This is a genomic window from Cupriavidus alkaliphilus (assembly GCF_900094595.1).
In the GTDB taxonomy this organism is placed as follows: Bacteria; Pseudomonadota; Gammaproteobacteria; order Burkholderiales; family Burkholderiaceae; genus Cupriavidus; species Cupriavidus alkaliphilus.
Map to the genome: position 1 here is coordinate 55,957 of NZ_FMAD01000005.1, position 56,114 is coordinate 112,070.

Here is a 56,114-nt window from a genome sequence, read left to right on the forward strand (position 1 = left end):
CCGAACGCGCGATGCAGCGGAAGGTGCCGATCAGGTTGATCTGGATGATGCGCTCGAAGGCATCGGACGGGAAATGCTTGATCTGGTCCGGCGCCTCCTTGGCGCGCGAGGCGGTCTTGATGGCGTTGCCGGTGCCGGCGCAGTTGACCAGGATGCGCTCCTGGCCGATGGCGGCGCGCGCCCTGGCAAAGCCGGCCTCGACCTCGGCCTCGGAGGTCACGTTGACCTGGCAGAACACGCCGCCGAGTTCACGCGCCAGTGCTTCGCCCTTCTCGGCGTTCAGGTCGAACAGGGCCACGCGCACGCCCTGTGCCGCCAGTGCCCGCGCCGTCGCCGCGCCCAGCCCCGAAGCGCCACCCGTCACCACTGCCGATACCGATGCATTGAGTTCCATGCCGTCTTTCCTTTGTCTCTTGTGCCGTGCGGCCGGCGTTGCGCGGCCGCGTTCTGGTTGAAGTCGGGTTGAAGCCGGCAGGCGCGCAAACGCCGGTACCGGAGTGGGTTCGAGATTCGGGGATCGGGGCCGCCGATGCATCGTCTGAAGCGACGAATGCGACGAGTGCGCCCAATGCGCGCGCCAGGGCGCCCGCCCGGCACACCGCGCGACCGATGCGTTACAGTGGCGCGATCGATGGCCATTCCGTTGCCGGTGCCAGCCGGCAGACGATCTCCCGCCATGCGCAAACCCGACCCTCACGCCTTCGCCCGACGCCGCCCGCCAGCCGCCCTGGCCACGGCACTGGCCTTGCTGGCCAGCGTGCTGGCGCTGCTGTGCGCCATGCCGGTGCGCGCCGCCCCCGCCGGCCCGCTCGCCGCGCTGCTGGCGCCGACGGAAAAACAAGCGGCGCCCGCCAGCGGCGCTGCCGCCAGCATGCCGCTGGCGCAGTCGCTGGACCAGGTCATCACCACGCTGCAGGACGACGGCGAGCGGCGCGCGCTGGTACGCCAGCTGCAAACCCTGCGGCAGGGCCTGGCGGCGTCCGCGGCCACGGCGGCGCCGGCCGCCGCTTCGGCGTCCGGGCTGATCGGCGCCGTGGCGCAGGTGCTGGACGAAGTCGACTCGCACCTGCGCGAAGACCGTGGCCCGTGGCAGTACTGGGGCTGGCGCACGCGCTTCGCGGCCGAGGAATGGCGCGCCGCGCTGACGCAGGGCGGCACGCGCCCGGCACTGGACTCGCTGCGCGAGTTCGCGCTGGTGCTGGCGGCATGGGGTGTTTGCGGCTGGCTGCTGCGCGAGGCCGGACATCGGCTGCGGCGGCGGCGCACGGCCGGTGCCGCGCACGCGCCGCGCGGCAAGCTGCCCGACCTGCCGTCGTGGCTCGACGTCGGCACCTACATGCTGCGCCATATCGGGCCGTGGGTGGTGGCGTTCGGGCTGACGCTGCTGCTGGCGCGGCAGCTGTTCGCGCAATCGCCGGCGAGCGTCGCCGCCGTGCTGCTGGCCTACGCCATCGTCGCCGGCGCGGTCGCGGCGGCGGTGTGCCAGGTCATCTTCGCGCTGTTCCGGACTGCGCACCGGCAACTGGCGGTGCGGCAATTGCTGGCGCGTTCGCCGTGGCTGCTGTTCTGCACCGGCGCGCTGGCCGCGCTGGGCAACGGCGCAGCCGACGGCCGCGTGGTCGCGGTGCTGGGCGGCAACCTGTGCGCGCTGGTCGCGACCCTGGCCAATATTGCCGCGGCGCTGGGCATCGGCGCGTTCGCGCTGGGTTTCCGCCGCCAGGTCGGCCAGCTGATCAGCCAGCGGCCGCTGGCCTTGCGCCAGGCCCATCCCGCCGTGACCGACCTGCTGCGCCTGGCCGGCCACGCCTGGCACCTGCCGGTGCTGGCCGTGGTGGTGGCATCGGTGATCGGCACGGTGCTGGCCACCGGCCATGCCGATGTGTTCCTGCGCCGCACCGTGGCGTCGGTGGCGCTGTTCGTCGCCGCGCTGCTGCTGACCATGGTGCTGGGGCGCTCGCCCAAGGCCGGCGCGCGCGCGCCGCGCATCCGCGACCGCCGCCGCTCGGCCTACCTGCAGCGCTTCGGGCGCTTTGCGCTGGCGCTGGTGCGGGTGCTGGTCTGGGCAGGGTTCGTGGAAATGGTCATGCGCGTGTGGGGCTCTTCGCTGGTGCGGCTGGCCGAATCATCGGCCATCGGCCGCCACCTGACCGAAACCGCGTTCCGCGTCACCAGCACCGTGCTGCTGGCCTGGCTGGTCTGGCTGCTGATCGATACCGCCATCACGCAGTCCCTGTCGCCCGCGCACGCGCGCGCAGCGCAGCCCAGCCTGCGCGCCAGGACCATCCTGCCGCTGGTGCGCAATGCCTCGTTCATCGGCCTGCTGGTGCTGACCGTGATCGTGGTGCTGGCCAACCTGGGGGTCAACGTGACGCCGCTGCTGGCGGGGGCCGGGGTGGTCGGCCTGGCGATCGGCTTCGGCGCGCAAAGCCTGGTGCAGGACCTGATCACCGGCCTGTTTATCGTGGTCGAGGATTCCATCGCCATCGGCGACTCGATCGAGCTCCCCGACCACGCCGGCGTGGTCGAGGCCATGACCATCCGCACCGTCAAGCTGCGCGACGGCCGCGGCGCGCTGCACACGCTGCCGTACAGCCAGATCAAGGCGGTCAAGAACCTGTCGCGCGGCTACGGCTACGCCGTGCTCAGCATCGGCATCAGCTACCAGAGCGACCTGGACCAGGCCCTGGAACTGATCCGCACCACCGGCGCCGAGCTGGCGCGCGACCACCGCTACGGCCGCAAGCTGATGTCCGGGCTCGAGATCCTGGGCCTGGACCGCTTCGACCCGAGCGGGCCCGTGGTGATGGCGCAGATCAAGACCCGGCCGCTGATGCAGGCGGAGATCACGCGCGCCTTCAATGCCCGGCTCAAGCACAACTTCGACGCCAGCGGCATCCGCATGGCGTCGCCCAACCTGACCATCCAGGTCGATGGCGGCACGGTGGAGTTGCCCGCCGGGGCACTGGCGCCAAAGGCCGCGCCCCAGTGACCGCCTGCAATCCGGGCGAGCGGCCGAGGCTGCCTTGGGCCAGCTCGTACCGGGCTCCGAAAGCGCCGCTACCTAAGGCCGGATGAAAATTTTGCGCCGCACAATCGGGGGTTTCCCCCCCCAACACGGGGTATAAAACATACAACATTGTTTGGCATGATTGCGGCACGGCAAGCGCGACCGACAAGGCGCTGCCGGCAGCAGCCGTATCGGCGCCACTACAGAACGCCAGAACGGAACCGATAACACGAAGGGATGTGGCCACTTGCCGTGGCGCAGAGCAAGAGGCGTTTGCCACCGGGGGGATCTGAACATGGGCGAACACCCGACAACGGACGAGGACTTCCATCGTCTGGTCGACTCCATCTATGAGTCCGCGCTGGACGTCGCGGCCATGCCCGCCGCCCTCGACCTGTTTTCACGCTACACCTGCACCGTCAGCCCGCGCTACCTGATCTGGGACAAGCTGGCCGGCCATGCCCGGCTCGGCGTGACCCCGCACGGCTGCTTCACCGGCGGTGCCAGCCTGCCGGACCGCCTGCCCGGGACGCTCGACGGCGCCTGCCACGGTGCCGGCCCCGCCCTGCTCGACGCGGCCGCGATGTGCTGCAACGGCGCCGCGACCGCCGCGACCGCCGCGACCGATGCCGCGGCGCTGGCCTGCAGCGAGCTGGAGCAAGGCATCCGCCTGGTCGAGAACGCCGAAGTCTGCGTGCTGATGAGCGGCACCAACGCCGGCAGCATCAGCACCGGCCAGCGCGAACGGCGCCTGTCCCACGTCATGCCGCACTGGGTGCGCGCCGCGCGCATGCAGCAGCGCAACTTCGAACTGAGCGGGCTGGCCAGCCTGGGCCTGGCCGGGCTCGACACACTGGACTTCGGCGTAATGGTGCTGCAGGCCGACCTGCGCGTGCGCTACGCCAACAGCTGGGCCGAAGCGCTGGTGCGGGCCGACAGCCACCTGTCGCTCCAGGACGGCGTGCTGCGCGCCCACAGCGACGCGCTGCAGGCGGTGCTGCGCAGGCTGCTCGACGGCGCCATGCGCGGCCGCGGCGCCGACGCCGCGTCGGGCTCGTGGATGCATATCACCTCGGGCGGGCAGCCGGTGCCGATCATCGTCACGCCGCTGGTCTCGCGCCAGCCGGTGGAGGGCCCGTGGCAGCTGCCGGCGGCGATGCTGCTGCTGGGCAATTCCGAATCGCGCTCGGTGCTGGATGCGGGCGTGCTGACGTCGCTGTTCGGGCTGTCGCGCAAGGAGAGCATCATCGCCATCCGGCTCGCCGCCGGTGAAACCCTGAACGAGATCGCCGAGCGCGAGTTCCTCTCGCCCCATACCGTGCGCGTGCATATCCGCGACACGCTGCGCAAGACCGGCACGCACCGCCAGTCCGAACTGGTGCGGCTGCTGCACCTGCTGCCCGGTGTCAACCTGGAGCGGGCCGGCGTGACTCCGGCGATCCGGCCGCGCGCCCCGCGCCCCCGCGCCGCCTGACGCCGCCCGGCTGCGCCGGCTACTGCACCGCGGCCTGCGCCGCCGCCAGGAAGCGCTGCACCTGGCGGTCGCCGTCATCGGGCCGCGCCGCCAGCGCGATGCCGATGCGGCCCGCCGGCCGCGGGCTCGACAACGGCAGGAAGCGCACGCGCCGGTTGGCGTAGCGCGCCGCCACGCTCGGCACCAGCGCCACGCCCAATCCGCTTTCCACCAGGCTCACCTGGGTCTGCACCTGCACCGCCTCCTGCGTGACGCGCGGCACGAAGCCCGCCTGCTGGCACAGCATCATCGCCACGGCATGCAGGTTGGGCACCTGCGCCGCCGGATACATGATGAAGGGCTCATCGGCCAGCGTGCGCAGCGCGATCGCGTCCGCGCGCGCCAAGGGGCTGTCGGCCGGCACCGCGGCGACGAAGACATCGTTCTCCAGCGGCGTCAGTGCATAGCCGCCGCTGCTCAGGATCGGGAAGCGCACCAGTCCGGCATCGATCTGGTGCCTCTCCAGCCGGTCGAGGATCGCGGCGGTGGTGGATTCATGCAGGATCAGCTCGATGCCGGGATGCGCGGCGCGGAACGCCGGGATCAGCTTGGGCAGCAGCGCATAAGTCGCCGAGCCGATAAAGCCGATGCGCAACGCGCCGCGCTCGCCCTGCCCCGCCGCCATCGCCGCGGCGCGCGCCTGCTGCGCGTGAAACAGCGCCCGGCGCGCGTCATGCAGCGCGGCCTCGCCCGCCTGCGTCAGCCGCACCCCGCGCGAGGTGCGCACGAACAGCGCCGTGCCGAGCTGCTCCTCGAGCTTGCGGATCGAGATCGAAAGCGGCGGCTGCGCCATGTGCAGCCGCTCGGCGGCGCGGTGAAAGTTGCCGGTCTCGGCCAGGGCGACGAACTGCTGCAGTTGGCGCAGGTCCATGGTCTGCAATATCCAATGAATATCAATTCCTAAAAAACTAATATTAGACCAGCCCGCCCCCCTGATCTACCCTGTGGCCCACAGTACAAAAGATCGGAGACACTATGCTGCCGCTTGCAGGCATCCGCGTGGTCGACCTGTCCACGGTGGTGATGGGGCCGTATGCCAGCCAGTGGCTGGCCGACCTGGGCGCCGAGGTGATCAAGGTCGAGCCGCCCGAGGGCGATTCCACGCGCCGCACCGGACCCGCCGCCGAACCCGGCATGGCGGCGATCTTCCTGGGGGTCAACCGCGGCAAGCGCAGCGTGGTGCTGGACCTGAAGCAGCCGGCCGCGCAGGCGGCGCTGGAGCGCGTGCTGGCCGGCGCCGACGTGCTGATGCACAGCATGCGCCCCCAGAAGCTGGCAGCGCTGGGGCTGGCGCCCGATGCGGTGCGGGCGCGCCACCCCGATCTGGTCTTTGTCAGCCTGCTGGGCTTTGCCGAGGACGGCCCCTACGGCGGCCGGCCGGCGTATGACGACATCATCCAGGGCCTGTCCGGCAATGCCGCGCTGATGGCGGCGCAGACCGGCGACAGCCGCTACTTCCCCACCATTGCCGCCGACAAGACCAGCGGGCTGGTGGCCGCGCTGTCGGTCTGCGCGGCGCTGGCCGGGCGCGCGCGGCGCCAGGCCGATGGCGGCGCCGGCGCTGGCACGCTGGTCGAGGTGCCGATGTTCGAATCGATGGTGGCGTTCAACCTGGTCGAGCACTTCTACGGCCACCACTTCGAGCCGCCGCGCGGCCCGAGCGGCTATCCGCGCGTGCTGGCGCCATTGCGCCGCCCCTACCGCAGCGCGGATGGCCACGTCTGCATGATGCCGTACACCGACGCGCACTGGCGCGACTTCTTCCATGCCGCCGGACGCCCCGAGCTGGCTGCCGATGCGCGCTTTGCCGACATCGCCGCCCGCACCGAGCATATCGAGACCCTGTACGAACTGACCGGCGAGATCGTGCAAGGGCACAGCACCGCGCACTGGGCGGCGCTGTGCGAACGCCTGCAGATCCCGGTGGCGCGCATCAATGCGCTGGACGACCTGCAGGACGATCCGCACCTGGCCGCGACGGGCTTCTTCGAGACCGCCGAGGATCCCGCCATGGGCACGCTGCGCTTTCCCGGCGCGCCGGTGCGTTTCGATGGCCAGCGCGCGCCGCTGGCCGTGCCGCCGCGGCTGGGCGAGCACACCAGGGATGTGCTGGCACAGGCCGGCCTGGGTGCCGACGAAATCGAGCAACTGCAACGCAGCGGTGCCGCACGCTGTGCGACCGCCAGGGAGACACCATGACGCATGCACAACTGCCCCGCCTGGGCCAGGGCTTCTACTGGCAAGACCTGCACGAGGGCCAGGCCTTCCGCACCTTCGCCCGCACCGTGACCGAGACTGATCTGGTCAACTTCATCTCGGTCACCGGCATGGTCGAGGCCATCTTTATCGAAGCCGGCTACGGCGGCGGCGCGATCCAGGGGCGGCCGGTGCCGGGGGCGCTGACCTACGCGCTGATCGAAGGCTTCATCCTGCAGACCATGATCCAGGGCACCGGGCTGGCCATGCTGGAACTCACGCAGCAGATCCACGCCCCGGTGCTGGTGGGCGACACCATCCACGCCACCGTGACCGTGACCGGCATCCGCCCGACCTCGCGCAGCGGCCGCGCGGTGGTGGATTCGCGCATCGAGGTGTTCAACCAGCGCGGGGAGCAGGTCATGACCTATACCGCGCGCCGGCTGCTGGCAGGACGGTGAACCCATGAGCTTGCGCCTCGATGGCATCAAGGTTGCGGCGTGCCTGCGTCTTCCCTCACCCCCTGCCCCTCTCCCGCAAGCGGGAGAGGGGAGCAAGCCTTCGGCACGTGAAGACGCGCACCCTGTAGCAAGACCTTCTCCAGCGACGGTTTTCTCCCTCTCCCGCTTGCGGGAGAGGGTTGGGGTGAGGGCCGGCGTGTCGACAAGGTCTTGCGCAGCGGCGTGCCACCGCCTTCCTTCTTCCCCAGCCCGTCACCCGCAAGCGGGGGACGGGCGCACGGCGCTGGCATCTGGAACCGACTTCAAAGTATCAAGCCACAGGATTTCACCGTGACCGCATTGCTCTCCACCTTCACCCTCACCACACTGCCGCCGCGCGCCGTCGCGTTCCGCGCCGAGGTGCGGGCCTTCCTGGAACAACACCTGCCGGCGCTGCCGCCGGAAACACGCGCGCGCTCGTGGATGGGCTTCGATGCCGCATTCAGCCGGGCGCTGGCCGCGCGCGGCTGGGTCGGCATCACCTTGCCCGCGCAGTACGGCGGCGCGGGGCTGGATCCGTTCTCGCGCTTCGTGCTGGTGGAAGAGTTGCTGGCCTGCGGCGCGCCGGTGTCGGCGCACTGGATCGCCGACCGCCAGAGCGGCCCGCTGATCCTGCGCTACGGCAACGACGCGCAGAAGGCGCGCTACCTGCCCGCGATCAGCCGCGGCGAGGCCTTTTTCTGCATCGGCATGAGCGAGCCCAATTCCGGCTCGGACCTGGCCAGCGTGGCCACGCGCGCGGTGCTTCAGCCGGATGGCAGCTGGCGCCTGAACGGGCGCAAGATCTGGACCACCAACGCCGACCGCTGCCACTTCATGATTGCGCTGGTACGCACCTCGGGCACGCCGCAGGACCGTCAGGCCGGGCTGTCGCAGTTCATCGTCGACCTGCACGCGCCCGGCGTCACGGTGCGGCCGATCCGCGACCTGGCCGGCGATGCGCACTTCTCGGAAGTGACCTTCGACGACGTGGCGCTGGCGCCGGATGCGCTGGTCGGCAACGAAGGCAGCGGCTGGGAGCAGGTCAACGCCGAGCTGGCGTTCGAGCGCAGCGGCCCGGAACGGCTGTATTCGAGCGTGGTGCTGCTCGACACCTGGCTCGACGCCCTGCGCCAGCTGCCGCCGGCGCGCCGCGACACCGTCACCGCGGGCCGCCTCGCCGGCCACCTGGCGGTGCTGCGCGCAATGTCGCTGGCGGTCACGGCGCGCCTGGCCGCGGGCGAAAGCCCGGTGGTCGAGGCAGCGCTGGTGAAGGACCTGGGCACCACCTTCGAACAGTCGGTGCCGGCGCTGGTGGAAGCCGCGCTCGGCGACGAACCGGCATTCGCGGCCGATGGCGCGCTGTATCGCACCCTGGCCTATGTGACGCAGATCGCGCCGTCGTACTCGCTGCGCGGCGGCACCCGCGAAATCCTGCGCGGCATGATCGCGCGCGGGCTGGGCCTGCGCTGATCCGGCCCCGCCGGCCGCCATCCTGAACGAGATTGCCCATGCATAACGCTTACTCCGATGCCCTCGACGCGCTGCTGCGCGACTGCTGCACGCCCGCCACGGTGCGCGCGCTGGAACAGCAGGCCGACCCGCAGCCGCTATGGCAAGCGCTGCAAGACAGCGGCTTCGCCGACTGCCTGTTGCCCGAATCCGCCGGCGGCGCCTCGCTGCCGCTGCGCGAGCTGGCGCCGGTGTTGTTTGTCACCGGCCGCCACGCCCTGCCGCTGCCGCTGGCGCAGACCGTTTTTGCGCGCGCGCTGCTGCATGCCAACGGCGTCGCGCTGCCAGACGGCCCGATCGCGCTGGCAAGCCTTGACGACGGCGCCGCCGCCACGCTGGTGGCGGACGCCCGCCATGCGCAGTGGTTCCTGGTGCAGGACGGCGAGCGTTGCCTGCTGCTGTCCGCCGCGGCGGCGCGCGCCGAGGCCACCGGCGCGCACGGCGACCTGACCCTGCGCGTGCCGCGACCGGACGCCGCCGCGCCCGCGGCGTTCCAGCTGCCGGCCGGCACCGTGCGCACGCTGGGCGCGTGCCTGCATGCGGCGCAACTGGCCGGGGCCCTGTCGCATGTGCTTGACGTTACGCTGCAGTACGCCAACGACCGCCAGCAGTTCGGCCGCGCCATCGGCAAGTTCCAGGCGATCCAGCACCAGGTCAGCGAGATGGCCGAGCAGGTCGCCGCGGCGCGGGTGGCGGCGCAGCTGGCCTGCGACAGCGACGGCGCCACGCCCGACCCGCTGCGCGCGGCGATCGGCAAGCTGCGCGCCAGCGACGCGGTCACGCCGGTGGCCGCGATCGCGCATGCCGTGCACGGCGCCATCGGCATTACCGAGGAATATGACCTGCAGCTCTACACGCGCCGGCTGCATGCGTGGCGCGTGGCGGACGGGTCGGAACGCTGGTGGAGCCGGGTGCTGGGCGAAGCGGTGTGCGCCGGGGACGGCCGCAAGGCGGTGGAACTGGTGCGCGACTGGTGCGAGCCGGCGCCCGCCGCCTGAAGCGGCGGGGCCCGGGTCGCCGCCTGCCGGTCAGGCGGCCAGGCTCAGCCCGCTGCCGTGCGGGCGGCGGTGGCGGCGCTCAGGCTTGCATTCGTACTTCAGCTCGGTGCGGCCGTCTTCATAGGCCACTTCCAGCCGCACGGTAAAGCCCCACAGCCGGGTCACGTGCCGCACCACCTCATCGAAGTTGTGCGCCAGCGGCCGCCGGTCGTTCTGCAGGTGGCGCAGCGTCAGCGAGCGGTCGCCGCCGACATCGACGTTGGTGACCTGGATGTTGGGCTCCATGCTGGACAGGTCATACTGCGCCGCCATCAGCTGGCGGATCGCGCGGTAGCCCTCGTCGTCGTGGATCGCGGTCACGCGCAGCTTGCCCTCGCGGTCATCGTCCAGCACCGAGAACAGCTTGAGCTCGCGGATCACGCGCGGCGACAGGAACTGCAGCAGGAAGCTCTCGTCCTTGAAGTTGCGCATGGCGAAGTCCAGCGTCTTGCGCCAGTCGGTGCCGGCGATCTCGGGCGCCCAGCGATAGTCCTCGTCGGTCGGGTTCTCGCACATGCGGCGCAGGTCCTGGAACATCAGGAAGCCTACCGTGTAGGGGTTCATGCCGCTGTAGTAGGGGCTGTGGTACGGCGGCTGGTAGATGACGTTGGTGTGCGCCTGCAGCAGCTCCATCATGAAGGCGTCGTTGACCAGCTTTTCCTCGTACAGCTGATTGATGATGGTGTAGTGCCAGAACGTGGCCCAGCCTTCGTTCATCACCTTGGTCTGGCGCTGCGGGTAGAAGTACTGCGCAATCTTGCGCACGATGCGCACGATCTCGCGCTGCCACGGCGCCAGCTTGGGCGCGTTCTTCTCGATGAAGTACAGCAGGTTCTCCTGCGGCTCGGGCGGGAACGGCACATCCGGCTCGGCCGTTTCGTCTTCCGACGCCAGCGCGTGCGGGCGGTGCTTGGGCAGCGTGCGCCACAGGTCGTTGACCTGCATCTGCAGGTAGTTCTCGCGGTCGGCCTGGCGCGCCTTTTCCTCGGTGATCGACAGCTTCTTGGGCCGCTTGTAGCGGTCCACGCCGTAGTTCTGCAGCGCGTGGCAGGAATCCAGCAGCAGCTCCACCTCCTGCTCGCCGTAGCGCTGCTCGCACTCGGCCACGTAGTTCTTCGCGAACAGCAGGTAGTCGACGATGGCGTCGGCGTTGGTCCAGGTGCGGAACAGGTAGTTGCCCTTGAAGAAGGAATTGTGGCCGTAGCAGGCATGCGCGATCGTCAGCGCCTGCATCGGCATGGTGTTCTCCTCCATCAGGTAGGCGATGCAGGGATTGGAGTTGATGACGATCTCGTAGGCCAGCCCCATGTGCCCGCGCTGGTAGCTGCGCTCCGACGCCAGGAAGTGCTTGCCGTAGGACCAGTGGCTGTAGCCCACCGGCAGCCCCGCCGACGCATAAGCGTCGAGCATCTGCTCCGCCGTGATGATCTCGATCTGGTTGGGATAGGTATCCAGGCCGAATTCGCCGGCGATGCGGGAAATCTCGCGGTCATACCGGTTGATCAGCTCGAAGGTCCATTCCGAACCCGTGGACAGATAAGCCATCTTCGCCCCTTTCGTCCGCGCAAGCCAGGCAGGCCGGTGCTTGCGGCACGGGCGCGCCGCCAGGTCCCCTGTCTTGCCAATATTGCCCTTCTTCACCGCGGCTTGCCGGCAATCGGCCGGCCAGCACTGATTATGCCGCGCGTTTCTGGAACAGGTCGTGCAGCACCGGGTAGATCTCGTCCGCGCCGATGATGCGCTGCATCGCAAAGTGATCGAACTGGCTCTTCACCGTCAGATACTCTTCCCAGAGGTTCTGCGGCTCTTCCGATGCTACCTCCACATAGGCGTAATACTGCACCAGCGGCAGGATCGACTCGCGCAGCAGCCGCCCGCACAACTCGGAGTCGCCGGCCCAGTTGTCCCCGTCGGAGGCCTGCGCGCAATAGATGTTCCACTGGCTGGGCGGGTAGCGGTCGTGGATGACCTCCACCATCAGCTTCAGCGCGCTCGACACCACGGTGCCGCCGGACTCGCGCGAGTGGAAGAAATCTTCCTCTTCGACTTCCTTCGCCACGGTGTGATGGCGGATGAACACCACGTCGATGCGCTCGTAGTTGCGCTTCAGGAACAGGTACAGCAGCATGAAGAAGCGCTTGGCCAGGTCCTTGCGGCTCTCGTCCATCGAGCCGGACACGTCCATCAGGCAGAACATCACCGCCTGCGCCTGCGGGCGCTTCTTCAGCACGCGGTTGTTGTAGCGCAGATCGAGCTTCTCGATAAACGGAACGCGGTCGATGCAGGCGCGCAGGTGCCGCATCTTTTCCATCAGTTCGAGCGTGCCCTCGGCGTACGGTCCGTCCTTCTCCAGTGCCTCGGCATAGGCCAGCTCCAGCTGGCGCAGGCGCTTCTGGTAAGGGCTGGACAAGGCGATGCGCCGCCCCAGCGAACTGCGCATGGTGCGCAGGATCGACAGGTTGGACGGGGTGCCGTCGATGGAATAGCCGGCGCGCACCTTGCGCACCTCGGCAATCTTGGCGAGGTGGCGCTTGGCCAGGTCCGGCAGCGCCATGTCCTCGAAGAAGAAATTGAGGAAGTCCTCGCGCGACAGCGTGAAGACGAAATCGTCCTCGCCCTCGCCGCTGTCGCTGGCGCGCGAACCGGTCCCGCCGCCGCCCTGCTGCTGGCGGTCGAAGGAATCACCCTTGACGAACTTCTTGTTGCCAGGGTGAATCCACTCGCGCCGCCCGCCCGGGCCGTGGTGGAAGATCGGTTCGCTGATGTCCTTGACCGGAATGGACACCTGCCCGCTCTGCTCGATGTCCATGATCTTCCGGCCGGACACCGCCTTTGCCACCGCTTGCCGGATCTGCTCGCGGTAGCGCTTGATGAAGCGTTGCTGGTTGACGGCACTCTTGTTGCCGCCGTTTTCGCGCCGATCGATGACCGTAGCCATATGTTGCCCTCGTTGAGAGACCCGTTCCGCGGCGCCGTTACGATGACTTTCTTACGCGCAGATACCACTCCACCAACAGTCTCACTTGCTTGGGCGTGTACCCCTTCTCGACCATGCGGTTGACGAAGTTCTCGTGCTTGTCCTGGTCTTCGCGGGAAGACTTGGCGTTGAACGAGATCACCGGCAGCAGGTCCTCCGTGGTGGAGAACATGCGCTTCTCGATCACCATCCGCAGCTTTTCATAGCTGGTCCAGACCGGGTTCTTGCCACCGTTGTTGGCCCGCGCCCGCAGCACGAAGTTGACGATCTCGTTGCGGAAGTCCTTGGGGTTCGAGATACCCGCGGGCTTTTCCACTTTCTCGAGTTCGTCGTTCAGCGCGTTGCGGTCGAGGATTTCGCCGGTGTTGGGATCGCGGTACTCCTGGTCCTGGATCCACAGGTCGGCGAACACCACATAGCGGTCGAAGATGTTCTGCCCGTATTCCGAATACGACTCCAGGTAGGCGGTCTGGATCTCCTTGCCGATGAACTCCACGAACGGCGTGGTCAGGTACTCCTTGATATACGACAGCAGCTTGGCTTCCTGTTCCGGCGGGAACTGCTCGCGCTCGATCTGCTGCTCGAGCACGTACAGCAGGTGCACCGGGTTGGCCGCCACTTCGGTGTTGTCGAAGTTGAAGACCTTGGACAGGACCTTGAACGCGAAGCGCGTCGACAGCCCGTTCATGCCCTCGTCGATGCCGGCGTAGTCGCGGTATTCCTGGTACGACTTCGCCTTCGGGTCCACGTCCTTCAGGCTCTCGCCGTCGTAGACGCGCATCTTCGAGAAGATGTTGGAGTTCTCGGGCTCCTTGATGCGCGTGAGCACGGCGAACTGCGCCATCATCTTCAGCGTGTTGGGCGCGCACGGGGCGGCCGACAGCGAACTGCTGCGCAACAGCTTGTCGTAGATCTTGACTTCGTCGGACACGCGCAGGCAGTACGGCACCTTGACGATATAGATCCGGTCGAGGAAAGCCTCGTTGTTCTTGTCCGCCTTGAAGGTCTGCCACTCGGCCTCGTTCGAGTGCGCCAGGATGACGCCGTCGAACGGGATCGCGCCGAAGCCTTCCGTGCCCTTGTAGTTGCCTTCCTGGGTCGCGGTCAGCAGCGGGTGCAGCACCTTGATCGGCGCCTTGAACATTTCGACGAACTCGAGCAGGCCGCGGTTGGCCAGGCACAGGCCGCCGGAATACGAGTACGCGTCCGGGTCGTCCTGCGGGAAGTCCTCGAGCTTGCGGATATCAACCTTGCCCACCAGCGACGAGATGTCCTGGTTGTTCTCGTCGCCCGGCTCAGTCTTCGAGATCGCGATCTGCGACAGCACCGACGGGCGCAGCTTCACCACCTTGAACTTGGTGATGTCGCCATTGAACTCGTGCAGGCGCTTCACTGCCCATGGCGAGGCAATGGTATTGAGATAGCGCAGCGGGATGCCGTAATCCTCTTCCAGGATCTTGCCGTCTTCTTCCGGTGAGAACAGACCCAGGGGCGACTCGTGGATGGGCGAACCCTTCAGCGCGTAGATGGGGATCTGTTCCATCAGCGCCTTGAGCTTTTCCGCGAGCGAGGACTTGCCGCCGCCGGGAGGCCCGAGCAGATACAGGATCTGCTTGCGCTCTTCCAGGCCCTGCGCCGCGTGCTTGAAGAACGAGACGATCTGCTCGATCGTGTCCTCCATGCCGTAGAAGTCGCGGAAGGCCGGATAGATGCGAATGACCTTGTTGAAAAACAGGCGGGACAGCCTGGGATCATGGTGGGTATCCACCAGCTCAGGCTGACCGATCGCGGCGAGCATGCGTTCGGCAGCGGTCGCGTAGGCAGTCGGATCCTTCTTGCAGATCTCCAGGTATTCCTGGATGCTGTATTCCTCTTCCTTGCGAGCTTCGAACCGCGTAGCGTAATGGCCAAAAATGTCCATACCTCACTCCCGTCAGAGTTCACGTCCGAGGCGTAGGTAGTGCTACCCCAAAGGCTTCGCGCAACGTTCGCGGTACACCACCCCGGCCTGGCGACCTGTCATGTTGCGAAGTCTTTACTTCATCATAGTCAAATAACGGCGATGGTGGAGTCCGAGTTGACGACGCTGGCATCGATGCAACGGATGTTTCGGTGCTGCCTTCCCGCTGCATTGACTCCGGATGTTGCTGTCAGCTTTTGGCTGATTTTGACTCGGGCTTCGCCCCCGCGCGCGACGGGCCATTGACCATGCTTGTGACAAACCTTACACCTTTCCCGCGATCCGTGCACATCCGGTTTTGTAACCATAAGCACAAAAGCCGGCACGGGTGCCGGCTTTCATTTTTGGGCAGGTTCTTATGCGTTTTGCACGGCTTGCGCGCACTAGCACACAGACAGTGCTGATAGCGCAGCGCCGGTGCAGGCGGCTCAGAGCGTGCGCGCAACCAGCTCTTTCATGATCTCGTTGGAGCCACCGAAGATCTTGCTGACGCGTGCGTTCGCATACATGCGCGCGATCGGGTATTCCAGCATGTAGCCATAGCCGCCGTGCAACTGCAGGCACTCGTCGATGACCTGGCAGTTCTGTTGGGTACACCACCATTTGGCCATCGCCGCGGTCGCCGCGTCGAGCTGGCCGTCCATCAGGCGCTGCATGCAGTCATCGACGAAGGTGGCGGCAATGGTGGCCACGGTCTTGCATTCGGCCAGCTTGAAGCGGGTGTTCTGCAGGTCGCCGAGCGGCTGGCCGAACACCTTGCGCTGGCGCACGTAGTCGGTGGTCAGTTCGATCGCGCGCTGCATGGTGGCGACCGCGCCCAGCGCAATGATCATGCGCTCCTGCGGCAGCTGCTGCATCAGCTGGTAGAAGCCCTGGCCCTCCTGCGTGCCGAGCAGGTTGTCGCACGGCACCAACACGTCGTCGAAGAACAGTTCGGCGGTGTCCTGGCCCTTCTGCCCGATCTTCTCGAGGATGCGGCCGCGACGGAAGCCCGGCAGGTCGCGGGTTTCCACCATGACCAGCGACACCCCGCGCGAGCCGGCTTCCGGATCGGTCTTGGCCACCACGCAGATCAGGTCGGCGTGGTAACCGTTCGTAATAAAAGTCTTGGCGCCGTTGATGCGATAGCACTCTCCGTCCGGGGTCTGTTCCCGCAGCGCGCGGGTGCGTATCGCTTTGAGGTCGGAACCGGCGCCGGGTTCCGACATGGCGATGGCGGCCACCAGTTCGCCGCTGGCCATCTGCGGCAGCCACTTCTGCTTCTGCGCTTCGGTGCCGTAGCGCAGCAGGTAATGCGCCACGATGCCGCTGTGCACGTTGTTGCCCAGACTGGTGCAGACCGCGCGCGACATCTCCTGGGTGATGATGGCCTCGTGGGCAAAGGTGCCGCCGCCGCCGCCGTATTCCTCGGGGATGCTGGCGCACAGCAGTCCGATCTGGCCGGCGCGGCGCCACACGTCGCGGTCAATGTAGCCTTGCCCGGCCCAGCGGGCCTCGTGGGGCGCGAGTTCGCGCTCGACGAAGCGGCGCACGGTGTCCTGGAACATTTCCAGCTCTTCGTTCATCCAGGGGGTCTGGCGGGCGGCAGGCGCCGCGTATTGGTCTTGGGATCCCATAAGTCGTGCTGGTATCAGGGTAAACGTGGAGAATGAAGTGGCAGGCTTCGACCGATGCCGGACACCTGCCTATATAAGTAAGGGCGAACGCCGGGGCGGTGCCGATGCTGCAGAGCAGCACGCGCCGCCGCGCCCGTCAGTCCGGCCAGCGGTAGCGCAGCGGCTGCTTGGCCATGAAGCGGTCGGCGGCCTCGCGGCGGTAGCCGGTGGAGAAGGCGATGCCCTGCGCGTCGGCCTCCATTGCCAGCATCGTGCCCAGGTCCTGGCCCAGCGATGCGTTCAGCGCCTGCTTGGTCAGGCTGAGCGCCACCGGCGAGGCCTCGGTGAACGCCTGCGCGAGCGCCCGCGCGCGTGCCTGCAGGCCGTCGGCCGGGACGATTTCCATGACGATGCCAAGGTCTTGCGCGGCCTGGGCGTTGAGCTCGCGCATCGAGAACATCAGCGCCTTGGCCCGCTGCAGGCCGATCATCCGCGGCAGCGTGTAGAACACGCCACAGTCCGGCACCAGGCCCATGCGCAGGAACGGCAGCCCGAAGCGCGCGCGCGGCGTGGCCAGGATGATGTCGGCCGTCAGCGCCAGGCTGAAACCTGCGCCATAAGCCGCCCCGTCGACCGCGGCGATGACCGGCACGTCCAGTTGGATCAGTTCTTCGAGCCAGCCGTGGAGCTTGCGCAGGCGCCTGCGGCCCTGCTCGGCGCTGATCTCGACCTGCATCGAGCTGATGTCGCCGCCCGACGAGAAATCGGTGCCGGCCGCGGTCAGGATCAGGGCGCGCACGCTGTCGTCGTCCCGTATCCGGCGAATCACTTCGCCGATCTCCTCGCGCATCGGCAGCGACAGCGCGTTCTTGCGCGCCGGCGCGTCCAGCGTCAGCGTGGCGACGCCGTCCTCGACGGCAAAGCGGATGGTTTCCATGACGAGGCCTCCGGTACGGTGTCAGTCCAGCTGGATGTTGGCGTCGCGCACGATCTTCGCCCACTTGGGCGCGTCGCCCGCCACCACGGCAGCCAGTTCCTGCGGCGTGGACCCGACCGGCTGCAAACCCATGCCCGCCAGCTTCTGCGTCACTTCGGGCAGGCGCACGATGCGCGCGGTCTCGGCGGCCAGCTTTGCCGTCACGTCCCGGGGCGCGTTGCCCGGCAGGAACAGCCCGAACCAGCCATTGGGCTCGAATCCCGCCAGGCCCAGCTCGGAAAAGGTCGGCACATTGGGCAGCGCCTTGTAGCGCTGGGTCCCGGTGATGCCCAGGATCCTGAACTTGTTGCTGCTGAGGTGGGGATTGGCCGAGGTCACGTCGACAAAGGCGCTGTCCACCTGGCCGCCCAGCAGGTCGCTCATCAGCGGCGCCGCGCCCTTGTACGGGATATGCGCGATCTCGATGCCGGTCTGCTGCCGCAGCAGTTCGCCGTGCAGGTGCGACGAGGTGCCGTTGCCGTACGAGCCGTAGCTGAGCTTGCCGGCCTTGGCCAGCGCCAGGAACTCGCGCAGGGTGCTGGCGGGCACGCGGTTGGGCACCACGAACAGGTCGGACGACTTGGCGATCAGCGAAACCGGGGTGAAGTCTTTGGCCACGTCGTAGGGGGTGCGCTTGTACAGCGCCGGCGACTGGATCAGCGCGGTGATCGCCAGCAGCACGGTGTAGCCGTCGGCCGGCGCCTTGGCGACAGTGTCGTTGCCGAGCATGCCGCTGGCGCCGGGCTTGTTTTCGACCACCACCGGCTGGCCCAGGCTTTCGGCCAGGCGCTGGCCGATCAGGCGGCCCACGGTGTCGGTGCCGCCGCCGGCCGGATACGGCACGATCATGCGGATCGGCTTGGCGGGGTACGGCTGCTGGGCGAAGGCCTGGCCCATGCCGCCGAGGACGGCCGCGCCGGCCAGGGTGCCGGCCTGCGCCAGCCAGTTGCGTCTGCTTTGCTGCATGCTGTCTCTCTCTTTGCTGGGGGTCCCGCCGGCGTCAGGCGCGCGGGTTGCTGGCCTGCATCTCGCGCTCTTGCAGGGCGCGCCACAGGATCTTGCCGGTGGCCGACTTGGGCAGCGCGTCGACCACGTCGATGATGCGCGGCACCTTGTACGCCGCCATGTGCTCGCGGCACCAGGCCATGATGCGTTCGGGCTCGGCTTCGGCCGTGCCGCGCGCGCCGGGGCGCAGCGCCACTACCGCCTTGACGGTTTCGCCGCGGCGCTCGTCGCGCGCCGCGATCACGCAGGCCTCGTGGATGGCCGGGTGGCCGTACAGCATGTTTTCCACCTCGGCCGGCCAGACCTTGTAGCCCGATGCGTTGATCATGCGCTTGAGGCGGTCGCGCATGAAGAAGTAGCCCTCCTCGTCCATGAAGCCGAGGTCGCCGGTGCGCAGGAAGCGCTTGCCGTCGAGCTCGATGAAGATGGCGGCGTTGGCGTCTTCGTTGTGCCAGTAGCCCTGCATCACCTGGCCGCCGTGGACCACGATCTCGCCGGTCTCGCCGTGGGGCAGTTCGCGCAGCGTCTCGGGGTCGACCACGCGCGCGTCCACGCCGAAGGTGGCGATGCCCAGGCATTCGCGCTTGGGCTGGTTGCGCGGGTTCGACAGGATGAAGGCCGCGGTCTCGGTCATGCCGTAGGCCTCGACGTAGGGCAGGCCGAAGCGCTCCTGCAGCATGTTGGCCACCGCTTCGGGCATGGCCGCGCCACCGCCGCCGACGTAGGCCAGGCTGGACAGGTCGCGCGCGTCGATGCCGGGCTGCGAGAAGAAGTCCACCATCATCGCCGGTGGCGCGCCCCACACCGAGACGCGGTAGCGCTCGATCAGGTCGGCGGCCAGCGCCCGCTCCCAGCGCGGCATCAGCACCACCGTCGCGCCCAGGTAGAGCGGCGAATTCATGCAGTTCTGCATGCCCAGCAGGTGGAACATCGGCGCCACCGCCAGCACCGCCGATTCGGGCGTGGCGCCGCGCCAGATCACCGAGCCGGCGGCCGCGGTCATCAGCGTGCCATGGGTATGCATGCAGCCCTTGGGGTTGCCGGTGGTGCCGGAGGTATAGGCCAGCATGCACAGCGTGTCGTAGCCCGCCTGGTGCGGCTGCGGCCGGTGTCCGGCGTGGCTGGCCGCGTCCCAGGCCACCGGCATCGCGCCCGAGGGCGCGGCCTGCGGTGCGGGCGGCGGCTCGCGCAGCCAGGCCGGCACCGGCAGGCCGCCGTCGTCGCGCAGCATGCCCGCGTAGTCGTGCAGGATCACGTGGCGCAGCGCCGGGCCGTGCAGCGGCGCCATGCGCGGGTACAGCTCGCTGCCGGCGAAGGCCGCGACCGCGCCGCTGTCCTGCACCACGTGAGCCAGTTCGGCTTCCAGCCACATCGGGTTGGCGGGCACCACCACGCCTTCGGCGCGCAGGATGGCGTAATAGGCAATGATGAACTGCGGGCAGTTCTGGCTGAACAGCACCACGCGGTCGCCCGGCTGGATGCCGCAGGCCTGCTGCAGGTAGCCGGCCATCCGTTCGATCTCGTCGCGCAGCTCGCCATACGAGATCGCGGTGCCGAAATACTGGATCGCGGTCTTGTCCGGATAGCGCTGCGCCGCGACCTCGACGTTGTAGAACAGGCTGGTGCGCGGCGTATGCAGCGTGGCAGGCAGGCCGGGCGGCCAGGCGGGGGAACGGAACGGCTGGGTGGTGCGTGTGGCAGGATTCATTGCAGCAATTGGTGGTTCAGATACAGGTCAAGCGGAGAAGCCTCAGTCCAGGCGGATGTTGCGCGTGCGGATCACCTTGCCCCAGCGCACGTAGTCGGCCTGGATGGTCTGGGCAAACGCATCCGGCGTGCTGCCGGTCAGGATCACGCCAAGGTCGTTCATGCGCTTGCGCACGTCGGGCTGGGCCAGCACGCGGTTGACGTCGGCGGAAAACTTCTCGACGATCGGGCGCGGCGTGGCGGCCGGCAGCAGCAGCCCGAACCAGCCCATGGCGTCCATGCCCTCGATACCGGCCTCGCGGAAGGTCGGCACGTCCGGCAATTGCGGCGCGCGCGCGGGTCCGGTCACCGCCAGCGCGCGCAGGCGGCCGGTGGCGACATGGGGCTTGGCCCCCATCACCGAGATCACCGCGGCCGGCACCTGGCCGCCGAGCAGGTCGTTCAGTTCCGGCGCCTCGCCCTTGTACGAGACATGGAGCATGTCGATCTTGGCGGCGTCGTTGAAGACCTCGCCATACAGGTGGCCGCTGGAGCCCGCGCCAAACGAGCCATAGGAGAACTGCCCGGGCTTGGTGCGCACCAGCGCGATGAAGTCCTTCAGGTTGGTGGCCGGCACGGCGTTGGTGTTGACCGCGAACACCAGGTTGGTGGTGCCGAGCTCGGACACGGCGGCAAAGTCCTTCACCGGGTCGTACGGCGCGCGGGCGTACAGGCTGGGCGCCTGCACCAGCGGCGTGATCGTCAGCAGCGCGGTATGGCCGTCGGCCTCGGCACGGGCGACCACTTCGGCGCCCAGCATGCCGCTGGCGCCCGGGCGGTTCTCCACCACCACCGGGCGCTTCCACTGCTTGCCCAGGCCCTCGGCCAGGGCGCGCGCCAACACGTCGGTGGCGCCGCCGGCCGGGAACGGCACCACCATGCGCACGGTGCGTGCCGGGAATTCCTGCGCATGCGCCATGCCCGCGCCCAGCATGCCGGCGGCCAACCCGCTCCACGCCAGCAATCCGGCGCCCAGGCGGCCGAGGGTACGGCGACGCGGACTACGCTCCCCACTACGACGATCTGCCTGCATGTGCTGTCTCCTTTGGTTTTTTCCGTGGGCGGGCACGGGCTTTTGCCGCGTTGCATGATCCGCCCGGGCCGGTGGGCCGGCCTTGTAGAGGTGCTTGCCGGAGAGTGCGCGATGCTGCGGTGCGTGGACAATGACCAGACGCGCCAAAATGATTGGCCGAATCGCTCAGGCAGAAGGCAGGCTTTGGCAAATCCCGATTGTGCGGCGCCACGCGGGCTTGGTAAGGTGGCGCCATGATGTGGCCAGAGGCCCGCAACAGCCGGCAAACGCTTGAAAAAAGCGGTACCGGCGCGTCGCCGTGACGAGGAGACCCATGCAAACAGCCGTTCTGCCATCGCTGCGCCCGCCGATGCCGGGCAAGCCGCACATTTCCGGCCACGCGCTGCCGGGGGCGCGCCTGCGCGACGGCGGCAGCCGGGGCGCGCCGGGCACCTCGGGCATGTCGGTTGAATCCGCCGCGCCCGCGCCGGCCCGCCACACCATCGCTATCCAGCATGTGACCCACATCCTGCAGGGCGCGCGGCGGCTCGGCTACGACATCGATGCGCTGCTGCGCCGCGCCGACATCTCGCCGGCGCTGCCGGCCTCGCCCAGCGCGCGCGTGTCCCAGGGCCAGTACGCGGCGCTGATCCGCACGCTGCGCCGGGTCACGCGCGATGAACTGTGGGGCCTGCTGGACCGGCCCGTGCCCCCTGGCGTGTTTGCGCAGGTGTGCCGCAGCCTGGTCCATTGCGCCACGCTCGAGGACGCCATCCGCACCGGGCTGCGCCTGTACCGGCAGCATATCGACGCCTTTGCGCCGCGCCTGCATGTGGGCGCCGACGGCAAGACCGCGGCGGTGGTGCTGCACCCGCGCGCGCCCGCCTCGGCATGCCGCAGCTTTGCCGAATCCACCTTCGTGTTCCATGCCTATGCGCTGGTCAGCTGGCTGGTCGCCGGGCAGATCCCGCTCGCGCGGGTTGACCTGAGCGCCGCCGCGTCGCCGGGCCGCACCGATACCGAGCGCGTGTTCAAGGCCGCGGTCAGCTACGGCCAGCCCGTCACCGCCCTGCACTTCGACGCCGCCTCGCTGCGCCTGCCGGTGATGCAGGACGCCGCCAGCCTGCGCGACTTCCTGCGCGAGACTCCACGCAACCTGCTGATCCGCTACCGCGACAACAGCTGCCTGGCGGAACGCATCCGGCAGCACCTGCGCTCGCACCTGGACCACGAACTGCCCTCGCTCGAGCAGATGGCGCAGTTGCTGCGGCTCACGCCGCAGACCCTGCGCCGCCGCCTGCGCGACGAAGGCCGCGGCTACCAGAGCATCAAGGACAGCCTGCGGCGCGACGTGGCCATCGGCATGATGGAGCGCCCCGGCATGACGCTGCAGGACGTGGCGCTGCGGCTAGGCTTTTCCGAGCCGAGCACGTTCCACCGCGCCTTCAAGAAATGGACCGGCGTGGCGCCGGGGGAATACCGGATGCGCGGCATGCGCAAGGAAGGCGTGCCGGCGGCGTAGCCGGCGTGGTGCGGCCGCCGGCTTACTCGAGCCGGATCTCGCCGTCGAAGCGCGCCTGCAGCTTCACCGCCGCCAGCTCCAGCGTCACCGACACCGGCAGGTGTTCGTTGCCGGCCAGCGTGCCGTCGGCCACGGCCCGGGCGATGGCCTGCTCGATCTCGCGCTGGGAATTCACGCCGACCACCTTCAGGAACTTGCGGATGCTGAGGTTGAAGGTTTCTTCGTCCATGGCTGTCTCCGGGAAGGACGCGGCATGCCGCCGCTACCCGGACAGCGTACGCCAGTGACGCCATCCCTGCAGCGGCCGGCCGGGCCGCGTGAATGACGCGCCGGCCGGCACGCGCTCAGACCACGCCCTGCTCGCGCAGCCGGGCGATGCGCTCGGCCGACAGGCCCAGAACCGTCTGCAGCACCTGCCCGGTATGCTGGCCCAGCCGCGGCGGCGGCGCATCGTATTGCACCGGGGTGGCCGACAGCCGCAGCGGGCTCTTGACGGTTGGGCACAGGCTGCCGTCTTCGCGCACCAGGTCGACCTGCAGCTCGCGATGCCGCACCTGCGGATCTTCCAGCACCTGGCCGTAGTCGTTGATCGGCCCGCACGGGATGCCCTGCGCTTCCAGCGCCTGCACCCAGTGCGCGGTCGGCCGCGTGCGCATATGCGCTTCGAGCAGCGGCACCAGCGTGTCGCGGTGGATGATGCGGCCGGGACCGGTGGCAAAGCGCTCGTCGGCGCCCAGGTCGGGACGCTCTACACCGCGGCAATACGCCTGCCACTGCCCGTCATTGCCGGCCGCGACGATCATGTAGCCGTCGGCGGTGGCGAACACATGGTAGGGCACCATGTTGGCATGCGCGTTGCCGTAGCGCGGCATGGCCTGGCCGGTGACGCGCTGCGCGATGATGGGGGTGGCGCCGACCGCCACCACCGCGTCGAGCAGCGCCATGTCGATATGCTGGCCCTCGCCGGTGCGTTCGGCATGGCGCAGCGCGGCCAGCACGGCCACGGTGGCGTACATGCCGGTCAGCATGTCGACCACCGCCACGCCCACCTTCTGCGGCCCGCCGCCGGGCAGGTCGTCGCGCTCGCCGGTGACGCTCATCAGGCCGCCCAGGCCCTGGAAGATAAAGTCGTAGCCGGGCTTGTGCGCGCTCGGTCCGGTCTGGCCATAGCCCGTGATCGAACAATAGACCAGCGCCGGGTTGACGGCCTTCAGGCTGTCATAGTCCAGCCCGTAGCGCTTGAGGTCGCCGACCTTGTAGTTCTCCAGCACGATCTGCGACTTCGCGGCCAGCTCGCGCACGATCTGCTGCCCTTGCGGGCTGGCGATATCCAGCGTGACCGACTGCTTGCCGCGGTTGGCACCGGCAAAGTAGGTGGCGTCGCGCGACGGCTGGCCGTCCGCGCCGGGCAGCCACGGCGGCCCCCACGAACGGGTATCGTCGCCGGCGCCGGGGCGCTCCACCTTGATCACCTCGGCGCCCAGGTCCGCCAGGTTCTGCGCGCACCACGGGCCGGCCAGGATGCGCGACAGGTCCAGCACGCGCACGCCGGCAAGCGCGCCGCGCGCCGGGGCTTGGCCGCCCGTCATCAGATCGGGTCCCAGCTGATCACGTCGGGCGAGCGCTCCAGCTTGAAGAAGCTGCTGCGCATCGCCGGCATGGCGACCTCGCCCACCGACTCCGGCGTCCAGCCTTCGCTCATGTGGACCGAGCGCACCGGACGCGGCTGGCTCATCAGGATGATCTCGTTGGCGCGCACCGCGAAGATCTGGCCGTTGACCTCGCTCGCCGCCGGGCTGGCCAGGTAGACCGCGACCGGGCCGATCTTGCCGGCTTCCATCTTCTGCAGCTTGGCCACGCGCGCCTTTTCTTCCGGGGTCTCGGCCGGAATCGAGCTGGTCATGCGGCTCCACGCGAACGGTGCGATGCAGTTCGAGCGCACGTTGAAGCGCTGCATGTCCAGCGCGATCGACTTCGACAGCGCGGCGATGCCCAGCTTGGCCGCCGAATAGTTGGCCTGGCCCAGGTTGCCGATCAGGCCCGAGGTGGAGGTCATGTGCACGTAGGCGCCGCTCTCCTGGTCCTTGAAGTAGTTAGCCGCGGCGCGGCTGACGAAGAAGGTGCCGTTCAGGTGCACGTCGATCACCGAGCGCCATTCTTCCTCGTTCATCTTGAAGAACATGCGGTCGCGCAGGTTGCCGGCGTTGTTGACCACGGCGTCGATGCGGCCGAAGTTGTCGAGCGCGCATTGCACGATGGCGTTGGCGCCGGCCCAGGTCGACACGCTGTCGGTGTTGGCCACGGCTTCGCCGCCGGCGGCGCGGATTTCCTCCACCACGCGCTGCGCGGGGCCGGCGTCGCCGCCCTCGCCGGACATCGACACGCCCAGGTCATTGACCACCACCCTGGCACCGGCGGCCGCCATGGCCAGCGCGATGCCGCGTCCGATCCCACCCCCGGCGCCCGTCACCAGCGCAACCTTGCCTGCCATCAAACCGCTCATTGCATGTCTCCTCTGAATACATTTTGTGCGGTCACCGACCGCAAACCCGGTGAAACAGCCCCCGCGCAGCGGGCAACGCCCGCCGGTGCGGTCAATCCGGATGTCCACGCCGCAGCGGATACGATAAATTGACACCCGACCCTTTGGAATTCACGAATCACAAAACTGGCCTTTGGCCTGACAGAAGCCCATGCATTACGACCTGACCGACCTCCGCCTCTTTCTGAATGTCGGCGAGACGGAGAACCTGACCCGTGCCGCCGAGCGCAGCTTTCTGTCGCTGCCCGCCGCCAGCACGCGGATCAAGCAGCTGGAAGAGGCGTTCCAGACACAATTGCTGATCCGCCAGGTCAAGGGCGTGCGGCTCACGCCGGCGGGCGACGCGCTGCTGCGGCACGCGCGCGAGGTCTTCCGCGAACTCGAATGCCTGCACGCGGACCTGCGGCCGTATGCCAAGGGCGTGAAGGGCCGCGTGCGGCTGCTGGCCAACACCACCGCGACCAACTCGTTCCTCGCCACCGGCGTGTCGCGCTTCCTCAGCGAGAACCCGGACGTGGACATCGAGCTGGAAGAGCACCTGTCGCAGGAGATCGTGTCGGCGATCAGCGCCGGCGCGGCGGACCTCGGCATCGTCGCCGGCGAGGTCGCCACGCAGGACCTGGATGCGATGCACCTGTGCAGCGACGCGCTGATCGTGATCGCTCCCGTCAACCATCCGCTGCCGACCTTCAAGCGGCTGCATTTCGCCGACCTGCTCGATACCTGCCGCTTTGTCGGGCTGAACCAGTTCAGCGCGATCCAGTCCTTCCTCGACCGCATTGCCGCCGGCATGGGCAAGCGCATCAGCCTGCGCATCCAGGTGGGCAGCTTCGATGCGGTATGCCGCATGGTCGAGGCCGGCGCGGGCATCGCCATCGTGCCCAACAGCTGCGCGCGCCGCTATGCCAGCCGCAAGGTGCTGCGCTTTATCCCGCTGGAAGACGAATGGGCCAGGCGCGAGCTGCGCCTGGTACGCCGGCCGGGACGCGAGCTGCCGCAGTTCGCCGAAACCCTGATCCAGTACCTGGTCGACGCCGCGCGCGAGCCCGTGTAGCGCGGCGCGCGGATTTCAGCCGGCGCCCGGAACGCCGCCCTGGACCATCAGCGCCGCCAGCGGACGCAGCGACACCACCATCACCAGCAGCAGCAACCCCATGGCAAAGACGCCCGGCCAGCTGGTGCGGCCGCGGCGCTCCAGCGAGTCGTTCACCAGTTCGGGCGAGTAGTGGTACTCGCGCACATGCCGGATGGTTGCCTCGGCGTGCCAGCGGTACAGCTCGTTGCCGTAGAGCCCGAGCAGCAGCGCCATCGCATACAGCAGCGGCCGGCCCGCCATCGGCAACTGCAGGCCGAACCATGCGTGCAGCAACGGTTCGGTGCCGACGATCAGCGCATAGACGCCCACCTGCCAGTACATGCGCCGGTACGCCATCCAGAATGGCCCCAGCAGGCACGCCGCCCAGTTCCACGAGATGCCGCCGTGGGTTTCCGCCGCCGACCAGCGCTCGCCGTAGTACGGAAATCGCGGCCCCACGAATGCGGCCAGCGCCGCGTCGTCACGGATCGATGCATGCATGCCAACCTCCCCTCTGCTGCGTCGGCAGCGCCCTGGCTTCCCCGCGCGGCCTGAGCCACAGCATAGGGCGCGCGTGGCCCTGGCTGTGTGCGCCGGCGCGCATTCGGCGCGCGTTAGCCCCACCAACGCCAAGGAAAAGGGGTGGATTGGCGCGCAAGGGCACAGACCGGCGCACCGGTCCGTGTCCCGGCGACGCTACTTCCAGCGCTGCAGGATCTGCAGGATGACCAGCGTGAACACCGTGGCGATCACCGCCGTGGTGTCGCGACCGAGCCCGGCCGCCACGCCGATGGCCGCCACCATCCAGATGCTGGCCGCGGTGGTCAGGCCCTTGATATGGGCCTCGTCGTTCTGCTTGAGGATGGCGCCCGCGCCGAGGAAACCGATGCCGGCGATCAGCCCCTGCAGCACCCGGCTCATGTCGGCCAGCGGCACGCCCGCCTGCAACGGCACCAGCACGAACAGCGCCGAGCCCAGCGCCACCAGCATATGGGTGCGCAGCCCCGCGGCCTTGCCGGAAGACTCGCGCTCATAGCCGATCAGGCCGCCGAGCAGCACCGCCATGCACAGCCGCACCATGATGCGGGTTGCCTCGGCCGCGTCCGGCACATCGGCAAATTCCGCGCGAAAGGTACGGAAGATATCGGTCCAGACAGACTCCATCGCCAACCTCCGGGGACTAGGGTGCAGGCCTGAGCGTAGCACGCCACACCTGGCCCGCGGCAAGACTTGTGCGCCACATCGGCGGGCCGTCCGGGCTGCGCGGGTCCTGTGCGGCGGCGTCCTACACGGCAAGCGGAAGCTCCCCGACAGTCCCGCCGGCGCGGCATTCCTATATTGGAATCACCAACAACAGTCCTCCATGGAGTTGCACCATGCCCTATATCCTCGCCTGGCTACTTGGTGTTCCGGCCTTTGTCCTGGTCCTGATCTGGCTCTTCGTCCATTGACGGCAGGCGGTGCCATGGCACCAGCCCACCCTCCACCGGCGCCCCGCGCGCCTCCCCTGCACGCCCGGTTCGCCGGGCGTCTTGCATGGTGGCACGGCGCCGCTGCGACGCTTGCTGCCCACCTAAGCCGCCCCTAAGCCGCTCTTTCGCAAATCCGAATTTCAGCGTGCAGGGGGCTCGGGAATAATGGCCTCCAGTTCCAATCGACCCGGCGACCATGCACGCAGACCAGGATCCCGACCAGCTGTACCCCGAAATCCGCGAGGCCGTGCGCAGCCTGTGCGCGGGCTTCGATTCGGCGTACTGGCAACGGGTGGAAGAGCAGGAAGCCTTTCCCGAGAGCTTTGTCCAGGCGCTGACGCAGGCGGGCTGGCTGTCGGCGCTGATCCCGGAAGCCTATGGCGGCTCGGGGCTGTCGCTGACCGCGGCCTCGGTCATCATGGAAGAAATCAACCGCAGCGGCGGCAATTCCGGCGCCTGCCACGGGCAGATGTACGTGATGGGCTGCCTGCTGCGCCATGGCTCCGACGCGCAGAAGCAGCGCTGGCTGCCGGCCATCGCGTCGGGCGAGCTGCGCATGCAGTCGATGGCCGTGACCGAGCCCACCACCGGCACCGACACCACCAAGCTCAAGACCACCGCGGTGCGCCACGGCGACAAGTACATCGTCAATGGCCAGAAGGTCTGGATTTCGCGCGTGCAGCACTCGGACCTGATGCTGCTGCTGGCGCGCACCACGCCGCTGGACCAGGTCAAGCGCAAGTCGGACGGCCTGTCGGTATTCGTGGTCGACCTGCGCGATGCCATCGGCAAGGGCCTGACGGTCAAGCCGATCCGCAACATGGTCAACCACGAGACCAACGAGCTGTTCTTCGACAACCTGGAAGTCCCCGCCGATAACCTGATCGGCGAGGAAGGCAAGGGCCTCAAGTACATCCTCGACGGCCTCAACGCCGAGCGCATCCTGATCGCCGCCGAGTGCATCGGCGACGGCTACTGGTTCGTCGAGCGCGCCGGCAACTACGCGCGCGACCGCATCGTGTTCGACCGCCCGATCGGCCAGAACCAGGCCGTGCAGTTTCCGATCGCGCGCGCTTACGTCAACGTCGAGGCTGCCAGCCTGATGCGCTACAAGGCGGCGCGGCTGTTCGACGCCGGCAGGCCGTGCGGCAAGGAAGCCAATATCGCCAAGCTGCTGGCCGCCGACGCCTCGTGGGAAGCCGCCAACGTCTGCCTGCAGACGCACGGCGGCTTCGGCTTCGCCGCCGAATACGACATCGAGCGCAAGTTCCGCGAGACCCGCCTGTACCAGGTGGCGCCGATCTCCACCAACCTGATCCTGTCCTACGTGGCCGAGCACGTGCTCGAGTTGCCGCGTTCGTTCTGAGAATCCTACATGTCTCACTCCTCCCAAGGCATCCGCCCGCTCGACGGCATCCGCGTGGTCTCGCTCGAGCACGCCGTGGCCGCGCCCTTCGCCACGCGCCAGCTGGCCGACCTGGGCGCGCGCGTGATCAAGGTCGAGCGTCCCGGCGTGGGCGACTTCGCGCGCGGCTATGACCAGTCCGTGCACGGCCAGGCCTCTTACTTCGTCTGGCTCAACCGGGGCAAGGAAAGCCTGGCCCTGGACCTGAAGGACAATGAAGCGCAGGCCATCCTGCACCGCCTGCTGGCCGACGCCGACGTGCTGGTGCAGAACCTTGCCCCCGGCGCCGCCGCGCGCATGGGCCTGGATTTCGACACCCTGCACGGCAAGTACCAGAAGCTGATCGTGTGCGACATCTCCGGCTACGGCGATTCGGGCCCCTATCGCGACAAGAAGGCCTACGACCTGCTGATCCAGGCCGCAGCGGGCCTGGTGGGCCTGACCGGCGGCCCCAACGAGCCGTCGCGCGCCGGGGTGTCGATCGCCGACATCTCGGCCGGCATGTACGCCTACAGCGGGATCCTGTCGGCGCTGCTGCAGCGCGGCCGCACCGGCAAGGGCCTGCGCGTGCAGGTGACCATGTTCGAGGCGATGGCGGAGTGGATGAACCAGGTGCTCTATTTCGGCCACTACGGCGGCACTACGCCGGCGCGCGTCGGCGCCTCGCACCCGACCATCGCCCCGTATGGCGTGCATCGCACCAGCAATGGCAGCGTGATCTTCAGCGTGCAGAACGAGCGCGAGTTCGCCAATTTTTGCGAGATCGTGCTCGGCGACCGCGCGCTGGCGCAGGACGAGCGCTATGCCAGCAATACCGCGCGCGTGCGCAACCGCCCCGAACTGACCGCGCTGATCGAAGCCCGCTTTGCCTCGCTGACGGTGGCGCAGGCCGAGGCGCTGCTGGACCAGGCGCAGATCGCCAATGCGCCGATGAACGACATCGAAGCAGTCTGGAACCATCCGCAGCTGCAGGCACGCCAGCGCTGGCGCGAAGTCAATACGCCGAACGGCCCGATCGGCGCGCTGCTGCCGCCGGCCAACCTGTCGGGCGTGGAACCCGTCATGGGCGACGTGCCGGCGCTGGGCGCGCACAGCCGCAGCATCCTGGCAGAACTGGGCTACGGCGCGGGCGATATCGACGCCCTGGCGGCAAAGCGCACCATCTGAACCCGACCCCAGCGTCCGGGCACACCGGGCGCCATTCTCTTTCCGCAAGCACTGTTCAATCTCCGGAGCCGGCATGAGCCAAGCCGCAGACACCACTTACCCGACCCGCCAGCTTTGCGAATTCCTGGCCAACCTCAAGCTGGCCGACGTGCCCGCGCCCGTGATCGAGCGCACCAAGGACCTGTTTCTCGACTGGATCGCCTCGGCCATCGCCGGCAAGGACGCCCCGGCCGTACGCAAGCTGCAGGAATTCGCCGCGGCCATGGGCCCGTCCGACGGCGACGCCGAAGTGCTGGTCGACCGCCGCCGTACCTCGCCCTACTTCGCCGCGCTGATCAACGGCGCGTCTTCGCACGTGGTCGAACAGGACGACGTGCACAACGGCTCGGTGCTGCATCCGGCCGCGGTGGTATTCCCCGCCGTGGTCGCGGCCGCGCAGGCCGAGGGCAAGACCGGTGCCGAGGTGCTGCTGGCCTCGATCGCCGGCTATGAAGCCGGCATCCGCATCGGCGAGTTCATGGGCCGCTCGCACTACCGCGTGTTCCACACCACCGGCACCGTCGGCACGCTCGCCGCCGCCGCCGCGGTGGCCAAGCTGTTCGGCCTCGATGCCGAAGGCATCAACCAGGCACTGGGCTCGGCCGGCACGCAAGCCGCCGGCCTGTGGGAATTCCTGCGCGACGCCGCCGACTCCAAGCAGCTGCACACCGCCAAGGCCGCCGCCGACGGCCTGCAGTCGGCGTGGCTGGCGCGCGCCGGCTTTACCGGCGCGAAGCAGATCCTCGAAGGCGCCCAGGGCATGGCCGCCGGCATGTCGAGCGATGCCAATCCCGCCTGCCTGACCGATGGCCTGGGCACGCGCTGGGCCACCGCCGAGACCTCGTTCAAGTTCTTCGCCTCGTGCCGCCACACCCACCCGGCCGCTGATGCGCTGAAGGCACTGATGCAGAGCGAAGGCGTTGCCGCCGACCAGATCGCCAGCGTCACCACGCACGTGCACCAGGGCGCCATCGACGTGCTCGGCCCCGTGGTCAATCCCGCCACCATCCACCAGGCCAAGTTCTCGATGGGCACGGTGCTTGGGCTGGTGGCCGTGCATGGCCATGCCGGCCTGGGCGAGTTCGAGCAGCATGCGCTGCAGGACCCCGCGGTGGCCGCGTTCCGTGGCAAGGTCGACATGGAACTGGATGCCGAGATCAACGCCGCCTACCCGCGCCAGTGGATCGGCCGCGTGACCGCCAGGACCACCGACGGCCGCACGCTGGCCGCGCGCGTGGACGTGCCCAAGGGCGATCCCGACAACACCCTGTCGCGCCCGGAACTGGAAGCCAAGGCACTGCAACTGGGCGCGTTCCGCCAGGGCGCGAGCGAGGCCGAGATGCGCGCCATCATCGCGCGCGTGTGGTCGCTGGAGCAGGCGCCCAACGTCAACGACTGGCTGCCCGCCGCGCGCTGAGGATCCCCATGTCAACTGCCGTCACTTACCTGTTCGTGCCGGGCGACCGGCCCGAGCGCTTCGACAAAGCCGCAGCCGCCGGCCCCGATGTGATGATCCTCGACCTCGAGGACGCGGTCCATCCGGACGCCAAGCCCGCCGCGCGCGCAGCCATCGCCGCATGGCTGGCCGGCCGGCCCGGCGCCAACGCCTTCGTGCGCATCAACGACAGCGCCTCGCCCGCCTTTGCCGCGGACCTGGCCTGGCTGCGGGCCTTGCCTGCCGGCACGGCACTGGCCGGGCTGCTGGTGCCCAAGGCCGAGGATGCCGCCGCGCTGAGCACCATCGCGCAGGCCCTGCAGGCGCTCAACCCGCGGGGCGAGCTGGTCGCCATCATCGAGACTGCGCTCGGCCTGCACCAGGTCGATGCCGTGGCTTCGGCAGGCGGCGTGGCGCGCCTGGCCTTCGGCTCGCTCGACTATGCGGTGGACCTGGGCTGCAGCCATACCCGCGACGCGCTGGCGTTCGCGCGCGCGCGCATCGTGCTGGCCTCGCGCGTGGCCGGGCTGCCGCCGCCGGTAGACGGCGTGACCACCGCGTTGAAAGATGAAGCCGTACTGGCCAGCGACGTCGCCTACGCACGCGAACTCGGCTTTGCCGGCAAGCTGTGCATCCATCCGGCGCAGCTGGGCGCGGTGCGCGCCGGCTTCCTGCCCGGCGAAGAACAGCTGGACTGGGCCCGCCGCGTGCTCGAAGCCACCGCCAGCGGCAGCCATGCCGTGCAGGTCGACGGCAAGATGGTCGACCGGCCCGTGATCGAGCAGGCCAGGCGCCTGCTGGCGCTGGCGCAATAGCGCCGGCCTTTCCTGTCCAACCCGAACCTGCAAGCCCATGACTGACGCCACTTCCGAACTCGAACGCCTGCGCGGCTGGATCGGCCGCAGCGAATCGCGCACCGAAACGCTGTCGCCCGAACCGGTCGCCGGCCTGGCCGCCACCTTCGATCTTGACGCCGAGGCCATTGCCGCGGGACCGCTGCCGCCGCTGTGGCACTGGCTCTATTTCCTGCCGCGCGCCCCGCAGCACGAACTGGGCCGCGATGGCCACCCCACGCTCGGCGGCTTCATGCCGCCGGTGCCGCTGCCGCGCCGCATGTGGGCCGGCAGCGAACTGAGCTTCAGCCATCCGCTGCATATCGGCGATACCGTCACGCGTACCTCCACCATCGCCGACGTGCAGTACAAGACCGGCCGCAGCGGCGAACTGTGGTTCGTCGCCGTCGACCATGAACTGACCGTCAACGGCAAGACCGCGATCAACGAGCGCCACGACATCGTCTACCGCGCCATGCCGGACCCGTCCAAGCCGCAGCCGCCGCGCCCGCGCCTGGAACACACCGCGCAATGGCAACGCACGCTGCAGGCCGACGCCGTCATGCTGTTCCGCTATTCCGCGCTGACCTTCAACGGCCACCGCATCCACTACGACCGCAGCTATACGCGCGATGTCGAAGGCTATCCCGGGCTGGTGGTGCATGGTCCGATGCAGGCCATGCTGATGCTGGACCTGGTGGCACGCGAGCAGCCGCGGGCGCGCGTGAAGCGCTTTGGGTTCCGGGGGCTGGCGCCGCTGTTTGATCAGGACACCATCACTGTTGGTGGCGCCGCCGATTCGGCGCAGCCGGGGCGGTTGGTGCTGTGGACGGGGGATGATGCTGGCGGGCAGGCGATGCAGGGGTGGGCGGAGGTGGAGGGGTAAAGCCAAGGGCGGCCAGGGATGCTGCGGGCGGACTCATGCATCCGTTTGCCAGCTTTGCGCCGCCTCGCTAATGCGCGCCCCAGGCTTACCTTATTGCCCGATCGCCAGGCGAACGGGCTTGCCAATACGGCTCAACATCTCGACCAGTGTGTCGATGGTGAACTTGGACGTCTTTCGGTTCACCACGTCCGACACGCGCGGACGAGACACCATCAGGATTTCGGCAGCGTCCGCCTGTTTCAGCTGATGCTGCTCTATCCATGCCACCAGCTCGTCCATGAGCTGTTCCTTCAGCTGCTTGGTGTCGTTGATCTGCTTTTTCGACGCAGCCTGCAGCCGCTTGGCTTCCGCGGGCGGAAAACCAAGTTCCAGGAACAGGTTGGCGCCCGGCTTGGTGACGTGGCGGATCTGGGTGTCGATCTTCATGGTTTGCCTTTCCTCGCGTTGGCGATAGCTCGATAGCGAGCTTCGGCGATGCGCTTGTCCGTCAGATTCGTCGCCTGCGACTTCTTCTGGAAGCAATGCAACACGTACACGGCTTCCTCGAACCTTGCGACATATATCACACGAAATGCGCCGCTCGCATCACGCAGGCGAATTTCGCGGGTGCCCGGTCCCAGGTCATCAAAGGGCTTCCAGTCTTCTGGTTCCAGTCCCGCCTGGATCCTGCCCAACTGGAACCCCGCCTGCTAGCGGGCCTGCGCGGGGAAAGCCAGCAGGTCGTGGTAGGCTGACCCGACCCAGCGAATCTCTTTCTCCATCGCGCGCCTGTATAAAATTTTATACCAAAATTGCGGCCAGCAGAACATCATGCACATACGGCAACAAGGTGGTTCTACCGCCCCTCGGTAAGTCAACTTCCTGGACGAGTCCGCGGCTCGCTTCGTGCGGGGGCACGAAGCCTCGTGGGCCGCGACTGGCTATCCGATCAGCGCGTCCTCAATCCCATCCGCGACGTCCTCTACCCTTTCAGCCAGCAATCCAAGGGAGGCTCGGCACAGCTCTCGCAAGGCATCCAACGTAGCTGCCTGCAAGGCTACGCTTCCCTCTTCCTGCGCATCGCATTCGCTGTGGGTCACCAACGTCAGCACGCAGGCTGTCCCTCGCGCAATCGCATCGGCTTGATCCAACAGATTCAATAGCAAGAGCTGTCGGGGAACAGGCAGCGCATCCTCGCGCGCTGCGCGGCGGGTTTCAGGGCTGAACCGCGAAAGGGAATCATCAAGTCGGAGCGGGATGAAGACGTCGGATTCGATGGTGGACTGGTGCATTGTTGACCTCCGTAAGGTAGAAGAAGAGGTAGCGCAACCAGGTTCTCACTCCCGGCTCCTGCTGTGTCAGAAGACCACCCAGTCTAGAGCCGCTTGTCGTTCACAATCAAGGCGCAGATTGTGAAGGATGGATACGTCAGATCAATCGCAGAAGTTGCCAAAGTTCTCAGGGCGGACAAGCCGCGCTTTGGCGAAGGCGCCGCCATGGTTGACAGGCGTTGCCTCGAAAACTGGCGAGTCCCTGAAGGCGCGTGGATGATTTCGACGCCTGGCTTCGTGGATGCGCCGGCCCTCTCCCCCGCCCCTCTCCCGCAAGCGGGAGAGGGGAGCAAACCGGCAGTGGCAAGCAATCTCTCAGCCGTTTCATTTGCCTCCGGCTTTCAAACTCCCGCTTGCGTACTCCCTCTCCCGCTTGCGGGAGAGGGTTGGGGTGAGGGCGGGAGTATCAACGAAGCGAAGGCTATCGCTTTTGCCACCGCTTTCAGCGGCAGCAGCGCTACGAAATGCGACCAGCTCAATTGTCGTGACAGCGTCGCGACAATTGGCTCTTGCGGAAACGCGGTGGCGAATTGCACCATTTTGCGCAGGTTCTATGCACCTCTCCAGAAACGAAAAAGCCGGCGTTCTCGCCGGCTTTTCCGCAACATCCACAAGCGATCAATCCGCCTGGATCCCTCCCTTCTTCACCACCCCACCCCACAACGCCAACTCCCGCTGAATCCGATCCCCCAGCGCCTTCGGCGTGCTGATATTGACGTCATAGCCGCCAGCGGTCATCCGTTGCCGGAAAGCAGCATCCTCCCCCACCGCCTTCTGCGCCTTGACCAGCTTGTCGACCACATCGGCCGGCAGCTTCTGCGGCCCCACCAGCGCATACCAGCCGGTCAGGTCATAGTCCTTCTGCCCGGACTCGATCATGGTCGGCACCGTAGGCAGCGCGGGATTGCGGGTCTTCGAGGTGACCGCCAGCGCGCGCACCTTGCCGCCGTTGATATGGCCGATGGCGGTGCCGGTGATGTCGAACATGAAGGTGACCTTGCCGCTCATCACGTCGGCCATCGCGGGCGCGTTGCCCTTGTACGGCACGTGCAGCATCTTCACGTTGTTCATCTGCGCCAGCAATTCCGCCGACAGGTGGTTCGACGCCCCCACGCCCGCTGAGCCGAACGACACGCCTTCAGGATTCTTGCGCGCGTAGGCGACCAGCTCGCCCACGTTCTTCGCCGGGAAATCCTTGTTCACCAGCAGCACGTTGGTGTAGTCGGTGATCAGCCCGATGTAGGTGAAGTCCTTGGCCGGATTGAAGTTGACCGAGTGCTGGATCAACGGCGTCATGGTCATGGTCGGGCTGGCGACGAAATACAGCGTGTAGCCGTCCGGCGCCGCCTTGGCGGTCATGTCGGCGGCGATCGCGCCGCTGGCGCCGGCGCGGTTGTCCACCACCACCGGCTGCTTGAGCACGCGGCCGAGCTGCTCGGCGTAGATGCGCGCGGCGGTGTCGACCGGGCCGCCGGGGGCGTAGCCCACCAGCAGCTTGACCGGGCGCGACGGATAAGCGTCGGCGGCCCACGCCGCGCCTTGCAGCAACAGCGTGGCAGTCAGCGCGGCCAGCGTCTTCCATGTTTTCATTTATGTTCTCCTCCAGGGATGGCTGTAGTGCCCGGGACCCCGTGCCCCGGGGGCTTTAGTCGAGCATGGCGCGCAGCGGCTGCTTGAGCAGCTTGCCGCTCGCCGTGGTCGGAATCACGTCGACGGTGCGGACTTCGGCGGGCCGCTTGTACGGCGCGAGGCTGTCGCGCAGGTAGGTGTCCAGCGCCTTGCGGTCAAGCTCGGCGCCTTCCTGCAGTTCGATGAAGGCCACTACCTCTTCGTTGCCGTCGCCCGTGGTGCGCCCCACCACCGCGGACTGGCGCACGCCGGCAAAGGCGTTGATGACCGACTCCACCTCGATCGGGTACACGTTGAAGCCGGAACGGATGATCAGGTCCTTGGAGCGGCCGGAAATAAACAGCGCGCCGTCGGCGTCGAGATAGCCAAGGTCGCCGGTATTGAGCCAGCCGCCGGGCAGCAGCGCCTCGGCCGTCTGTTCGGGATTGCGGTAGTAGCCGACCATGACGCCCGGGCCGCGCACGCGGATCTGGCCGCGTTCGCCTGCGGGCAGCGGCTTGCCTTCGGCATCGGTGATGGCGATCTCCACGCCTTCGACGATATAGCCGGCCGAGCAATCGGCGCGCGGCGCGTCCATGCGCGTGATGAAGAGGGAGCCGGCGTATTCGGTAATGCCGTAGCCGTGGTGCAGCGGCTGGCCGAACAGCGTTTCGACGTCGCGCTTGAGCGTGGGATCGAGCGGCGCGCCGCCGGTATAGAGGTAGCGCAGGCGCGGATAGGCGCCGGGCTTCGCGCCCAGCGCGGGCGCCACCGCCATGATGCGCGTGAACATGGTCGGCACGCCCTGCAGGATGGTGACGCCCGGCGCAGCCAGGGCCCCGAACACTTCATTGGCGTCGAAGCGCGGGCGCAGGAACAGGCCGGCGCCGGCGTACAGCGTGGCCATCAGGACTGTGGCGATGCCGAAGATATGCGACATCGGCAGCGCGCCGTAGGCCACGTCGGCCGGGCCCATGTCGCGCGAGGTGGCGGAGATGCGCGCGAACTGCGTCAGCCCGGCGTGCGGCACCATCACGCCCTTGGGCGCGCCGGTAGTGCCAGAGGTATAGATCAGCGTGGCGACGCGGCGGGCCAGTTCGGCGGGCTCGCGCTGCGGCGCGGTAGCTGCAAGGCAGACGACCATGCCATCGTCGTAGACCGAGCAGCCGGTGGCCTGTGCGCCCAGCCGCTCGCCATGCGCCGCGGCCACGTCGGAAACATGGCCGGTGAACAGCACCAGCGCCGGCTGGGCGTGGTCGCGGATATTGTCGATCTCGCGCGCGGACAGGCGCGCGTTGACGTTGATCGGCCAGGCGTGCAGCAGGCTGCAGGCGAACAGCGTGACCACCATCTCGTTGCAGTTCTCGCCCACGACCATTACACGGTCGCCCTCGCCTACGCCCTGCCCCGCCAGCCAGTCACGCGCGGCTTCGATGCGCCGCCACAAATCGCCATAGCTGATGACGGTGCCGTTCTCGTACAGGCAGGGTGCCTGCGGTGTCTGCGCGGCCCAGTGGGCGGGGATCTCGTGGATGAATTGGGGGCGGAAGGAAGACATGGTGCTGGGGGGTCTCTCGAATGCGAGCTGAGTCGGATATGCGGCGGAATGCACCCGGCCACATCAAAACTGGCTGCATCAGTTTGCGGCAAGCCCCGCGCCACAGCCATTTGGAATTCACTAAGGTCGTGTTCGTCCACGCCGCGGTCCGCACGCTGGCGCCCATGCGCAGGCGTTGCCGCGTGCTGCTGGTTCCACCTGCGCGAAGGACGCCTTCCGGATTGATAAAGCAACGAATCCCGGCCCGCCAATACAATCGGCCGGCACAGCAAGGGCTTGCGCCATGACGCGCCGCACAACCCGGCAACACCGCCGGTTCGCGCGCCGGCACCGCGCAGCCCGCGTACCACAGGGGACATTCAGATGGATTTGCGTTTCACCGCCGAGGAACAGGCCTTCCGCGAGGAAGTCCGCGCTTTCGTGCAGGCCAGATTGCCGGAAGACATCCGCAACAAGGTGCTCAACCACCAGCGCGTGGAGAAGGACGACTACGTCCGCTGGCACCGCATCCTGCAGGCGCAGGGCTGGGGCGCCCCGACCTGGCCGAAGCACTGGGGCGGCACCGGCTGGACCGCGCTGCAGCGCCTGATCTTCGAGATCGAGACCTTCCGCGCCGGCGCGCCACGCCTGCTGCCGTTCGGCCTGACCATGATCGGCCCGGTGCTGATGAAGTACGCCAGCCCCGAGATGCAGCAGCGCTTCCTGCCGCGCATCCCGGGCGTGGAAGACTTCTGGTGCCAGGGCTATTCCGAGCCGGGCTCGGGTTCCGACCTGGCCTCGCTGAAGACGCGCGCGGTACGCAAGGGCGACAAGTACATCGTCAACGGCCAGAAGACCTGGACCACGATGGCCCACTTCGCCGACTGGATCTTCTGCCTGGTGCGCACCGATCCCGAGGCCAAGGCGCAGGAAGGCATCTCGATGCTGCTGATCGACATGAAGTCGCCCGGCGTGACGGTGCGCCCGATCACCACGCTCGACGGCGGCCACGACGTCAACGAGACCTGGTTCGAGGACGTCGAAGTGCCGGTCGAGAACCTGGTCGGCGAAGAGAACCGTGCCTGGACCTATGCCAAGTACCTGCTCGGCCATGAGCGCACCGGCATCGCCGGCATCGGCCATTGCCACCGCGAGCTGCGCCAGCTCAAGCACTACGCCGCGCAAGCCACCGACGGCGCCGGCCGCCCGCTGATCGAGGACGTGCGCATGCGCGACAAGATCGCGCGCATCGAGATGGACATCATGGCGCTGGAAATGCTGCTGCTGCGCGTGGCCACGCAGGCCGCCGGCACGCCCGGGCCGGAGGCGTCGATCGTCAAGATCCGCGGTTCGGAAGTGCAGCAGGACCTGGGCATGCTGATGATGGAAGTGGCCGGCCCCAACGCCTGGCCGTACTCGCCGGACTGGCTCGAGCCTGGCGCGACGCAGCCGGTTTCGGGACCGGAGTGGGCCGCACCGGCCGCCTCCACCTACTACGACATGCGCAAGACCTCAATCTACGGCGGCGCGACCGAAGTGCAGAAGAACATCATCTCCAAGATGATCCTGGGTTTCTGAAGGGATAGCTGACATGGACTTCACCTACAGCGAAGAGCAACAGATGCTGGCGGACAGCCTGCGCCGCTTCATCGATACCGAATACACCTTCGAGGCCCGCCGCAAGAGCGCGCGCCAGGGCGAAAGCCTGGACCGCGGCGTGTGGAACAAGCTGGCAGAGATGGGCGTGCTGGGCCTGACCGTGCCGGCCGACTTCGGCGGCTTCGGCGAAGGCCCGGCCAGCCAGCTGGTGGTGCAGCGCGAGCTGGGCCGCGGCCTGGTGCTGGAGCCGGTCACGCCCAGCGGCGTGATGGCCGCCGCCGTCCTGTCAGCCCACGGCAGCGATGCGCAAAAGCAGCAATGGCTGCCGGCGATCGCCTCGGGCGAGCGCATCGTCACGCTGGCCTACCTGGAGCCGACCACGCGCTACCGCCCGGAATCGGCCCGCGCCAGCGCCGAGCGCAGCGGCGACGGCTACGTGATCAGCGGCACCAAGAGCGTGGTCTGGCACGGCGCCGCCGCCGACGCCTACCTGCTGACCGCGCGCGTATCGGGCAGCAACGAGATCGCGCTGTTCCTGGTGCCGCGCGACAGCAAGGGCCTGGGCGTGACCGCCTACCCGACCATCGACGGCCTGCGCGCCGCCGACCTGTCGCTGCAGAACGTTGCCGTGCCGGCCAGCGCGCTGGTGGGCCAGCCCGCCGACGGCCTGGCGGCGCTGGGTGTCGGTTTGGAACATGGCATCGCCGCGCTGTGCGCCGAGGGCGCGGGCGCGATGGAAAGGCTGATCCAGATCACCGGCGAATACCTGGGTACGCGCCAGCAGTTCGGCAAGCCGCTGGCCAGCTTCCAGGCGCTGCAGCACCGCATGGCCGACATGCTGGTGCAGAAGGAGCTGGCGCTGTCGATGGCCTACGTCGCCGCGCAGGCGCTGGATGAAACCGACCCCGCCGCGCGCCGCCGCATGCTGTCGGCCGCCAAGGTGACGGTGGCCCGCGCCGGCCGCTTTGTCGGCCAGCAGGCGGTGCAGCTGCACGGCGGCATGGGCATGACCGACGAGCTGTCGGTGGGCGACTACTTCAAGCGCCTGACCATGCTGGACCAGTTGCTGGGCGACAGCGACTACCATCTGCAGCGATTTGGGGAAGTGATGGAGGCTTGATTCAAGCTCTGGCGATCCGTCACAACTACAGAGGCCGGGCACTTGCCCGGCCTTTTTGTTGCCTGCTCCCCAGCCTAGGGGAAATCCACTAGTCCGTTCCAACGATTCCCGGCCGCGGCGCCGTCACTACCCTGTGTCCACAGGCACGGACGTCGCCGGCCATTCCCAAGGAGCGAGACTGCAATGACATCCACTACACATCGACTGCTGCGCGGCGGCCTGCTGGTGACCAGCATGGCACTAGCCGCGGCATCGTGGGCGAAGGTCACACCCGAAGAACTCAAGCAGCTTGACGGCAACCTCACGCCGATGGGCGCCGAGCGCGCCGCCAGCAAGGACGGCGATGTGCCGGCGTGGAGCGGAAAGTGGCTGGGTGCGCCGCCCCACGTCAAGTATCAGCGCGGTGACCGCTATCCGGACCCGTATGCCGACGAGAAGCCGCTGTTCGTCATCACCGCGCAGAACATGGCGCAGTATGCCGAGCGGCTGACCGAAGGCCAGAAAGCGCTGTTCAAGAAGTACCCCGACACCTTCAAGATGCCGGTGTACCCCAGCCATCGCGACTTCCGCTTCGAGGACGCCGCCTACAAGGACATCCGCACCTACGCCACCACCGTCAGCATGACGAGCGATGGCAACGGCCTGAAGGACGCCGGGCCCCAGGTCCCCTACCCGATCCCGAAGACCGCCATGGAGTTGCTGTGGAACCAGCGTTTCTCGGCGGCCATTGGCACCGAGAAGGCGCAGTACGACCAGGCCGTGGTCTATCCGAACGGCTCGATCGCCTGGGGGCGCGTCTCGTACAGCATCTTTTCGCCGCGCAACCACGGCAAGTTCGAGCCCAACAACCCCCTTAACGAGCGGACCTTCTTCCGCACCGCCACCGACCTGCCCCTGCGTGACCGCGGCCAGGTGATCGTCGGGTATGCCGTCTGGGACCAGGAAGGCTCGGATACCAACCGCACGTGGATCTACAACCCGGGCACCCGGCGCGTGCGCCAGGCGCCGGAATTCGGCTTCGACCAGCCCCAGGGCCCCGGCGGCTTCCGCACGGTGGATGACGACCGCCTCTTCAACGGCTCCGGCGAGCGCTACAACTGGAAGATCGTCGGCAAGAAGGAGTTCTACGTTCCGTACCACAGCTACAAGCTGATGAGCGCCGCAGTCAAGTACAAGGACCTGCTGACCAACGGGCACGCCAATCCGGACGTCATGCGCTACGAACTCCATCGGGTATGGATCCTGGAGGCCACGCTGAAACCCGGCTTCCGCCACCAGTATGCGAAGCGCGTGCTGTATCTCGACGAAGACACCTGGCAATCGGTTGCCGCCGACAACTACGACGGCCGCGGCCAGCTGTGGCGCACCAACCTGCAGGCGCTGGTCTACGCCTACGACGCGCGCCGCTTCTCCGCCGCTACGGTGTTCTACCATGACCTGATCTCGGGCGCCTACCTGGCAGACCGCCTGACCAACGAAGGGCCGATGGCAAAGCTGAACAACAGCCCCGAGTTCAACGAGGCCTTCTTCTCGCCCGACGCGGCGCGCGGTTCAGGCACCTGATCGCATCGTGATTGGCTGGGCGCCCTTTGGGGCGCCCTTCTTTTTTTGGTTCTTTTCGATTTCAATGCCGCCAACATCAAGAAGCCGGCAGCTCCTCCTCCACCACCCGTTCCAACTGGGCCTTCACCAACCCCAGCAAGCAAAACGCCCCCAAGCTTCCTTCCCACCATTCGCTCTGCTGTTCCAGCAATGCAAGCACCCCATCAATACCGGCTGCCACCGCCGGAAGACTGTACCGCACCGAGGATAGATCGATTTCCGACATAGGATCTCCTATCGTTGCATGAAGGTCCACCGCACGACGCTATCGGAGGGCGGCGGGCCTGACGACGAGGGTGGAAACCGGGCACTTACCCCAATCCCGGTCAGCCTGTTGGCTGCCTCGCCCGGCCCGCCATGGAGGTGGGTGCGCGCGTATGCGGACGCGGGCAACCGCAAGAGCGATTGCCCGGGGGTAAGGCTTCGAGTTTCCACACTCGGTCACCGTTGTTCGATGACAGCCCCAGTCTCCCGCGCTACGACGTGTGACGCGATAGGACGTTTCGCATTCCCATACGGACGCCGCATCCTGCCCTAACCTGACCGGCCAGCCAATAGCCAATCACCGAAACGCATCCTCACCGTGAAGCGCACGTTGGATTTTGAATGAATCTGGCAGCCTCTGTTCTGGAGCAACAGCGCATGCATGGATTCGGGGGCCTCCCTTCGTGGATACGCAGGCCCTCACCCCCGCCCCTCTCCCGCACGCGGGAGAGGGGCGCAAACAAGCGGGAGAGAAAAGCCGTTGGGCAAGCCCGCGACAGCGCCGTGCGAGCGCAGCGACGCACTCCGTGCCAGAGCCCAAAACCTGAGATAGGGAGCGCGCGCAGCGCAGCCGAAGGCGTCCCACCAATAACGTCGTTAGCAGGTTGCCACCGACCTAAAGTCGGGTTCGTCCATCCGCCCTCGAACGCCAGGCACATCCAGGTAGCGTCAGCAGGGTCGAACCACCAACCGCCGGACCGTAAGTCACCGCCACTGGAAACACCAACGTCGCCTTAGCCAGCCGCTCAGGCGACGCGTTTCTTGCCTACTTCTTGTCGCTCGGACAAGAAGTAGGTCGCCGGCTACGCCGGCGAAACAGCCACGCCAGTCAAGCACGACGGCCGTCCGCAGAGCCGAAGCCCGTTCCCATGACACCGCGCGCACTACCCGATCCGGGCGGATCAGAACGTCAGCGGACGCTGCGCGGCATCGAGGCCGCCGTCGACGAAGACCACATTGCCGTGCATATAGGCCGCCTGCGGCCCACACAGGAAAGCGATCAGCGCAGCCACCTCTTCCGCTTGCGCACGGCGGCGCAGCGGCGGCAGGAAATCGCGGATGGCATCGCCGTAGCGCGGGTCCGCCAGCCCCGCCTGCAGCAGCGGCGTTTCCACCGCGCCCGGGGCCACCACGTTGAGGCGCACACCAGCCTGGCCCCAGGCGGCGGCACGCTGCCGGGCCGCCGCCGTCACCGCATGCTTGGAGCTGGCGTAGGCGATGTATCCGGCCTGCTCGCGCGTGGCTTCGGCTTGCGCGGCAGCGGCCAGCATGGCCAGCACCCCGGCCTCGTCATTGGCGAGGTAGGCATCGCGCAGCGGACTGCCCTCCCATGACTGCAGCGTCGCCGAGCTGGAAGACACCACCACGGCGCACGGCTGCGTGCCCTCGCGCAACGCATCGAACAAGCCATCCAGCAACGCCACCACGCCGAAGTAGTTGACCGACGCCACCAGCGTGGCGGGATCGACATGCGGCCCCAGGCCGGCGCAGCAGACCAGCTGGTCGATGCGGCCGCCCGACTGCGACAGCACCGCATCGATGGCGCCCGCGCGGCCCTGCGCAGTGGACAGGTCGGCCAGGATGTCCGCGTCGCGCAGGTCGACGCCGATCACGCGGCAGCCGTCGGCCAGCATGCGCTGGCGCACCGCCGCGCCCATGCCGGAAGCGGCGCCGGTTACCACCACCGTTCTCATGGTCAGTCCTCGAACACGTGCCGCAGCACCGGCGGCTCGATGTTGGCCAGGTTCATCTCGACCACGCGCCGCGCCACGCTGGACGGGCGTACCTGCTCCACGTCGGTATAGAACTGCTGGTACCAGTCGCGCATCTGGTACATCGGCCCGTCGCCTTCGCACAGCAGCGGGTTGTCGATGCGGATCTTGCTGTCCCAGATCGCCACGTCCTCGTAGAACGCGGCGCGGGCCTGGTCCACATAGGCTTGCGCCATGGCCCGGTTCTGTTCATCGGACAGCCCGGGCACCTTCTTCACCAGCACGCCGTAGCGCAGCACGAAGCTGTTCAGGTCGATCGGCACATGGCAGTTCAGCAGCACCGAGTGGATCTCCTGGTCGCCCATGCGGCCGCTCATGTCGGTGATGTGGTAGGCCGGGCCGAAGTACGTCGACAGCGCCGTCAGCTGCGAGTCGCCGGAGAGCCGGGCGCTGCGCCCGATCATCAGCTGCGTGGCCTTGTGGTCTTCGAACAGGTTGGCGAAGTAGTCCACCGGCGCGCCATGGACCACGCCGAAGTGCGCCATGTCGGAGATGTTGTCGACCAGCTCGCGGCAGTTGGTGCGGATCACCATCTCGTCCATGGCCCAGTCGGACCACTCGTCCGAGAAGCAGGCATCAATGCGCGGAATGGCAACTTCCGGCGGCGCCGGCCGGCCTTCGGGATCGTGCCAGATAAACAGCAGGCGGTTCTGCTCGCAGGTCTCCCAGGCGCCGATGCGCGCCTTGGGCGGCACCCGCTTGCAATAGGGGATGGACTTGCAGGCACCGTCGCCGCCCCATTGCCAGCCGTGGAACGGGCACACCAGGTTGTCGCCCTGCACGGTGCCGGTGCTGAGGTCGGCGCCCATGTGCGGACAGTGGCCGTCGATCACGCGAATCGCGCCGGTCGAGTCGGAAAACGCCGCCAGGCGCCTGCCGAAGATGTCCAGCGTGTGCGGCATGCCGTCGCGGTAGCTGTCGGCCAGGCCCAGGCAATGCCAGCCGCGCGCGTAGCGGGCCTCGGGCGGGCGCGATTCGATCTTGTAGCCTTGTACGCTCATGGCGTCTGTCTCCTTGAAATCCCGTGGGACCTTCAAGATAGGGGCGTCCGGCCCTGGCCTCATCGTCCCATCGGACTACTGCAGCGCAACCATGCGGGTCAGTGCCGGGTCGTTGCCCGGGCCATGCACGCAGCTGACGCCGGCGGGATCGTAGATGCGCGCCACGCAGCCGTTGCAGCTGTCGCAGGCCGAACGCTGCAGCGTGCCGGCGCGCCAGCCTGCGACCAGCGCCGGGTCATGGATCAGCGCACGCGCCAAAGCCACGGCGTCGAAGCCCTCCCCCATCAGCTGCGCCACGTTGCCGAGCGACTTGACCCCGCCGATATAGGCCAGCGGCATCCGCACCGCCTGGCGCACCACGCGCGAGGCTTCGAGGAAATACAGTTCGCGGAAGGCCAGGTCGCGCGGCGTGCGCCGTTCCAGCATGGTGATGCCCAGGCGCGCCAGCGCGGTCGGCGCGGCGGCCTTCATCTGCGCGGTCGGCATCGGGCTGCCGAACAGCGCCCATGGGCTTTCCACGTTGCGCCCGCCGCTGAGCGTCAGCAGGTCGGCGCCCTCGGCTTCCAGCAGGCGCGCGGTCAGCGCCGAGTCGGCGGCCTCGTTGCCGCCCGGCACGCCGTCGCTGACGCTGAGCTTGCAGCACACCGCAAGCCCGGCGCCGACCGCGTCCTTGACCCGGCGCAGCACCGCGGCCGGAAAGCGGGTCCGGTTCTCCACGCTGCCGCCGAAGGCATCGCGCCGCCGGTTGCTCAGCGGCGACAGGAACTGATTGAGCAGGTAGCCGTGCCCCATGTGGATTTCCACCGCGTCGAAGCCGGCGTCGCGCGCCAGCCGCGCCGCCGCGGCAAACTGGCCGGCCACGCGCTCCATGTCCGGCGCGCGCATGGCGCGCTGGAAATACACGCCGTGCATCATGCCGAAGGCATTGAGGCCCGACGAGGCACTGCCCGGCGCCCGGCTGCCGCGGTGGCGCATGGTGGTGAACGAACCCGCGTGCGTGATCTGCAGGCAGGCCGCCGCGCCTTCGCGATGGACCGCGTCGGTCAGCACGCGCAGGTGCGGCACCTGCTCGGCGCGCATGCTGAGCTGGTGCGCGAAGGTCAGCCCGTCGTCGGCGACCGCCGCGTAGGCCACCGTGGTCATGCCGACGCCGCCCGCGGCCAGGTCGCGATGATGCTCGACCAGCGCCCGGGTCGGCAGGCCCTGCGGCGTCATGCCTTCATTCGCGCCGGCCTTGATAAAGCGGTTGCGCAGCGTCAGCGGGCCAATGCGAAGCGGCGTAAAGGCCGGCGCGGCGGAGGTCTGGATCGCGGGCATGCGTTTTCTCCGGCAGCGAGGTTCAGGCCGTGTCGGACTTCAGGCCATGCGTCACCGGGCTCGGCTCGGCCCCGGCGGCAGCCCCGGCCGGCCGCGCGGCCGCGCCGCGGGCGCGGGCGCGCTCTTCCTGCTCCACGCCCAGCCAGGCCGCCAGCGCCGGCAGCAGCGACACCGCGCCGAACAGGTTCACCAGGAACATGAACGCCAGCAGGATGCCCATGTCGGCTTGGAACTTGAGCGCGGCAAAGGCCCACGTGCCCACGCCGATGCACATCGTCAGGGCGGTGAACAGCGCCGCCGAGCCGCGCTGGCGCATGGCCTCGGCAAAGGCCTGCGGCAGCGCCTGACCTTCCTCGCGGATCTGGTGCTGGATGCGCTCGTACAGGTAGATGCCGTAGTCCACGCCCACGCCCACGCCCAGCGTGATCACCGGCAGCGTCGACACCTTCAGGCCGATGCCCAGGCGCGCCATCAGCGCATTGCACAGTACCGACACCAGCGTCAGCGGCACGATGATGCACAGCACCGCGCGCCACGAGCGGAACGTCAGCAGGCACAGCAGCGTGATCGCGCCGAAGATCGCCAGCAGCATCGCCACTTCGGCCTCTTCCACCGCCTCGTTGGTCGCCGCCATCACGCCGATATTGCCGCCCGCCAGGCGGAAGGCCACGTTCGGGGTCTTGTCGCTGGCATTGAAGCGGCGGATCTCGCGGATGATGTGGGCGATGGTCGCGCCTTCGTGGTTGGCGGTGTAGATCAGCACCTGGATCGCCTGGCAGTTCGGCGTATTCATGCCGTTGTCGGGGTCGAAGGCCTTGGCGCCCTGGCTCAGGCCGGCGCTGTTGCGCGGCAGCGCCTCCCAGCGCGGGTTGCCCTCGTTGTACGCGCCGATCACCACCTTGGCCAGCGACGACACGCTCACCACCGACTGCACGCCGGACACGCCGCGCATATGCATCTCGAAGCGCTCCACCGCACTCATCACCGGATAGTGCAGGCAGCCGTCGTCGAAGCCGGAGGGCTCGACCACCACGGTCAGCGCATCCGAACCGATGTTGTACTGGCTGACGATGCTGGCGCTGTCGCGGTTATAGCGCGAATCCGCGCGCAGCTCCGGCGCGCCGGTGCCGACATCGCCGATCTTCAGGTCGCGCGACTCGATCGCGCCGAAGGCCAGCAGCGCCAGCGCCGCGACGAACACGCCCAGCGCCGGCGCCGGGCGCGCCAGCGCGCCGAACCTGTGCCACAGGCTTCCCTGGCCGCTGGCGTGCGCTGCACGCGACGCGCGCGCCAGCGCCGACGGCTCCAGCCGCGTGTACGACAGCAGGATCGGCAGGAACACCTTGTTGGTCACGATCATCAGCAGCACGCCCAGGCAGGCGGTGATGCCGAGCTCGCGCACGATATCGATCTCGATGCGCATGATCACCATGAAACCCAGCGCATTGGTCAGCAGCGCCACGGTGCCGGGAATGAACAGCTTGCGGAACGCCGCGCTGGCGCTGTCGGCCGGGCCATGCCCTTGCGCCACCTCCTGCTTCCACGCATTGGTCATCTGCACCGCATGCGAGACCCCGATCGAGAAGATCAGGAACGGCACCAGGATCGACATCGGGTCGATGCCATAGCCAAGCAGCGGCAGCAGCCCCAGCAGCCAGCCCACCGGCAGCAGCGCCACCACCAGCGCCAGCGCGGTGATGCGCAGCGAGCGCGTGTACAGCCACAGCAGCAGCGCGGTGACGGCAAACGCCAGCGCGAAGAAGCCCATCACGCCGGCGATGCCGGCCTCGACATCGCCCACCAGCTTGGCGAAGCCGACGATATTGACTTCGACATCGGTGCCGCCGAACTGCGCGCGGATCTTCTCGAGCTGGCGCGCCACCGAGCCGTAGTCGATGGTCTTGCCGGTGGCCGGATCGGTCTCGCGCAGCTCCGCGCGGATCAGCGCGGACTTCAGGTCATTGCTGACCAGGCGGCCGATCTGGCCGGAACGGGCCACGTTGCGCCGCACCTTGTCGAGCTCGTCCGGCGCGCCGGAAAAGCGGCCCGGCACTACCACGTCGCCGCGGAAGCCGGCTTCGGTGACCTCGGTGTAGCGCACGTTGGGCGTGAACAGCGAGAACACGCGCGAACGGTCCACGCCGGGGATGAAGAACACTTCATCGGTGGCGTGGCGCAGCTTGTCCATGAAGGCGGCGTTGTAGATATCGCCGTCGCCCTTCCAGCGCAGGCTCACCAGCACGGTATTGGCACCGGAGAAGGTGCTGGCGTACTTGGTGAACACCTGCATGTACGGGTGCTGCAGCGGGATCATCTTGTTGAAGCCGGGATCGAGCCGCAGGCGCGTGGCGGAAAAGCCCAGCGCCACGGTCACGGCCAGGCACAGCAACAGCAGCAGGCGACGCCGGCGCATCAGCGCGCCGGCGCAGGCATCGACGAAGTGGCCCAGGCGGCCGGAGGATTGGGGGCGGGTCATGATGGTTCGCGTCCGGTCGGTCGAGTTCAGTGATTGGCGGCGAGCGTGGCGCCGGCCAGGCCGCCGTTGCCGCCGAGCGCCAGCGTGTCCTTGCCGGTGGCCGCCAGCGCGGCCAGGGTCTGCGGGCTGCCCGCCGGCAGCACCGCGAAGCGGCGCCCGCCGTCGGCGGACATCACCAGCACGCCGCCCTGCCCGGCCAGCACGATACGGCCATCGGCAAGCTCGGCGGCACCGAAGAACGAGGTCCTGAGGCCGGTCTCCGCCGCGCGCCAGGTGGTGCCGAAGTCTTCGCTGCGCAGGGCGTTGCCGCGCATGCCGTAGGCCAGCCAGGCGCCGTCGCGCAGCGGCAGCACGCCGTAGAGCGAGCCTTCATAAGGGGTCTTGACCGGCTCCCACTGGCTGCCGCCGTCGGTCGAGCGCAGCACCAGCCCGGCCTCGCCGACCAGCATCAGCCGCCCCTGCCCGTCGCTGGCGATGGCGTTGAGGTGGCGGTCCTGCATGGCCTTGCCGCCGGCCTCCTCCCAGTGCCGGCCCTGGTCGCGCGACACCAGGAAACGGCCGAAGCTACCCACCGCGAACCACGGCCCGCTGGCCTGCGCCAGCGCTCCGAGCAGCGGATCCGACGATTCCGGATCGAATGCGACCTGCTGCCAGTGCGCGCCGCCGTCTTCGGTGCGCAGGATCTGGCCGCTGTGCCCGACCGCGATGCCCCGGCGGCTGTCGGCAAAGGCGACCTGCGTCAGCGTGGCGCCTTGCGGCTTGTCCACCGCTGCCGGGCGCCAGTTGCGCCCCTGGTCATCGCTGAACAGGATCTTGCCGCGCTCGCCCACGGCGACCAGGCGCTCGCCGGCGCGGGCGATGCCGTTGACCTGCAGGCCGTCCGGGCGCAGCGCGGTGGCCGGGAACGGCGGCAGCGGACGCGGCGCGAAGGCCCATACCGCGGTGGCCAGCACGGCCAGCGACATGGCAATGCCGATCAGTCGTTTCATGATGTCTCCTCCGTTTTGGAGTGATGGCACGTGGCCTCGTGATTGTTTGCTCCCCTCTCCCGCGTGCGGGAGAGGGGCGGGGGTGAGGGCCGGCGCTCTCAATGCTGACGCCCATGACTTCGTGGAGGCTCTGGCCCTCACCCCCAGCCCCTCTCCCACTGGCGTTGGAGAGGGGAGAAAACCGGCAGCGCTACCTCTGTTTATGGCAATACGTCAAACAACGCCGCCGCCCCCATCCCCCCACCAATGCACATCGTCACCACCGCCTGCTGCACACCACGGCGGCGGCCTTCGATCAATGCATGCGCGGTCATGCGCGCACCCGACATGCCGAACGGATGCCCGACGGAAATCGCGCCGCCATTCACGTTCAGCCGCGCATCGGCAATGCCCAGCTTCTGCTGGCAGTACAGCACCTGGCAGGCAAAGGCCTCGTTCAGCTCCCACAGCCCCACATCCGCCACCGTCATGCCGTGGCGCGCCAGCAGCTTCGGCACCGCGAACACCGGGCCGATGCCCATCTCGTCCGGCGCGCAGCCCGTCACCGCCATGCCGCGATAGCGCCCTAGCGGACGCAGGCCGCGGCGGCGCGCCTCGTCGGCGCTCATCAGCAGCACCGCGGCGGCGCCGTCGGACAGCTGCGAGGCATTGCCCGCGGTGATGTGCTCGCCCGCGGCGACGGCCTGCCCGCCGCTCCAGACCGGCTTGAGCGCCTCCAGGCTGGCAGCCGTGGTGTCGGGCCGGTTGCATTCATCCTGCGCCAGCCGCACGGTCTCGTGACCGGTCAGCGCGCCGGCCTTGTCGAACAGCGCGCGGCGCGTTTCCAGCGGCACGATCTCGTCATCGAAGGCGCCGCGCCGCTGCGCCTCGGCGGTGCGCTGCTGGCTGCGCCAGGCGTAGGCGTCCTGCTCGGCGCGGCTGATGCCATAGCGGCGCGCCACCACCTCGGCGGTCTCGATCATCGCCATGTAGGCGGCCGGCTGGCGCGCCAGCACCGCTTCGGACTGGGCGCGATAGCTGTTCTTGTGCTTGTTCTGCGTCAGCGAGATCGACTCCGCGCCGCCGGCGACGATGATGTCGGCCTCGCCGCACTGAATCGCGCGCGCGCCCGCCGCGATCGTCATCAGGCCGGAGCCGCACATGCGGTCCATGGTCATGCCGGGAACGCTGTCGGGCAGGCCCGCCGCCACCGCGCACAGGCGGCCCAGGTTGTAGCCCTGGGTGCCCTGCTGTGCGGCCGCGCCGATCAGCACATCGTCGACCTCGGCCGGGTCCACGCCGGCGCGCTCCACCACCGCGCGCACCACGTGGCCGCCCAGCACCGGGGCTTCGGTATCGTTGAAGGCGCCGCGGAAGGCCTTGCCGATGGGGGTGCGCGCGACGGCGACGATGACTGCGTCTTTCATGCTGTGTGTTCCTGTTCAGAAGTAGTAGCGGCTGATGGTTTCAGCCACGCAGGCGGGCTTGGGCTCGCCTTCGATTTCCACGGTCATGCGCACCACCGACTGCACGCCGCCATCCAGGGTCTCGGCGCGCACCACCTCTCCCACGCCGCGCACGCGTGCACCGACACGCACCGGCGCCGGGAAACGCACCTTGTCGCAGCCGTAGTTGACGCCGAACTTCATGCCTTTGACGGCGACCAGCTCGGGCAGGAACTGGTTGACCAGCGCCAGCGTCAGGTAGCCGTGCGCGATGCAGGCGCCGTAGGGGCCCTGCGCGGCGCGTTCGGGGTCGACGTGCAGCCACTGGTGGTCGCCGGTGGCATGGGCAAACTGGTCGACCTGTTGCTGGGTGATGCGGGTCCAGGCGCTGGCGCCGAGGTGTTGGCCGACGGCGGCGTGGATGTCTTCGGCGCAGCGGAAGATTCTTGGCATTGCTGTTTCCTGTGTTTCCTCACCATGTCAGCCGACTTGCCGACGAGCCCATCACTCCCGCTTGTTCGCTCCCCTCTCCCGCCTGCGGGAGAGGGGAGCCTATGCGAGCGGTGGTGGCTAATCCCGGCACTTGTCAGCGCTTCAAGCCCGCTGACTACTCACCGGCAACACCTCCCCGGTCATATACGACGCATAATCGCTGGCCAGGAACACCATCACATTGGCCACCTCCCACACCTCCGCCGCGCGCCCGAAGGCCTCGCGCTCGCTCAGTTGCCGCAGCAGATCCGCCGGCGCCGACTTCTTCAGGAAGTCGTGCAGCGCAATGCTCGGCGCCACCGCGTTGATGCGCACGCCAAACTCGGCGGCCTCCATCGCGCTGCAGCGCGTCAGCGCCATCACCCCGGCCTTGGCCGCGGCATAGTGCGACTGCTCCTTCTGCGCCCGCCAGCCCAGCACCGAGGCGTTGTTGACGATGGCGCCGCGGCGGCGCGCCTGCATGTGCGGCAGCATCGCGCGCGTCATGCGGAAGGTGCCGGTGAGAGAAATATCGATGACGCGCGACCACTCGGCATCGTCCATATCAACTAGGCGGCGCGAGCCGCCCAGGCCGGCGTTGTTGATCAGCACATCGGTGCCGCCGAGTGCCTCCTCTGCCGCGGCCACGAGTGCGCGCACCTGCGCTTCGTCGGACACATCGCACAGCTGGCCATGGATGGCCTGCAGCCCGGTTTCCGCGCGCAGGCGCTCGACCGCCTCGTCCAGCCGCTTGGGATGGATGTCGGAGATCATCAGCGCGCGGCAGCCTTCCTCGGCGCAGCGGCGCGCGGCGGCAAAGCCGATGCCGGCGCCGGCGGCGGCGGTGATCAGCACGCTCCTGCCGGCGAGCAGTTCGTGACCCGGCACATAGGCCGGGGCGCTGGGGATTTCTGCATGAAGGGTCATAACTGTCCTCGGGCCTCGCGCGGCATGCCCAGCCCGCGTTCGGCGATGATGTTGAGCTGGATTTCGTTGGTGCCGGCGTAGATGGTGTCGGCGCGCGAGAACAGCGCCATCTGCTGCAGCCGCGTGCGGCGCGTGTCGGCCGGGTCCAGCACGTTGGCGAGCGGGCCCAGCACGTCGAGCGCCAGTTGCCCGAGGTCGCGGTGCCAGTTGGACCAGTAGTACTTGTAGATCAGCGCCTCGCGCTGCAAGGCAGTGCCGCCGTCCTGGCTGGCCTGCGCGGCGCCGGCCAGCATGCGCAAGGCGTTGGCGCGCATCACGCGCAGGCCGGCCCAGGCGCGCGCGATGCGCTGGCGCACCAGCGCGTCGCGGCTGCTGCCGTTGTCGCGCGCGGCCTGCGCCACCCATTCCAGCTCATGCGTGAACTGCATCTGCTGGCCCAGCGTGGAGATGCCACGCTCGAAGCCGAGCAGCGCCATGGCGATGCGCCAGCCGTCGCCGGGCTCGCCCAGCACGTCGGCGGCCGCGGCGCGCGCGCCGTCGAAGAAGACCTCGTTGAACTCCGCGCCGCCGCCCATCTGGCGGATCGGGCGGATTTCGATGCCGGGCTGGTCCAGCGGCAGCATCAGGAAGATCAAACCCTTGCTGCCGCGCGAGCCGGGCTCGCAGCGCGCCAGCACGAAGATCCAGTCGGATTCGTGCGCCAGCGAGGTCCAGACCTTCTGCCCGCTGACCAGCCAGTCGCCGCTGGCGGCATCGCGCACCGCGCGCGTGCGTACGTTGGCCAGGTCCGAGCCCGCCCCAGGTTCCGAATAGCCCTGGCACCAGAACGTGGTGCCGTTGCGGATGCCGGGCAGCAGCCGCGCCTTCTGGTCCTCGGTGCCGAAGGCGATCAGCGTCGGGCCGATCAGACCCTCGCCGATATGCCCCATGCGGCCCGGGCCGCCGGCGCGCGCGTATTCCTCGTGGAAGATCACCTGCTGCATCACCGGCAGTTCGCGCCCGCCATGCGCGCGCGGCCAGCCCAGCCCGGTCCAGCCGCCTTCGGCCAGCCGCCGCTCCCACGCCTTGCGCAGCTCGGGATAGGCTTCTTCGTCGCCGGGGCCGCCGCGGTGTTTCAGGCATTCGAATTCGCCGGCCAGGTTCCCGGCCAGCCAACCCGCCACCTCGGCGCGGAATGCCGACTCGTCGTTCGCTTTCATGCTGTCCTCCATGCCTGCGGGCCATTGGCGGCAACGTAGGCAAGCGCGGCACCGGCACCGCCGAGCCACTGGCCGGCGGCCTGCGCGCGCTTGAAATAGAGCTGGGGGTCGTATTCCCAGGTGAAGCCGACCCCGCCATGCAGCTGGATGGCTTCCTGCGCGCAGAAGCGCAGGGCGTCGTCGGCGGCGACGGCGGCAGCGCAGATCTCGAGCCGCGCGTCGGCGACAGCCGCCGCCTCCCACGCCTGCGCCGCGCCATACACGGCCGAGCGCGCCGCCTCGACCAGCACCATCATTTGCGCGCAGCGATGCTTGACCGCCTGGAACGAGCCGACGGCGCGGCCGAACTGGATGCGCTCCGAGGCATAGGCAACGGTCAGGTCCAGGCATTGCTGGGCGGCGCCGAGCTGCTCGGCCGCCAGCATCAGCTTGCCGTGCCACCACGCCTGGGCCAGGCCCTGGACGGCGGCGTTCCCCCGCGCCAGGCAGGCGCCTGCGGCAACGGCCAGGCCGTCGAGCCGCAGCGACGCCAGCGGCCGCGTGCGGTCGAGCGTGTCCAGCGGCGCGATAGCGAAGCGCGCGTCCTGCGCCAGCGCGGGCGGCTCCAGCAGGAACAGCGCCGGCTCGCCATCGGCGGCGCGCGCCGGCACCAGCAGCCAGTCGGTGCCGGCGACGTCGGCCACCTGGGCGGCGCTGCCGCGCAGCACGAAGCCGTCCGCGCCGGCCCGCGCAGTGATCGGGACACTGTCGTAGTGCCAGCCGCCATGGTCCGGCAGCACCGCCGCGGCGCGGCACTCGCCCGTGGCCAGCCGCTCCAGCCACGGCCCGCTGTGGCCGACGCTGCCTTGCAGCCACGGCGCCACCACGCATGCCGTCGACCAGAACGGCACGCACGCCAGGCGCTGGCCCAGTTGCTCCTGCAGCAGCACCAGCCCCGGCGCGCCCAGGGCGGCGCCGCCCACGGCTTCGGGCAGCGCGATGCCGCACCAGCCAAGCTCGCCCGCGATCGCACGCCACAGCGCGTCGTCGTGAGCCGGCCCGGCCTCGGTCACGCGCCGCACCGCCGCCGAATCGCTGTGCGCGGCGAGGTAGTCGCGCGCGCTGTCGCGGACCATCTGGTGTTCGACTGAAAGAGAAAAATCCATGGCCGTCGCGCTCAGCTGCCGTACACCGCCTGGGGCGGCTGCGCCTGTGCCAGCAGCCCCGCCACTGCCGCGCCGACTTCAGCCGGTTGCCAGCGCCCGCCCTTGTCGGCCTTGGGGCCGGTGCGCCAGCCGTCGGCCACCGACACCATGCCGCCGGCCGCCTCGAACATGCGGCCATTGACCTGCGCGGAGCCGGCGCTGCCCAGCCACACCACCAGCGGCGCGACGTTGGCCGGGTCGTAGTAGTCGAAGCCGCCCTCCGGCGCCTTCATCATGTCGGCGAACACGTCTTCGGTCATGCCGGTGCGTGCGGCCGGCGCGAGGGCGTTGGCGGTGATGCCGTAGCGGCCCAGTTCCGCGGCCTGCACCAGCGTCAGCGCGGCAATTCCGGCCTTGGCCGCGGCATAGTTGGACTGGCCGACCGAGCCTTGCAGGCCCGCGCCGGAGCTGGTGTTGATGATGCGCGCGTCGACCGTGCGGCCGGCCTTGGCGGCATCGCGCCAGCGCCGCGCCAGCAGGTTGGCCAGGCAGAAGTGGCCGCGCAGGTGCACGCGCATGACCTCGTCCCAGTCCGACTCGGTCAGGCTGACGAACATGCGGTCGCGGCAGATGCCGGCGTTGTTGATCAGCACATGCACTTCGCCGTAGGCCGCGACCGCGGCATCGACGATGCGCTGCGCGGTGGCAATCTGCGTGATGTCGTCGTCGCTGGCCAGGGCGCTGCCGCCGGCGGCGCGGATCTCCGCGCAGACCGCCTCGGCCGCGTCGCGCCGGATGTCGTTGACGACCACGTTGGCGCCCTCGGCGCCGAAGGCCAGCGCATAGGCACGGCCCAGCCCGCCGCCGGCGCCGGTGATGATGACGGTGCGTCCGTCGCAAATGCCCATGATGTGCTCCTTACAACCGTTCGATGATGGTGACGTTGGCCAGCCCGCCGCCTTCGCACATGGTCTGCAGGCCGT

50 protein-coding genes (2 of these 50 only partly in view) are annotated in these 56,114 nt (G+C 68.4%); 16 read left to right on the plus strand and 34 right to left on the minus strand.

What is annotated here, in order from left to right; genetic code table 11:
* A protein-coding gene (locus GA0116996_RS12175; protein WP_092311401.1) for an SDR family NAD(P)-dependent oxidoreductase crosses the window boundary here: on the minus strand, window positions 1-394 show its 5' portion. Its footprint begins 389 nt before the window's first position; 394 of the gene's 783 nt are visible here — the first part of the coding sequence; its start codon is at window positions 392-394; the stop codon falls past the left edge of the window.
* 282 nt (window positions 395-676) lie between these two features.
* On the opposite strand from GA0116996_RS12175, the gene GA0116996_RS12180 reads away from it, so the two are divergent.
* Both GA0116996_RS12180 and GA0116996_RS12185 read left to right on the plus strand, forming a co-directional pair.
* Window positions 677-2,989 (plus strand): mechanosensitive ion channel family protein, encoded by a 2,313-nt coding sequence (locus GA0116996_RS12180; RefSeq protein ID WP_092311404.1) that lies wholly within the window; start codon window positions 677-679, stop codon window positions 2,987-2,989.
* A 313-nt stretch (window positions 2,990-3,302) separates the two neighbouring features.
* Complete coding sequence (locus GA0116996_RS12185) at window positions 3,303-4,481, plus strand: helix-turn-helix transcriptional regulator (RefSeq protein WP_092311407.1); 1,179 nt, start codon at window positions 3,303-3,305, stop codon at window positions 4,479-4,481.
* Between the two features lie 19 nt (window positions 4,482-4,500).
* Here GA0116996_RS12185 and GA0116996_RS12190 read toward each other — a convergent pair whose 3' ends face one another.
* Window positions 4,501-5,391 (minus strand): LysR family transcriptional regulator, encoded by an 891-nt coding sequence (locus tag GA0116996_RS12190; RefSeq protein WP_092311410.1) that lies wholly within the window; start codon window positions 5,389-5,391, stop codon window positions 4,501-4,503.
* A 104-nt stretch (window positions 5,392-5,495) separates the two neighbouring features.
* On the opposite strand from GA0116996_RS12190, the gene GA0116996_RS12195 reads away from it, so the two are divergent.
* The 4 genes from GA0116996_RS12195 (at window position 5,496) to GA0116996_RS12210 (ending at window position 9,705) form a co-directional block, all read left to right on the plus strand.
* A complete protein-coding gene (locus GA0116996_RS12195) occupies window positions 5,496-6,719 on the plus strand; it encodes a CaiB/BaiF CoA transferase family protein (RefSeq protein ID WP_092311413.1) in 1,224 nt (407 codons plus the stop codon).
* Complete coding sequence (locus tag GA0116996_RS12200; RefSeq protein ID WP_092311416.1) at window positions 6,716-7,177, plus strand: MaoC family dehydratase; 462 nt, start codon at window positions 6,716-6,718, stop codon at window positions 7,175-7,177. Before GA0116996_RS12195 ends, GA0116996_RS12200 begins: the two co-directional genes overlap by 4 nt.
* Window positions 7,178-7,507: 330 nt before the next feature.
* Window positions 7,508-8,668, plus strand: coding sequence for an acyl-CoA dehydrogenase family protein (locus GA0116996_RS12205; protein WP_092311419.1), 1,161 nt, complete (start codon window positions 7,508-7,510; stop codon window positions 8,666-8,668).
* Between the two features lie 38 nt (window positions 8,669-8,706).
* Window positions 8,707-9,705: an acyl-CoA dehydrogenase family protein gene (locus GA0116996_RS12210; RefSeq protein WP_092311422.1), complete on the plus strand. Its 999-nt coding sequence runs from the start codon at window positions 8,707-8,709 to the stop codon at window positions 9,703-9,705.
* A 30-nt stretch (window positions 9,706-9,735) separates the two neighbouring features.
* On the opposite strand, the gene GA0116996_RS12215 is transcribed toward GA0116996_RS12210, so the two are convergent.
* The 8 genes from GA0116996_RS12215 to GA0116996_RS12250 form a co-directional block, all read right to left on the minus strand.
* Window positions 9,736-11,289 (minus strand): SpoVR family protein, encoded by a 1,554-nt coding sequence (locus GA0116996_RS12215; protein WP_092312262.1) that lies wholly within the window; start codon window positions 11,287-11,289, stop codon window positions 9,736-9,738.
* A gap of 130 nt (window positions 11,290-11,419) precedes the next feature.
* Window positions 11,420-12,682, minus strand: a complete 1,263-nt coding sequence (locus GA0116996_RS12220) for a YeaH/YhbH family protein (RefSeq protein ID WP_012355395.1) — start codon at window positions 12,680-12,682, stop codon at window positions 11,420-11,422.
* A gap of 37 nt (window positions 12,683-12,719) precedes the next feature.
* Complete coding sequence (locus GA0116996_RS12225) at window positions 12,720-14,642, minus strand: PrkA family serine protein kinase (protein ID WP_012355394.1); 1,923 nt, start codon at window positions 14,640-14,642, stop codon at window positions 12,720-12,722.
* A 467-nt stretch (window positions 14,643-15,109) separates the two neighbouring features.
* The gene (locus GA0116996_RS12230; protein ID WP_092311425.1) at window positions 15,110-16,297 is read right to left on the minus strand and encodes an acyl-CoA dehydrogenase family protein; all 1,188 of its coding nucleotides are present in this window, start codon (window positions 16,295-16,297) and stop codon (window positions 15,110-15,112) included.
* 136 nt (window positions 16,298-16,433) lie between these two features.
* Window positions 16,434-17,213 (minus strand): enoyl-CoA hydratase/isomerase family protein, encoded by a 780-nt coding sequence (locus GA0116996_RS12235; protein WP_092311429.1) that lies wholly within the window; start codon window positions 17,211-17,213, stop codon window positions 16,434-16,436.
* 21 nt (window positions 17,214-17,234) lie between these two features.
* Window positions 17,235-18,218, minus strand: a complete 984-nt coding sequence (locus GA0116996_RS12240) for a Bug family tripartite tricarboxylate transporter substrate binding protein (protein ID WP_092311432.1) — start codon at window positions 18,216-18,218, stop codon at window positions 17,235-17,237.
* Between the two features lie 34 nt (window positions 18,219-18,252).
* Window positions 18,253-19,965 carry a long-chain fatty acid--CoA ligase gene (locus tag GA0116996_RS12245; RefSeq protein WP_092311435.1) on the minus strand — a complete coding sequence of 571 codons (1,713 nt, stop codon included), beginning with the start codon at window positions 19,963-19,965 and terminating at the stop codon, window positions 18,253-18,255.
* A 42-nt stretch (window positions 19,966-20,007) separates the two neighbouring features.
* Window positions 20,008-21,036 (minus strand): Bug family tripartite tricarboxylate transporter substrate binding protein, encoded by a 1,029-nt coding sequence (locus GA0116996_RS12250; RefSeq protein ID WP_092311438.1) that lies wholly within the window; start codon window positions 21,034-21,036, stop codon window positions 20,008-20,010.
* Window positions 21,037-21,349: 313 nt separating this feature from the next.
* Here GA0116996_RS12250 and GA0116996_RS12255 point away from each other — a divergent pair, with 313 nt between their 5' ends.
* Window positions 21,350-22,537: an AraC family transcriptional regulator gene (locus GA0116996_RS12255; protein ID WP_092311441.1), complete on the plus strand. Its 1,188-nt coding sequence runs from the start codon at window positions 21,350-21,352 to the stop codon at window positions 22,535-22,537.
* A 22-nt stretch (window positions 22,538-22,559) separates the two neighbouring features.
* Here GA0116996_RS12255 and GA0116996_RS12260 read toward each other — a convergent pair whose 3' ends face one another.
* The 3 genes from GA0116996_RS12260 to GA0116996_RS12270 all read right to left on the minus strand — a co-directional run bounded on the left by GA0116996_RS12260 (window position 22,560) and on the right by GA0116996_RS12270 (window position 25,040).
* The gene (locus GA0116996_RS12260; protein ID WP_062802625.1) at window positions 22,560-22,766 is read right to left on the minus strand and encodes a DUF6494 family protein; all 207 of its coding nucleotides are present in this window, start codon (window positions 22,764-22,766) and stop codon (window positions 22,560-22,562) included.
* Window positions 22,767-22,881: 115 nt separating this feature from the next.
* A complete protein-coding gene (locus tag GA0116996_RS12265; RefSeq protein ID WP_092311444.1) occupies window positions 22,882-24,126 on the minus strand; it encodes a CaiB/BaiF CoA transferase family protein in 1,245 nt (414 codons plus the stop codon).
* Window positions 24,126-25,040: an SDR family NAD(P)-dependent oxidoreductase gene (locus GA0116996_RS12270; protein WP_025583346.1), complete on the minus strand. Its 915-nt coding sequence runs from the start codon at window positions 25,038-25,040 to the stop codon at window positions 24,126-24,128. Before GA0116996_RS12270 ends, GA0116996_RS12265 begins: the two co-directional genes overlap by 1 nt.
* Window positions 25,041-25,230: 190 nt before the next feature.
* On the opposite strand from GA0116996_RS12270, the gene GA0116996_RS12275 reads away from it, so the two are divergent.
* Window positions 25,231-26,133, plus strand: a complete 903-nt coding sequence (locus tag GA0116996_RS12275) for a LysR substrate-binding domain-containing protein (RefSeq protein ID WP_012355383.1) — start codon at window positions 25,231-25,233, stop codon at window positions 26,131-26,133.
* 15 nt (window positions 26,134-26,148) lie between these two features.
* Here GA0116996_RS12275 and GA0116996_RS12280 read toward each other — a convergent pair whose 3' ends face one another.
* On the minus strand, window positions 26,149-26,655 hold the full coding sequence (locus tag GA0116996_RS12280) for a DUF2628 domain-containing protein (RefSeq protein ID WP_092311447.1): 507 nt from the start codon (window positions 26,653-26,655) through the stop codon (window positions 26,149-26,151).
* Between the two features lie 195 nt (window positions 26,656-26,850).
* A complete protein-coding gene (locus tag GA0116996_RS12285) occupies window positions 26,851-27,318 on the minus strand; it encodes an MgtC/SapB family protein (RefSeq protein WP_092311450.1) in 468 nt (155 codons plus the stop codon).
* 504 nt (window positions 27,319-27,822) lie between these two features.
* Here GA0116996_RS12285 and GA0116996_RS12295 point away from each other — a divergent pair.
* From GA0116996_RS12295 to GA0116996_RS12315, 5 genes are all read left to right on the plus strand, one after another.
* Window positions 27,823-28,992, plus strand: a complete 1,170-nt coding sequence (locus tag GA0116996_RS12295; protein ID WP_092311456.1) for an acyl-CoA dehydrogenase family protein — start codon at window positions 27,823-27,825, stop codon at window positions 28,990-28,992.
* A 9-nt stretch (window positions 28,993-29,001) separates the two neighbouring features.
* On the plus strand, window positions 29,002-30,198 hold the full coding sequence (locus tag GA0116996_RS12300; protein WP_092311459.1) for a CaiB/BaiF CoA transferase family protein: 1,197 nt from the start codon (window positions 29,002-29,004) through the stop codon (window positions 30,196-30,198).
* Between the two features lie 73 nt (window positions 30,199-30,271).
* On the plus strand, window positions 30,272-31,654 hold the full coding sequence (locus GA0116996_RS12305) for an MmgE/PrpD family protein (protein ID WP_092311462.1): 1,383 nt from the start codon (window positions 30,272-30,274) through the stop codon (window positions 31,652-31,654).
* Window positions 31,655-31,662: 8 nt separating this feature from the next.
* Complete coding sequence (locus GA0116996_RS12310) at window positions 31,663-32,487, plus strand: HpcH/HpaI aldolase/citrate lyase family protein (RefSeq protein ID WP_092311465.1); 825 nt, start codon at window positions 31,663-31,665, stop codon at window positions 32,485-32,487.
* Between the two features lie 37 nt (window positions 32,488-32,524).
* Entirely contained in the window at window positions 32,525-33,391 is an 867-nt protein-coding gene (locus GA0116996_RS12315; RefSeq protein ID WP_092311468.1) for an HTD2 family dehydratase, read from the plus strand.
* Between the two features lie 90 nt (window positions 33,392-33,481).
* On the opposite strand, the gene GA0116996_RS12320 is transcribed toward GA0116996_RS12315, so the two are convergent.
* The 6 genes from GA0116996_RS12320 to GA0116996_RS12345 form a co-directional block, all read right to left on the minus strand.
* Window positions 33,482-33,817 (minus strand): helix-turn-helix domain-containing protein, encoded by a 336-nt coding sequence (locus GA0116996_RS12320; protein WP_092311471.1) that lies wholly within the window; start codon window positions 33,815-33,817, stop codon window positions 33,482-33,484.
* Window positions 33,814-34,065, minus strand: a complete 252-nt coding sequence (locus GA0116996_RS12325; RefSeq protein WP_244159839.1) for a type II toxin-antitoxin system RelE/ParE family toxin — start codon at window positions 34,063-34,065, stop codon at window positions 33,814-33,816. The genes GA0116996_RS12320 and GA0116996_RS12325 overlap by 4 nt, the downstream gene beginning before the upstream one ends.
* Before the next feature lie 246 nt (window positions 34,066-34,311).
* Window positions 34,312-34,662, minus strand: a complete 351-nt coding sequence (locus tag GA0116996_RS12330) for a hypothetical protein (protein ID WP_092311474.1) — start codon at window positions 34,660-34,662, stop codon at window positions 34,312-34,314.
* Window positions 34,663-35,042: 380 nt separating this feature from the next.
* Window positions 35,043-35,240 (minus strand): DUF1016 N-terminal domain-containing protein, encoded by a 198-nt coding sequence (locus GA0116996_RS28650; RefSeq protein ID WP_092311477.1) that lies wholly within the window; start codon window positions 35,238-35,240, stop codon window positions 35,043-35,045.
* A 79-nt stretch (window positions 35,241-35,319) separates the two neighbouring features.
* Window positions 35,320-36,291, minus strand: a complete 972-nt coding sequence (locus GA0116996_RS12340) for a Bug family tripartite tricarboxylate transporter substrate binding protein (protein WP_092311480.1) — start codon at window positions 36,289-36,291, stop codon at window positions 35,320-35,322.
* Between the two features lie 55 nt (window positions 36,292-36,346).
* Window positions 36,347-37,867, minus strand: a complete 1,521-nt coding sequence (locus GA0116996_RS12345; RefSeq protein WP_092311483.1) for a class I adenylate-forming enzyme family protein — start codon at window positions 37,865-37,867, stop codon at window positions 36,347-36,349.
* 363 nt (window positions 37,868-38,230) lie between these two features.
* Here GA0116996_RS12345 and GA0116996_RS12350 point away from each other — a divergent pair, with 363 nt between their 5' ends.
* From GA0116996_RS12350 to GA0116996_RS12360, 3 genes are all read left to right on the plus strand, one after another.
* Window positions 38,231-39,424, plus strand: coding sequence for an acyl-CoA dehydrogenase family protein (locus tag GA0116996_RS12350; RefSeq protein WP_092311486.1), 1,194 nt, complete (start codon window positions 38,231-38,233; stop codon window positions 39,422-39,424).
* Window positions 39,425-39,437: 13 nt separating this feature from the next.
* The gene (locus GA0116996_RS12355; protein ID WP_092311489.1) at window positions 39,438-40,565 is read left to right on the plus strand and encodes an acyl-CoA dehydrogenase family protein; all 1,128 of its coding nucleotides are present in this window, start codon (window positions 39,438-39,440) and stop codon (window positions 40,563-40,565) included.
* A 183-nt stretch (window positions 40,566-40,748) separates the two neighbouring features.
* Window positions 40,749-42,128: a DUF1329 domain-containing protein gene (locus GA0116996_RS12360; RefSeq protein ID WP_092311492.1), complete on the plus strand. Its 1,380-nt coding sequence runs from the start codon at window positions 40,749-40,751 to the stop codon at window positions 42,126-42,128.
* Window positions 42,129-42,204: 76 nt separating this feature from the next.
* Here GA0116996_RS12360 and GA0116996_RS12365 read toward each other — a convergent pair whose 3' ends face one another.
* From GA0116996_RS12365 to GA0116996_RS12430, 13 genes are all read right to left on the minus strand, one after another.
* Window positions 42,205-42,393, minus strand: coding sequence for a hypothetical protein (locus GA0116996_RS12365; RefSeq protein ID WP_092311495.1), 189 nt, complete (start codon window positions 42,391-42,393; stop codon window positions 42,205-42,207).
* A 940-nt stretch (window positions 42,394-43,333) separates the two neighbouring features.
* A complete protein-coding gene (locus tag GA0116996_RS12375; protein ID WP_092311498.1) occupies window positions 43,334-44,125 on the minus strand; it encodes an SDR family oxidoreductase in 792 nt (263 codons plus the stop codon).
* Between the two features lie 2 nt (window positions 44,126-44,127).
* Complete coding sequence (locus tag GA0116996_RS12380; RefSeq protein ID WP_092311500.1) at window positions 44,128-45,204, minus strand: 3-ketosteroid-9-alpha-monooxygenase, oxygenase component; 1,077 nt, start codon at window positions 45,202-45,204, stop codon at window positions 44,128-44,130.
* A 75-nt stretch (window positions 45,205-45,279) separates the two neighbouring features.
* Window positions 45,280-46,521, minus strand: a complete 1,242-nt coding sequence (locus GA0116996_RS12385) for an NADH:flavin oxidoreductase (protein ID WP_092311502.1) — start codon at window positions 46,519-46,521, stop codon at window positions 45,280-45,282.
* A gap of 22 nt (window positions 46,522-46,543) precedes the next feature.
* Window positions 46,544-48,997, minus strand: coding sequence for an efflux RND transporter permease subunit (locus GA0116996_RS12390; protein WP_092311505.1), 2,454 nt, complete (start codon window positions 48,995-48,997; stop codon window positions 46,544-46,546).
* Between the two features lie 26 nt (window positions 48,998-49,023).
* Window positions 49,024-49,986 (minus strand): WD40/YVTN/BNR-like repeat-containing protein, encoded by a 963-nt coding sequence (locus GA0116996_RS12395; protein ID WP_092311508.1) that lies wholly within the window; start codon window positions 49,984-49,986, stop codon window positions 49,024-49,026.
* 200 nt (window positions 49,987-50,186) lie between these two features.
* Window positions 50,187-51,392, minus strand: coding sequence for an acetyl-CoA C-acyltransferase (locus tag GA0116996_RS12400; protein ID WP_092311511.1), 1,206 nt, complete (start codon window positions 51,390-51,392; stop codon window positions 50,187-50,189).
* A gap of 15 nt (window positions 51,393-51,407) precedes the next feature.
* Window positions 51,408-51,863, minus strand: coding sequence for a MaoC family dehydratase (locus GA0116996_RS12405; RefSeq protein ID WP_092311514.1), 456 nt, complete (start codon window positions 51,861-51,863; stop codon window positions 51,408-51,410).
* A gap of 141 nt (window positions 51,864-52,004) precedes the next feature.
* On the minus strand, window positions 52,005-52,808 hold the full coding sequence (locus GA0116996_RS12410) for an SDR family oxidoreductase (RefSeq protein ID WP_092311517.1): 804 nt from the start codon (window positions 52,806-52,808) through the stop codon (window positions 52,005-52,007).
* Window positions 52,805-54,007, minus strand: coding sequence for an acyl-CoA dehydrogenase family protein (locus tag GA0116996_RS12415; protein WP_092311520.1), 1,203 nt, complete (start codon window positions 54,005-54,007; stop codon window positions 52,805-52,807). Before GA0116996_RS12415 ends, GA0116996_RS12410 begins: the two co-directional genes overlap by 4 nt.
* Window positions 54,004-55,152 (minus strand): acyl-CoA dehydrogenase family protein, encoded by a 1,149-nt coding sequence (locus GA0116996_RS12420; protein WP_092311523.1) that lies wholly within the window; start codon window positions 55,150-55,152, stop codon window positions 54,004-54,006. The genes GA0116996_RS12415 and GA0116996_RS12420 overlap by 4 nt, the downstream gene beginning before the upstream one ends.
* A gap of 11 nt (window positions 55,153-55,163) precedes the next feature.
* Complete coding sequence (locus GA0116996_RS12425) at window positions 55,164-56,039, minus strand: SDR family oxidoreductase (RefSeq protein WP_092311526.1); 876 nt, start codon at window positions 56,037-56,039, stop codon at window positions 55,164-55,166.
* Window positions 56,040-56,049: 10 nt separating this feature from the next.
* Window positions 56,050-56,114, minus strand: the final stretch of a protein-coding gene (locus tag GA0116996_RS12430; RefSeq protein WP_092311530.1) for an acetyl-CoA C-acetyltransferase. The gene runs 1,087 nt beyond the window's last position; the window shows 65 of its 1,152 coding nt (coding positions 1,088-1,152); its start codon lies off the right edge, out of view; its stop codon occupies window positions 56,050-56,052.

What these genes read in the sequence shown, in the direction of transcription:
- GA0116996_RS12180 (WP_092311404.1), top strand. Translation starts at nt 677, where the DNA reads ATGCGCAAACCCGACCCTCACGCCTTCGCCCGACGCCGCCCGCCAGCC.
- GA0116996_RS12185 (WP_092311407.1), top strand. Translation starts at nt 3,303, where the DNA reads ATGGGCGAACACCCGACAACGGACGAGGACTTCCATCGTCTGGTCGAC.
- GA0116996_RS12190 (WP_092311410.1), bottom strand. Translation starts at nt 5,391, where the DNA reads ATGGACCTGCGCCAACTGCAGCAGTTCGTCGCCCTGGCCGAGACCGGC.
- GA0116996_RS12195 (WP_092311413.1), top strand. Translation starts at nt 5,496, where the DNA reads ATGCTGCCGCTTGCAGGCATCCGCGTGGTCGACCTGTCCACGGTGGTG.
- GA0116996_RS12200 (WP_092311416.1), top strand. Translation starts at nt 6,716, where the DNA reads ATGACGCATGCACAACTGCCCCGCCTGGGCCAGGGCTTCTACTGGCAA.
- GA0116996_RS12210 (WP_092311422.1), top strand. Translation starts at nt 8,707, where the DNA reads ATGCATAACGCTTACTCCGATGCCCTCGACGCGCTGCTGCGCGACTGC.
- GA0116996_RS12215 (WP_092312262.1), bottom strand. Translation starts at nt 11,289, where the DNA reads ATGGCTTATCTGTCCACGGGTTCGGAATGGACCTTCGAGCTGATCAAC.
- GA0116996_RS12220 (WP_012355395.1), bottom strand. Translation starts at nt 12,682, where the DNA reads ATGGCTACGGTCATCGATCGGCGCGAAAACGGCGGCAACAAGAGTGCC.
- GA0116996_RS12225 (WP_012355394.1), bottom strand. Translation starts at nt 14,642, where the DNA reads ATGGACATTTTTGGCCATTACGCTACGCGGTTCGAAGCTCGCAAGGAA.
- GA0116996_RS12230 (WP_092311425.1), bottom strand. Translation starts at nt 16,297, where the DNA reads ATGGGATCCCAAGACCAATACGCGGCGCCTGCCGCCCGCCAGACCCCC.
- GA0116996_RS12235 (WP_092311429.1), bottom strand. Translation starts at nt 17,213, where the DNA reads ATGGAAACCATCCGCTTTGCCGTCGAGGACGGCGTCGCCACGCTGACG.
- GA0116996_RS12240 (WP_092311432.1), bottom strand. Translation starts at nt 18,218, where the DNA reads ATGCAGCAAAGCAGACGCAACTGGCTGGCGCAGGCCGGCACCCTGGCC.
- GA0116996_RS12245 (WP_092311435.1), bottom strand. Translation starts at nt 19,965, where the DNA reads ATGAATCCTGCCACACGCACCACCCAGCCGTTCCGTTCCCCCGCCTGG.
- GA0116996_RS12250 (WP_092311438.1), bottom strand. Translation starts at nt 21,036, where the DNA reads ATGCAGGCAGATCGTCGTAGTGGGGAGCGTAGTCCGCGTCGCCGTACC.
- GA0116996_RS12255 (WP_092311441.1), top strand. Translation starts at nt 21,350, where the DNA reads ATGCAAACAGCCGTTCTGCCATCGCTGCGCCCGCCGATGCCGGGCAAG.
- GA0116996_RS12260 (WP_062802625.1), bottom strand. Translation starts at nt 22,766, where the DNA reads ATGGACGAAGAAACCTTCAACCTCAGCATCCGCAAGTTCCTGAAGGTG.
- GA0116996_RS12265 (WP_092311444.1), bottom strand. Translation starts at nt 24,126, where the DNA reads ATGACGGGCGGCCAAGCCCCGGCGCGCGGCGCGCTTGCCGGCGTGCGC.
- GA0116996_RS12270 (WP_025583346.1), bottom strand. Translation starts at nt 25,040, where the DNA reads ATGAGCGGTTTGATGGCAGGCAAGGTTGCGCTGGTGACGGGCGCCGGG.
- GA0116996_RS12275 (WP_012355383.1), top strand. Translation starts at nt 25,231, where the DNA reads ATGCATTACGACCTGACCGACCTCCGCCTCTTTCTGAATGTCGGCGAG.
- GA0116996_RS12280 (WP_092311447.1), bottom strand. Translation starts at nt 26,655, where the DNA reads ATGCATGCATCGATCCGTGACGACGCGGCGCTGGCCGCATTCGTGGGG.
- GA0116996_RS12285 (WP_092311450.1), bottom strand. Translation starts at nt 27,318, where the DNA reads ATGGAGTCTGTCTGGACCGATATCTTCCGTACCTTTCGCGCGGAATTT.
- GA0116996_RS12295 (WP_092311456.1), top strand. Translation starts at nt 27,823, where the DNA reads ATGCACGCAGACCAGGATCCCGACCAGCTGTACCCCGAAATCCGCGAG.
- GA0116996_RS12300 (WP_092311459.1), top strand. Translation starts at nt 29,002, where the DNA reads ATGTCTCACTCCTCCCAAGGCATCCGCCCGCTCGACGGCATCCGCGTG.
- GA0116996_RS12305 (WP_092311462.1), top strand. Translation starts at nt 30,272, where the DNA reads ATGAGCCAAGCCGCAGACACCACTTACCCGACCCGCCAGCTTTGCGAA.
- GA0116996_RS12310 (WP_092311465.1), top strand. Translation starts at nt 31,663, where the DNA reads ATGTCAACTGCCGTCACTTACCTGTTCGTGCCGGGCGACCGGCCCGAG.
- GA0116996_RS12315 (WP_092311468.1), top strand. Translation starts at nt 32,525, where the DNA reads ATGACTGACGCCACTTCCGAACTCGAACGCCTGCGCGGCTGGATCGGC.
- GA0116996_RS12320 (WP_092311471.1), bottom strand. Translation starts at nt 33,817, where the DNA reads ATGAAGATCGACACCCAGATCCGCCACGTCACCAAGCCGGGCGCCAAC.
- GA0116996_RS12330 (WP_092311474.1), bottom strand. Translation starts at nt 34,662, where the DNA reads ATGCACCAGTCCACCATCGAATCCGACGTCTTCATCCCGCTCCGACTT.
- GA0116996_RS28650 (WP_092311477.1), bottom strand. Translation starts at nt 35,240, where the DNA reads ATGGTGCAATTCGCCACCGCGTTTCCGCAAGAGCCAATTGTCGCGACG.
- GA0116996_RS12340 (WP_092311480.1), bottom strand. Translation starts at nt 36,291, where the DNA reads ATGAAAACATGGAAGACGCTGGCCGCGCTGACTGCCACGCTGTTGCTG.
- GA0116996_RS12345 (WP_092311483.1), bottom strand. Translation starts at nt 37,867, where the DNA reads ATGTCTTCCTTCCGCCCCCAATTCATCCACGAGATCCCCGCCCACTGG.
- GA0116996_RS12350 (WP_092311486.1), top strand. Translation starts at nt 38,231, where the DNA reads ATGGATTTGCGTTTCACCGCCGAGGAACAGGCCTTCCGCGAGGAAGTC.
- GA0116996_RS12355 (WP_092311489.1), top strand. Translation starts at nt 39,438, where the DNA reads ATGGACTTCACCTACAGCGAAGAGCAACAGATGCTGGCGGACAGCCTG.
- GA0116996_RS12360 (WP_092311492.1), top strand. Translation starts at nt 40,749, where the DNA reads ATGACATCCACTACACATCGACTGCTGCGCGGCGGCCTGCTGGTGACC.
- GA0116996_RS12365 (WP_092311495.1), bottom strand. Translation starts at nt 42,393, where the DNA reads ATGTCGGAAATCGATCTATCCTCGGTGCGGTACAGTCTTCCGGCGGTG.
- GA0116996_RS12375 (WP_092311498.1), bottom strand. Translation starts at nt 44,125, where the DNA reads ATGAGAACGGTGGTGGTAACCGGCGCCGCTTCCGGCATGGGCGCGGCG.
- GA0116996_RS12380 (WP_092311500.1), bottom strand. Translation starts at nt 45,204, where the DNA reads ATGAGCGTACAAGGCTACAAGATCGAATCGCGCCCGCCCGAGGCCCGC.
- GA0116996_RS12385 (WP_092311502.1), bottom strand. Translation starts at nt 46,521, where the DNA reads ATGCCCGCGATCCAGACCTCCGCCGCGCCGGCCTTTACGCCGCTTCGC.
- GA0116996_RS12390 (WP_092311505.1), bottom strand. Translation starts at nt 48,997, where the DNA reads ATGACCCGCCCCCAATCCTCCGGCCGCCTGGGCCACTTCGTCGATGCC.
- GA0116996_RS12395 (WP_092311508.1), bottom strand. Translation starts at nt 49,986, where the DNA reads ATGAAACGACTGATCGGCATTGCCATGTCGCTGGCCGTGCTGGCCACC.
- GA0116996_RS12400 (WP_092311511.1), bottom strand. Translation starts at nt 51,392, where the DNA reads ATGAAAGACGCAGTCATCGTCGCCGTCGCGCGCACCCCCATCGGCAAG.
- GA0116996_RS12405 (WP_092311514.1), bottom strand. Translation starts at nt 51,863, where the DNA reads ATGCCAAGAATCTTCCGCTGCGCCGAAGACATCCACGCCGCCGTCGGC.
- GA0116996_RS12410 (WP_092311517.1), bottom strand. Translation starts at nt 52,808, where the DNA reads ATGACCCTTCATGCAGAAATCCCCAGCGCCCCGGCCTATGTGCCGGGT.
- GA0116996_RS12415 (WP_092311520.1), bottom strand. Translation starts at nt 54,007, where the DNA reads ATGAAAGCGAACGACGAGTCGGCATTCCGCGCCGAGGTGGCGGGTTGG.
- GA0116996_RS12420 (WP_092311523.1), bottom strand. Translation starts at nt 55,152, where the DNA reads ATGGATTTTTCTCTTTCAGTCGAACACCAGATGGTCCGCGACAGCGCG.
- GA0116996_RS12425 (WP_092311526.1), bottom strand. Translation starts at nt 56,039, where the DNA reads ATGGGCATTTGCGACGGACGCACCGTCATCATCACCGGCGCCGGCGGC.